This is a genomic window from Streptomyces sp. 796.1, assembly GCF_047525675.1.
Lineage (GTDB): Bacteria > Actinomycetota > Actinomycetes > Streptomycetales > Streptomycetaceae > Streptomyces.
Genome location: NZ_JBLIWA010000009.1, coordinates 57672 through 115342, shown reverse-complemented (window position 1 = coordinate 115342; position 57671 = coordinate 57672). Strand labels below are relative to the sequence as shown.

At 73.9% G+C, this 57671-nt stretch carries 41 protein-coding genes and 2 pseudogenes (2 of these 43 cut by a window edge); 15 read left to right on the top strand and 28 right to left on the bottom strand.

All coding sequences use genetic code 11. The features are described from left to right. Positions 1 to 739, bottom strand: the 5' portion of a protein-coding gene (locus tag ACMA1D_RS08760; protein ID WP_414723286.1) for an ATP-binding cassette domain-containing protein. It extends 323 nt beyond the left edge of the window; the window shows 739 of its 1062 coding nt (coding positions 1–739); its start codon is at positions 737 to 739; its stop codon lies beyond the left edge, outside the window. A 996-nt stretch (positions 740 to 1735) separates the two neighbouring features. Between ACMA1D_RS08760 and ACMA1D_RS08755 the strand changes: the two genes are divergently transcribed. Next, entirely contained in the window at positions 1736 to 2644 is a 909-nt protein-coding gene (locus ACMA1D_RS08755; RefSeq protein ID WP_414723285.1) for a CAP domain-containing protein, read from the top strand. A 34-nt stretch (positions 2645 to 2678) separates the two neighbouring features. On the opposite strand, the gene ACMA1D_RS08750 is transcribed toward ACMA1D_RS08755, so the two are convergent. Further along, positions 2679 to 3143 carry a hypothetical protein gene (locus tag ACMA1D_RS08750; protein ID WP_414723284.1) on the bottom strand — a complete coding sequence of 155 codons (465 nt, stop codon included), beginning with the start codon at positions 3141 to 3143 and terminating at the stop codon, positions 2679 to 2681. Between the two features lie 545 nt (positions 3144 to 3688). Here ACMA1D_RS08750 and ACMA1D_RS08745 point away from each other — a divergent pair. Beyond that, positions 3689 to 4609 carry an endonuclease/exonuclease/phosphatase family protein gene (locus ACMA1D_RS08745; protein ID WP_414723283.1) on the top strand — a complete coding sequence of 307 codons (921 nt, stop codon included), beginning with the start codon at positions 3689 to 3691 and terminating at the stop codon, positions 4607 to 4609. 233 nt (positions 4610 to 4842) lie between these two features. Here ACMA1D_RS08745 and ACMA1D_RS08740 read toward each other — a convergent pair whose 3' ends face one another. Both ACMA1D_RS08740 and ACMA1D_RS08735 read right to left on the bottom strand, forming a co-directional pair. Then, a complete protein-coding gene (locus ACMA1D_RS08740; protein WP_414723282.1) occupies positions 4843 to 5352 on the bottom strand; it encodes a GNAT family N-acetyltransferase in 510 nt (169 codons plus the stop codon). 921 nt (positions 5353 to 6273) lie between these two features. After that, positions 6274 to 7158 (bottom strand): MerR family transcriptional regulator, encoded by an 885-nt coding sequence (locus ACMA1D_RS08735; protein ID WP_414723281.1) that lies wholly within the window; start codon positions 7156 to 7158, stop codon positions 6274 to 6276. A 538-nt stretch (positions 7159 to 7696) separates the two neighbouring features. Between ACMA1D_RS08735 and ACMA1D_RS08730 the strand changes: the two are divergent. Together ACMA1D_RS08730 and ACMA1D_RS08725 are read left to right on the top strand one after the other, a co-directional pair. Further along, positions 7697 to 8086 (top strand): annotated as a pseudogene (locus ACMA1D_RS08730) (ATP-dependent DNA ligase); the annotation flags it as partial. Between the two features lie 109 nt (positions 8087 to 8195). Beyond that, positions 8196 to 8696: pseudogene (locus tag ACMA1D_RS08725) on the top strand (DNA primase small subunit domain-containing protein); the annotation flags it as partial. A gap of 115 nt (positions 8697 to 8811) precedes the next feature. On the opposite strand, the gene ACMA1D_RS08720 reads toward ACMA1D_RS08725, so the two are convergent. The 3 genes from ACMA1D_RS08720 to ACMA1D_RS08710 all read right to left on the bottom strand — a co-directional run bounded on the left by ACMA1D_RS08720 (position 8812) and on the right by ACMA1D_RS08710 (position 12584). After that, a complete protein-coding gene (locus ACMA1D_RS08720) occupies positions 8812 to 9849 on the bottom strand; it encodes a LysR family transcriptional regulator (RefSeq protein ID WP_414723280.1) in 1038 nt (345 codons plus the stop codon). A gap of 693 nt (positions 9850 to 10542) precedes the next feature. Then, positions 10543 to 11532 carry a pirin family protein gene (locus ACMA1D_RS08715; RefSeq protein WP_414723279.1) on the bottom strand — a complete coding sequence of 330 codons (990 nt, stop codon included), beginning with the start codon at positions 11530 to 11532 and terminating at the stop codon, positions 10543 to 10545. Positions 11533 to 12032: 500 nt separating this feature from the next. Then, a complete protein-coding gene (locus tag ACMA1D_RS08710; protein ID WP_349996637.1) occupies positions 12033 to 12584 on the bottom strand; it encodes an SseB family protein in 552 nt (183 codons plus the stop codon). A gap of 163 nt (positions 12585 to 12747) precedes the next feature. On the opposite strand from ACMA1D_RS08710, the gene ACMA1D_RS08705 reads away from it, so the two are divergent. From ACMA1D_RS08705 to ACMA1D_RS08690, 4 genes are all read left to right on the top strand, one after another. Continuing rightward, positions 12748 to 14580: an acyl-CoA dehydrogenase gene (locus ACMA1D_RS08705; protein ID WP_414723278.1), complete on the top strand. Its 1833-nt coding sequence runs from the start codon at positions 12748 to 12750 to the stop codon at positions 14578 to 14580. Positions 14581 to 14957: 377 nt separating this feature from the next. Further along, positions 14958 to 16250 carry a M18 family aminopeptidase gene (locus ACMA1D_RS08700; RefSeq protein WP_414723277.1) on the top strand — a complete coding sequence of 431 codons (1293 nt, stop codon included), beginning with the start codon at positions 14958 to 14960 and terminating at the stop codon, positions 16248 to 16250. A 1-nt stretch (position 16251) separates the two neighbouring features. Continuing rightward, complete coding sequence (locus ACMA1D_RS08695; protein ID WP_414723276.1) at positions 16252 to 18687, top strand: BTAD domain-containing putative transcriptional regulator; 2436 nt, start codon at positions 16252 to 16254, stop codon at positions 18685 to 18687. A gap of 243 nt (positions 18688 to 18930) precedes the next feature. Further along, positions 18931 to 19800, top strand: a complete 870-nt coding sequence (locus tag ACMA1D_RS08690; protein ID WP_414723275.1) for a hypothetical protein — start codon at positions 18931 to 18933, stop codon at positions 19798 to 19800. Between the two features lie 677 nt (positions 19801 to 20477). Here the strand turns inward: ACMA1D_RS08690 and ACMA1D_RS08685 are convergent. From ACMA1D_RS08685 to ACMA1D_RS08675, 3 genes are all read right to left on the bottom strand, one after another. Next, positions 20478 to 22328: an NHL domain-containing thioredoxin family protein gene (locus tag ACMA1D_RS08685; protein ID WP_414723274.1), complete on the bottom strand. Its 1851-nt coding sequence runs from the start codon at positions 22326 to 22328 to the stop codon at positions 20478 to 20480. A gap of 236 nt (positions 22329 to 22564) precedes the next feature. Next, a complete protein-coding gene (locus ACMA1D_RS08680; RefSeq protein WP_414723273.1) occupies positions 22565 to 23185 on the bottom strand; it encodes an NINE protein in 621 nt (206 codons plus the stop codon). Between the two features lie 254 nt (positions 23186 to 23439). Further along, the gene (locus ACMA1D_RS08675; protein WP_414723330.1) at positions 23440 to 24261 is read right to left on the bottom strand and encodes a carbon-nitrogen family hydrolase; all 822 of its coding nucleotides are present in this window, start codon (positions 24259 to 24261) and stop codon (positions 23440 to 23442) included. 138 nt (positions 24262 to 24399) lie between these two features. On the opposite strand from ACMA1D_RS08675, the gene ACMA1D_RS08670 reads away from it, so the two are divergent. Then, positions 24400 to 25221, top strand: a complete 822-nt coding sequence (locus ACMA1D_RS08670) for a maleylpyruvate isomerase family mycothiol-dependent enzyme (protein ID WP_414723272.1) — start codon at positions 24400 to 24402, stop codon at positions 25219 to 25221. Positions 25222 to 25813: 592 nt separating this feature from the next. On the opposite strand, the gene ACMA1D_RS08665 is transcribed toward ACMA1D_RS08670, so the two are convergent. After that, a complete protein-coding gene (locus ACMA1D_RS08665) occupies positions 25814 to 27094 on the bottom strand; it encodes an MFS transporter (RefSeq protein ID WP_414723329.1) in 1281 nt (426 codons plus the stop codon). A 128-nt stretch (positions 27095 to 27222) separates the two neighbouring features. Beyond that, on the bottom strand, positions 27223 to 27972 hold the full coding sequence (locus ACMA1D_RS08660) for a GntR family transcriptional regulator (RefSeq protein WP_414723271.1): 750 nt from the start codon (positions 27970 to 27972) through the stop codon (positions 27223 to 27225). Between the two features lie 425 nt (positions 27973 to 28397). Between ACMA1D_RS08660 and ACMA1D_RS08655 the strand changes: the two genes are divergently transcribed. After that, positions 28398 to 29330, top strand: coding sequence for an NAD(P)-dependent oxidoreductase (locus ACMA1D_RS08655; protein WP_414723270.1), 933 nt, complete (start codon positions 28398 to 28400; stop codon positions 29328 to 29330). A gap of 61 nt (positions 29331 to 29391) precedes the next feature. Here the strand turns inward: ACMA1D_RS08655 and ACMA1D_RS08650 are convergent, their stop codons facing one another. From ACMA1D_RS08650 to pdhA (ACMA1D_RS08625), 6 genes are all read right to left on the bottom strand, one after another. Next, on the bottom strand, positions 29392 to 30855 hold the full coding sequence (locus ACMA1D_RS08650; RefSeq protein WP_414723269.1) for a S41 family peptidase: 1464 nt from the start codon (positions 30853 to 30855) through the stop codon (positions 29392 to 29394). A 183-nt stretch (positions 30856 to 31038) separates the two neighbouring features. Further along, complete coding sequence (locus ACMA1D_RS08645; RefSeq protein ID WP_414723268.1) at positions 31039 to 31683, bottom strand: DJ-1/PfpI family protein; 645 nt, start codon at positions 31681 to 31683, stop codon at positions 31039 to 31041. A gap of 41 nt (positions 31684 to 31724) precedes the next feature. Next, positions 31725 to 32699 (bottom strand): (2Fe-2S)-binding protein, encoded by a 975-nt coding sequence (locus ACMA1D_RS08640; RefSeq protein WP_414723267.1) that lies wholly within the window; start codon positions 32697 to 32699, stop codon positions 31725 to 31727. 554 nt (positions 32700 to 33253) lie between these two features. After that, positions 33254 to 34738 carry a dihydrolipoamide acetyltransferase family protein gene (locus ACMA1D_RS08635; RefSeq protein ID WP_414723266.1) on the bottom strand — a complete coding sequence of 495 codons (1485 nt, stop codon included), beginning with the start codon at positions 34736 to 34738 and terminating at the stop codon, positions 33254 to 33256. Between the two features lie 19 nt (positions 34739 to 34757). Further along, on the bottom strand, positions 34758 to 35747 hold the full coding sequence (locus tag ACMA1D_RS08630; RefSeq protein WP_414723265.1) for an alpha-ketoacid dehydrogenase subunit beta: 990 nt from the start codon (positions 35745 to 35747) through the stop codon (positions 34758 to 34760). Position 35748: 1 nt separating this feature from the next. Beyond that, complete coding sequence (gene pdhA / locus ACMA1D_RS08625) at positions 35749 to 36900, bottom strand: pyruvate dehydrogenase (acetyl-transferring) E1 component subunit alpha (protein ID WP_414723264.1); 1152 nt, start codon at positions 36898 to 36900, stop codon at positions 35749 to 35751. A gap of 348 nt (positions 36901 to 37248) precedes the next feature. Here pdhA (ACMA1D_RS08625) and ACMA1D_RS08620 point away from each other — a divergent pair, with 348 nt between their 5' ends. The 3 genes from ACMA1D_RS08620 to ACMA1D_RS08610 all read left to right on the top strand — a co-directional run bounded on the left by ACMA1D_RS08620 (position 37249) and on the right by ACMA1D_RS08610 (position 40400). Further along, positions 37249 to 37908, top strand: coding sequence for a response regulator (locus ACMA1D_RS08620; protein ID WP_414723263.1), 660 nt, complete (start codon positions 37249 to 37251; stop codon positions 37906 to 37908). A gap of 749 nt (positions 37909 to 38657) precedes the next feature. Continuing rightward, on the top strand, positions 38658 to 39104 hold the full coding sequence (locus ACMA1D_RS08615) for a pyridoxamine 5'-phosphate oxidase family protein (protein WP_414723262.1): 447 nt from the start codon (positions 38658 to 38660) through the stop codon (positions 39102 to 39104). An 18-nt stretch (positions 39105 to 39122) separates the two neighbouring features. Further along, a complete protein-coding gene (locus tag ACMA1D_RS08610) occupies positions 39123 to 40400 on the top strand; it encodes a phosphotransferase (protein ID WP_414723328.1) in 1278 nt (425 codons plus the stop codon). Positions 40401 to 40606: 206 nt separating this feature from the next. Here ACMA1D_RS08610 and ACMA1D_RS08605 read toward each other — a convergent pair whose 3' ends face one another. Next, positions 40607 to 42253: a protein kinase domain-containing protein gene (locus tag ACMA1D_RS08605; RefSeq protein ID WP_414723261.1), complete on the bottom strand. Its 1647-nt coding sequence runs from the start codon at positions 42251 to 42253 to the stop codon at positions 40607 to 40609. A gap of 315 nt (positions 42254 to 42568) precedes the next feature. Between ACMA1D_RS08605 and ACMA1D_RS08600 the strand changes: the two genes are divergently transcribed. Then, a complete protein-coding gene (locus ACMA1D_RS08600) occupies positions 42569 to 44236 on the top strand; it encodes a protein kinase domain-containing protein (RefSeq protein WP_414723260.1) in 1668 nt (555 codons plus the stop codon). Positions 44237 to 44680: 444 nt separating this feature from the next. On the opposite strand, the gene ACMA1D_RS08595 is transcribed toward ACMA1D_RS08600, so the two are convergent. The 9 genes from ACMA1D_RS08595 to pdhA (ACMA1D_RS08555) all read right to left on the bottom strand — a co-directional run bounded on the left by ACMA1D_RS08595 (position 44681) and on the right by pdhA (ACMA1D_RS08555) (position 57110). Next, positions 44681 to 45241: a bacterial proteasome activator family protein gene (locus ACMA1D_RS08595; protein ID WP_414723259.1), complete on the bottom strand. Its 561-nt coding sequence runs from the start codon at positions 45239 to 45241 to the stop codon at positions 44681 to 44683. A 182-nt stretch (positions 45242 to 45423) separates the two neighbouring features. Next, a complete protein-coding gene (locus ACMA1D_RS08590; protein WP_414723258.1) occupies positions 45424 to 46413 on the bottom strand; it encodes a hypothetical protein in 990 nt (329 codons plus the stop codon). 1087 nt (positions 46414 to 47500) lie between these two features. Then, entirely contained in the window at positions 47501 to 48481 is a 981-nt protein-coding gene (locus tag ACMA1D_RS08585) for an NAD(P)H-quinone oxidoreductase (RefSeq protein WP_414723257.1), read from the bottom strand. 36 nt (positions 48482 to 48517) lie between these two features. After that, on the bottom strand, positions 48518 to 49576 hold the full coding sequence (locus ACMA1D_RS08580; protein ID WP_414723256.1) for a potassium channel family protein: 1059 nt from the start codon (positions 49574 to 49576) through the stop codon (positions 48518 to 48520). Continuing rightward, complete coding sequence (locus tag ACMA1D_RS08575) at positions 49573 to 51813, bottom strand: molybdopterin-binding protein (RefSeq protein WP_414723255.1); 2241 nt, start codon at positions 51811 to 51813, stop codon at positions 49573 to 49575. Before ACMA1D_RS08575 ends, ACMA1D_RS08580 begins: the two co-directional genes overlap by 4 nt. 92 nt (positions 51814 to 51905) lie before the next feature. Continuing rightward, positions 51906 to 52862 (bottom strand): NTP transferase domain-containing protein, encoded by a 957-nt coding sequence (locus tag ACMA1D_RS08570; RefSeq protein ID WP_414723254.1) that lies wholly within the window; start codon positions 52860 to 52862, stop codon positions 51906 to 51908. A 158-nt stretch (positions 52863 to 53020) separates the two neighbouring features. Then, entirely contained in the window at positions 53021 to 54898 is a 1878-nt protein-coding gene (locus ACMA1D_RS08565) for a dihydrolipoamide acetyltransferase family protein (RefSeq protein ID WP_414723253.1), read from the bottom strand. After that, a complete protein-coding gene (locus tag ACMA1D_RS08560; RefSeq protein WP_414723252.1) occupies positions 54898 to 55974 on the bottom strand; it encodes an alpha-ketoacid dehydrogenase subunit beta in 1077 nt (358 codons plus the stop codon). Before ACMA1D_RS08560 ends, ACMA1D_RS08565 begins: the two co-directional genes overlap by 1 nt. After that, the gene (pdhA, locus tag ACMA1D_RS08555; protein ID WP_414723251.1) at positions 55971 to 57110 is read right to left on the bottom strand and encodes a pyruvate dehydrogenase (acetyl-transferring) E1 component subunit alpha; all 1140 of its coding nucleotides are present in this window, start codon (positions 57108 to 57110) and stop codon (positions 55971 to 55973) included. Before pdhA (ACMA1D_RS08555) ends, ACMA1D_RS08560 begins: the two co-directional genes overlap by 4 nt. Positions 57111 to 57261: 151 nt before the next feature. Here pdhA (ACMA1D_RS08555) and ACMA1D_RS08550 point away from each other — a divergent pair, with 151 nt between their 5' ends. Beyond that, positions 57262 to 57671: the 5' portion of an Lrp/AsnC family transcriptional regulator gene (locus ACMA1D_RS08550; RefSeq protein WP_414723250.1), read on the top strand. It continues 100 nt past the right edge of the window; the window shows 410 of its 510 coding nt (coding positions 1–410); its start codon is at positions 57262 to 57264; its stop codon lies off the right edge, out of view.

The window sequence follows — 57671 nt, the reverse complement described above, 5'->3', positions numbered from 1 at the left end:
GCCGCTGCTCGGCGTGGCGCAGCCGTACGTGCACCGAGCCCGCGCCCACCGAAGCCTTCAGCTCGCCCTTGGTGCCCTCGGCGATGACCTGCCCGCGGTCGATCACGGCGATCCGGGAGGCCAGTTGGTCCGCCTCGTCCAGATACTGCGTGGTCAGCAGCACCGTGGCGCCCTGGCTGACGACGGCGCGCACGATGTCCCAGACCTGGTTACGGCTGCGCGGGTCGAGCCCGGTCGTGGGTTCGTCGAGGAACAGCAGGTCAGGGGTGTTGAGGATGCTCGCGGCGATGTCGATGCGGCGCCGCATGCCGCCCGAGTAGTTCTTCACCTGCTTTCCGGCCGCCTCGGTCAGCCCGAACGCGTCCAGCAGCTCCGCCGCCCGCTCCTTCGCCGCCGGCTTGCGGTGTCCGAGCAGCCGCCCGAGCAGGACCAGGTTCTCCAGGCCGGTCAGGTCCTCGTCCACCGATGCGTACTGGCCGGTGAGGCTGACCCGGCTGCGCACCGCATCCGGCTCGCGCAGCACGTCGTGCCCGAAGACCCGCGCCTCCCCGCCGTCCGGCCGCAACAGCGTGGCCAGCATCTTCACCGTGGTGGTCTTCCCCGCCCCGTTGGGCCCGAGCACCCCGTACACCGTGCCGGTGGGCACGGCGAGGTCCACCCCGTCCACGGCCCGGGTCTCGCCGAACACTTTGACCAGGCCGGACGTCTCAATCGCCAGATCGGCTCCGGGTGTACTCATCGCGGGTCCTTTCACGGGGGTGGCTCGTCACGGGGCACGTGGGGGCGGTGCGGAACAACTTCTACGCAGGGCTCAAGGGCAGGGCGTGGCGTCACGGTCTGGGGCTACGGGGCGCGGCGACGGCGGCCGTACGAACCGCTCGCCGAACACCTCCGAACCACCGGATCAACCCGATGGTTCTGCTGGGCATCCGCTCTGGTGTTCTAGTGCCGACGACTGTAGTACGGGGGTCTGACAATGCCCTGTTGATCATGAGAAACCCCAGGTCACGGCAGTTCGCCTGGCGGACCCACCGCCCGCCGCGCCCCCTCGCCACGGCCCGGCCGCACCCCCTGGCCGGCACCTCGCCACGGCCTAGTCGCGGCCCCTCGCCAGCACCTCGCCCCAGCTCGGTTGCAGCCCTCGCCGCCACCCCGCCGCGGCCCCCTCCGTACCGGCCGACCACCGCCCACCGCAGCCCCTCACTCTCCGGCCCCACACCCACCACGGCCCCACCACGCCCCCACGACACCCCTCGCCATCGCTTCACCCGCCGGACCCCGGCCGCCGACACCGCCGCCACTGGCGACCGGCCCGTGAAAACTCGTCACCCACATTTCCCACCCGGCGCGTCCCGCGCACCACCATCCACGCCATCACCCGACCCAACCGGCCGCACGCCCCCGCCGGCCGCCCGTGCATCCACGCTCGTGAGATCGCCAATTTTCCCACCAAACCCCTTCCACATATGGGGATTTATTCGCGTTGGACGGGCTGTGGACAACTCCATGGGGCAGGTGACCGCGGCCCCGGCCCTATGCCATCTTTGTTCGAACCCCCCACGGAGGATTCGAACCCATGAGCCCAGAGCGCCACACCCCATCCACCTCTTCGCCCACCCCTTCGTCGAGCCCGTCCCGCACCGCCGGAGTGGATGGTGCGCCGGGGGCAGAGGGCCCGCGGCCGGTGCGGCGTGGCCACCGCAGACGGGCGAAGAGACGTCCGGCCTGGCTGCCGTTGGCGCTCGTCGCCGTCGTCGCCGGTGGCGGCGTGACCGCGTACGTGGCCCTGGACGAATCCGATGCGGGTGGCCGCAGCGTGGCGGACGGGGCCGACCGGGTACGAGCTGCCGACGCGGCGAGCCCGTCCACGTCCGGCGCCCCCGGGCCGAACGCCTCGCAGCCCGCGGACCGTACGCAGGAGAGCGGCCCGAGCCCGTCGAAGAGTGCCCGGCCGACCGCCGACGCGGGCCGCAAGGACGCCGCCGGCGCGGATGCGGGCGAAGGGCGCGGCTCCCGGTCTGCGCAGCCGACGCAGGCCGACCGAAACGCGGCCGACCGTGATAGCAACGCCGCTGGCCAGGGCGGAAGCAAGCCTGCGGGCGACACGGGTGGTGCGGGCGACAGGTCGGGCAAGGACCGGGCAGGGACGACCGGGCCGGGTTCCGGTACCCGCAGCGGCGGCAGCAGCAAGGACGGAGGTGGCGGGCAGGGCGGCTCGGGCAGCCCGCGGGAAGGCGACCGTGCGCGCTCGACCGGCCACGGAGGCCCGATCACCGATGTACTGGCGCTGGTCAACAAGGAGCGGGCGGGCGCCGGTTGTCGGCCGCTCGCCGCGAGCGGCACCCTGAACCGGGTGGCCGACACGTACGCGGGCGTCATGGCCGACGCCCAGGAACTCTCCCACACCGGCCCGGACGGCTCGACGGTCGGCGACCGGGTCACCCGCTCCGGCTATACCTGGTCAGCCGTCGGCGAGAACATAGCCCGCGGCCAGGCCGACGCCGCCGCGGTGATGTCCGCCTGGATGAACAGCCCCGGCCACCGCGCCAACATCCTGAACTGCTCGTTCCACGAGATAGGTCTCGGTGTGGAGCAGGGTTCGGGCGGCCCCTGGTGGACGCAGGTGTTCGCGACCGGCCGCTGACCAACGCCGGCCGCCCCACGGCCTGGCTAGGGGGCTACCTCACACTCGGTCGGATGCTGGCGATCCGCACAGTGCGGCGCGGCTGTAGGCCGCTGTAGTCGATGAGGCTGGAGATGGCGACGGAGGTGCTCACCGTTTCACCGCGCCAGAGTTGGAAGGCGGTGGCCGTGCCGGTGATGGTGCGCAGCACTTCCCCGCTCGCCGGGGCGGAGTGCGTGATCTCGACCGTCACCGTGTAACTGGCGGATTGGGAGCCGTTGTTGGTGACGCGCAAGGACTCCATGGCGGTCGGGTCCCAGCACCGGCCCCCGTCGCCGTGGGTGACCAGCCGGGCCGTGACCTGCCCCTCCGTGCGTACACCGGCGCCTGCCGGCACGGTGACGCAGGACGGCGGCGCGGAAGAGGCCGGGGCGGCGGCCCCCTCGCCATCCGAACCAGCGGCACAACCAGCCACCGCGACGCCCACCAACACCACGGCAAGACAACGGATTCTCATCACCCCGGGGAGTGTGCCAGCCCGTACCAAACCGCTCCGCCCCGCCCTCCCCGCCCCTCGCCCCACACCGCCCCACCCCGCCGCGCCATGCCACGCCACGCCACGCCACGCCACGCCACCAGCCCACCCGACACCACCGCCACCGCTGACGTGGGCGGCACCGCAACCGCCACCAACCCACCACCCACCCCACCCCCTCGGCCGCACGGCCCACCACGCACCCGGTATTGGAGGATCGATGGCAAAGAATCCGTGGCAGGACGGTGGCGCGTACGGTGCGGCGGTCCGACCAGCCGTCGACGAAGGGCCGCAGCGTGGAGAGTCGGGACAGAGCCACTGGTCAGCAGCAGCCGACCGACGAGGACCCAGCCGACGCAAGCCCGCCCCCACACCCGCGCCCCTCACACCCAGACGCCTCACGCCCACACCCAGACCCACACCCCACCACCCCCCAACTCACACCGCTCACACGGCTCACACAGCTCGCGCGGCGGGGCCTGCGGCCCGGGCGGGGCGTGGCGCGGTGGGTGTGGGCGGGATGTGCCGGGGTGTTGCTGGGGGCCGTCAGCGTGGTGCTGGGGTGTCGGGCGGCGGACACGGACGGCTTCACGCCCGTACCGCAGTTGCTGGCCTTCCTCCCCTGGCTGGTGGTGCCGACCCTGGCCGGGCTGGTGTGTGCGGGGTTGGCCCGGTGGCCGCTCGGGGGTGGCTGGGCGGTGCTGGTGCTGGTGGTGACGGGGGCGTACTACGGGCCGTACGAGGGGGCCGGTGGCAGGGGGCCGAGTGGGCCGGCGGTCGCCGGGGTCGCGCTGCTCACCGCCAACCTGGAGTACGGGCAGGCCACCGAAGGCTTGTTGGCGGTGCTGCGGGAGGAACGGCCCGATCTGGTCGCGGTGCAGGAGTGCGACCACCGGTGTGCGACGGCGCTCACCTCTCGGGAGATGCGTGCCAGGTACCCGTACCGGAACATCGTCACCGGGAGGCCGGCGCAGGGGTCCGCGATCTTGAGTGCGTACCCGCTGCGGAGCACGGCGGGGGTGCCGGGTTCGCTGGCGATGCCCGGGGCGCAGGTGCGGATCGCCGGGCAGTGGGTCCGCCTCCAGGTCGCCCATCCGATGCCGCCCGAGCCCGGCGGCGTGGACCTGTGGCGCACCGAACTGGGGCGGCTGCGCGCGTACGCCGAACGGCGCGGCCCGACGCCCACGCTCATCGCGGGCGACTTCAACGCCACCCAGGACCACGCGGCGTTCCGGGAACTGCTCGACACCGGCCTGCGGGACAGCGCTCGACTGGCCGGCATGGCGCGTACGCCGTCCTGGCCCACGCTCACGACGCCCCTGTTCGGCACGCAGATCGACCACGTGCTGGTCAGCGACGCCTGGTCGGTGCGGAGCGCGCGCTTCCTGGACCTGCCCGACACCGACCACCGTGCGCTGCTGGTGGAGCTGGGGTTGCACGGGAGCGCGTAGTGCGACGACCGGGCGCCGCACGCCAGGCCCCGACTGGGCTCGCCCCCGGCCCTGCTCCCGATCTCGCCCCCAACCTCGCTCCTGGCCCCGGCCCCGGTCGGGGTGGGCCAGGCCGGCCGGGCCCCACGCCCCGCACCGGCGGGTCGGGGCGTGGGGCCGGCAGCCGCCGGTCATCAGCGGCGGCGGTCGCGGTCGGCGGTGGCGGTCGAAGGGACCGCGGGCCAGACGCGGGGTCAGACGCCGAAGGCGGCTGCGTACCGGATGGTGCCGGTGGGTACCGGGCGGGTGCCGTCCAGGGTCAGGGCCATCATGGCCTCGTCGGGTACGTCGAAGGGGGCCCGAATGCCGAAGCGGGAGGCGGGGACGAAGCCGAACCGCGGGTAGTAGTCGGCGTGTCCGAGGACGAGTACGAGGTCTTCACCCAGGGCCCGGGCGGCGTCCAGCGCGGCCCGGATCGCGGCGGAGCCGGCGCCGGAGCGTTGGGCCGACGGCAGTACGGCGCACGGGGCCAGGGCGAGCGCAGGTGCGCCGTCCACGTGGCAGCGGGTGAGCAGCGCGTGTCCGACCGGAGCCCTGTCGGGGGCGACGGCGACCACGGACAGGCCGTCGATCCACGCCTGCGGGTCGGCGCGCAGGGCGTCGACGAGTTCGGCCTCCTCCGCGGTGGGGAAGGCGGCCCGGACGATGGCGTGGATGGCGGGGACGTCCTCGGCGGTTTCCGGGCGGGTGGTCCAGGTGGTCATGGCGGTTCCGTTCTCGGTGCGGCGGGGGCCGTGGTCAATGGCGCGGGTGGAGTGGGTGGCGGATTCGTCGTCGCGGCCGGGTGCGTGGCGCAGGTCGGCCCGTTCCGCGGCCGGCCCGGCAGCGTGCCGGGGCGGGACGGCACGCGCCCCCACCTCGGTTCGGCCGGGCTCCAACGGGAACGGCGGCGGGGCGTGGGACGAAGGAGGATGGGACGGAGAAAGGTGGGACAACAGAAGACCCTTGGTGAAGGGGCCCCGACGAACGGGCTGGCCCGCGCCCATGAGCCGTCAGGCTCGGGCGGGACGCGCGTCAGATCAGACCGGGGCCCGGGACATGAGGATGGTCCGACGGGCGCTGCACACGACAGCGACCTCTACGACGGTCATCAACTCACCTCCCTCTCCTGGCCCCGCACCTCCAGCACCACACTGGTGCTTCTGATGCCGCTGGCTCTCCTGGCTCTTCTGATGCTTCGAGTGCCCAGGGCACTCCAGGCGCCTCGGGTACTTCTGGCACTTCTGGCACCTCTGGTGCCCCTGGTGCACAGGGCGCGGCGCACAGCCGGCCCGGCTGGCTCCGCGTCGTGCACGCTAACACGGCCCGCGCCCCGAGGGTGGGTTGATTCGGGACACGGGCCGTGGGTCGCGGGCCGCGACAGCGGGGTGGCGCGGTGGGTGGGTGCCGGGCTGCGGCGCGGCGCCCGCACCCCCGCCGGGGAAGACACCCAACCCCGGCCGAGGCCGCACCCAGGCGCTGCCCGCCCCGGGCGCCCCCTGCGGCGAGGCGCCCTGACGCCCTCAGGCAACACCCCCGGGCGCCCCGCCCCCGGACACACCCGGGCAACCCACCCGAGCACGAGCCCGGACACGCCCGGGCAACGCCCCCAGGCGCCCCACCCCGCAGCCCGTCCGCCTACACCTCTACGCCTCGCTCACCGCTTCCTGGAGCTCCGTCACCCAGGTCTCCTTCGGGCCCTCGCAGTCGAGGTAGAGCTCGCGGGCGTAGCCGGTGGCGCGGTAGCCGTTGGCCTCGATCCAGCGGGCGAGGGTCTGGGCGGTCGGCAGGATCGCGTCCATCGAGCCGCGGTGGACGATGGTCGCGGCCCGCTCCACGCCGGGCAGGTCCACGACGTCGAACCCGCGGCCGGCATCGGGCCCGGCCCCCACCTGCACCTGCGCCCCGACCTGCGCCCCCGGCTGCCCAGCCGCCTGGCCAGCCACCTGCACCGCGGCGTGCACGGCGACCGAGCCTTCGGGGGCGTCGGCCGGGCCCGGCTCGTAATACGCGATCGCAGGCCCGGCCGGCTGCACCCCGGCCGCCGCGAGCCGGCGGAACAGCTCCTCGTACAGCGGCCCGATCACCGGCCCGATGTGTTCCGGCTCGAAGCTCTCGGCGATGCCGGACAGCTCGGCCACCCGTACCGTGGGCACGCTCTTGATGACCACTTCGTCTGCGGACATGGTTCCCTCACTCTCGATCGTCCGGAGCCTCGCTTCGATGCCGGTCAGCCGCGCCGCGTCGGCCGCCATGGCCGCCGCGAGTTCGGCCCGCCGCAACCGCAACATGCCGCGCAGCTCCCCGACGTCCACCTCCTCGTCGAGCACGGCCCGCACCTGCTGGAGCGTGAAGCCGAGTTCCTTGAGGGCGATCACCCGGTTGAGGCGGGCGAGCTGGCTCGCCCGGTAGCCGCGGTAACCGGTGTACGGGTCGACGTGGGCGGGGCGCAGCAGCCCGATGGCGTCGTAGTGACGCAACATGCGGACCGACACGCGGCCGTGCTTGGCGAAGTCTCCGATGCTGAACATGACGCCCTCCAGTGCAGGGCCTCACACGGTGTCATGGTCAAGCGCGCCCTCCCCAAGCCGGGCCCACCCCCACGTCACCGCCCTGACCAGCCCTTCCCGCAGACACCGCCGTACGAGCCTCCGGCGGAGCAGCCAACCCCCACCCGCCGAGCCCCCACCCACACACCCCCCGTTCGCCGCCCCACCCCAGCACCCCACCACCACGCCACCACGCCGACACCCGGCCCGGTCTTCCCAGCCATGGCCGGACCCGACCAACCCAACCCAACCGCGCCGAGCCCCGCCGACCACCCCCGCAACCCGGACAGCCACCACCCCAGCAACCCCAGCCACCCCCGCGCCCCGTACCCACCCACCGCCCGGCGGCCGAAGTGCCCCCGCGGGCGCGGGTTTGGCGTCCGACCTGGCGGAAACCCGTGGCGGGATGAGCCACTCCCGAAGCCGCCGCGACGACCGTCAGGGCGAGGGCCAGCCGGCCACCCGCCGGCCGCACGACCCGCCCCACGGGGCCGAGGCGGCCGAAAAGTCCGAGGTCAGGATGGGTGGGCACGCCTTCGTGCTGAACCGGCCGGAGAAGGTGCTGTTCCCCGACGACGGGTTCACCAAGGCCGACCTCCTCGCGCACTACCGGGCGGTCGCCCGCCGCGCCCTGCCGGAGTTGCGGGGGCGCCCGGTGATGATGGAGCGGCACCCGGACGGCATCGGCGGGCGGCCCCTGATGCAGAAGAACGCGCCCGACTACTTCCCCGACTGGGTGCACCTGGCCGAGGTCGGCAAGGAGGGCGGCACGGTCACCCACGTGATCTGCGACGACGCGGCCACCCTCGGCTACCTCGCCGGTCAGGCGTGCACCACCGTGCACCGCTGGCTCTCCCGCGCCGACCGGCCCGACCACCCCGACCGGCTGATCTTCGACCTCGACCCACCGGACCCCGCCCCCACCCGAGCGAACCCCACGCACAGGCACGGAACCACCTGCCGACGGGGACCCGCCCCGCACCGCGGAGCCCCCCGCCGCCGACCGCCCCACCGGCTCCGAAAGCTTCGAAGCGGTCCGCTGGAGCGCGTACCGCGTCTGCGAACTGCTCGACGAACTCGGCCTTCCCGCCCGCCTCATGACCACCGGTTCGCGCGGCCTGCACGTGATCGTGCCGCTGGACCGCGGGGCAGGCTTCGACTTCGACGCGGTACGGGCGTTCGCGCGGGACGCGGCCGACCTCCTGGCCGCCCGCCACCCGGACCGGCTCACCACCGCAGCCCGCAAGGCAGACCGCGGCGCCCGGCTCTACCTGGACACGTTGCGCAACGGCTACGCGCAGACGGCAGTGGCCCCGTACGCGGTCCGCGCCAAGCCCGGCGCACCGGTCGCGACCCCGATCACCACCGACGAGTTGGCCGATCCGCAGCTACGGGCGGACCGTTGGACGCTCACGACCATCGGCGACCGGCTGGCCGAACCCAACCCCTGGCCGGCTCGTGCCCTGCGCGGCCGATCGCTGCGCACGCCCCGCAAGCGGCTTGCCCGACTGTTGGCGTGAACGGGAACAGGGACAGGGACAGGGGCGGGGCAGGCGCAGGAGCGGGACAGGAGCAGGGAGGTGCGGGGCGCAGGAGCGGAGACGGCCGGGGCCGGGCGGCGGGCGCGGCCAGGCGTCAGCTCTCGCTCGGGTGGTACGCGCTGAGCGCCGCGAACGGATCGGGCTCCATGCCCGGCGTCGGCCACCGCTGCTCGGCCCGCCACCGGTCGCTCTCTGCCAGTAGCGCGCCCCACAGCACGTTCAGCGGGTGGTCGGCGGGGTATCCGGCCCGTTCGCCGCGCCGTACGAACGCGCCGAGCAGCACCTCGACCGGCGGGCCCGCGTCATTGATCAGCTCCACCACGCGCAGACCGCGCGCGTACGCGGTCCGCGGGTCGCGCGCCGCCTGGCCGACCCCGGTCGTGACCACCATGCACCCGTCGATGAGGCCCGAACGCAGCAGCTCGTAGCCGTAGTTGACGGTGTCGATCTCGGCCGCGACGCGCACCCGGTTGCGGAAGTCGGGCCCGAACCAGGCGTGCAGCACCCCGGCCATCAGCCCGCTGGTGGAGACCACGAGCGGCAGCCGCCGCAGTTCGCTGGCGACGACGGTGGGGCCCGGCAGCCGGCCGGCGGGCAGGTTGGTGAGCAGCGACAGGCCGCTGCGCCGCCACTCCATGACCTCCACGTCGGCCAGGTCCGCATCGTCGCCCGGCCGGGTCACCACGCTGCCGCAGACCAGGTCCACGTCCTTGGCCCGTAGCCGACCGAGCACGTCGCGGGTGCGTACGTGCCCGACCTTGAGTTCCACGCCCCGCTGCTGGAATTCCGCGGCCACCCGTTCACCGGCGCCCGCCAGATATCCGAGGGTGAATCGGGTGGTGCCCACGTCGAGCGACTTTCCGAGTCGCCGTCTGGACTCGTGTATTCCGTCCAGCCACTCGTCGAGCGTGTTCCGCGCCAATGCGACGAGTGCTTCACCGGTGTCGGTGAACAGCACGTCCTTACCGCGCCCCTGCTTCAGTACGAGCGGTTCCCCGCACAATTCCCGAAAATTCCGGTTCATTGTGTCGAGCTGTTTCTGCACGCTCGACTGTTCCCGCCCCAGCATCCGCGCCGCGCCCAGCGCCGTCCCGGTCTCCCGCACCACGATCAGCGTGCGGAGCTGGTCCATCGTCGTATCGAGCAAGGGCAACGGGGCCTGTAGTGGCCGTCCCGGCCCCTTCCCCGACCCTGTCCCCAGCGCACCGGGTAAGGACATCCCCGCCCCTCGCCTTCCACCTCAGCGGCCAGCCGCGCCCGCTTTTACCGAGCCTACGACCCTACCGCCGCCCCACCCGCGAAAAATCCCCGGGCAACGGCCGCCCCTTTCGTCGGGGCGCGGGAAAGGGTGGGATATGTGGATACGGGACGCGAAAGGCCCGGGCGAGGGAACGGTGGTTTTCCACGGGGCGGTCCCGAGCCGGACCGGCGTACCGCGGCGGCCTTCGGACATGCCCGGCGGCGCCGGCCGCCCCAACGGCCGGCGCCGCCGCCACGAGACCCGGCGCGTCCGGTGGGGGTGGCCGCACGACCACCGGACGGCCCTTGGGCCTGGCTCCGAGCGGGGCACTGCGCGGGAGGTCCCACGCGCACCCCGGTCACGTTCACGCTCGCGCCCGCGTGCACGAACACGGGCGCGGATCACGGCTGCGTCCGCGTTCACGAGCGCGTTCACGAGCGCGTTCACGAGCGCGTTCACGAGCGCGTTCGCACTGCTCGTCCCACCGCGCGCCCGGGCCGGGGCGGCCGTGGTAGGCGTGACCGTACCGCGGGCCGCCGCCGGCCGGTGGGCACCGTGCCGGACGCGCGGCGCGGGGCGCGAGCTTTACAGCCCGCCTTCGGACATTCCGTGCACAGCGGGCACCGTACCGAGCAGTCCCTTCTGGAAGTCGTCGAACGCCTGCTGGAGTTCGGCGCGGGTGTTCATCACGAACGGGCCGTAGTGCGCCATGGGTTCGCGGATGGGCAGCCCGCCGAGGAGGACGACCTCGAAGTTCGGGCTGCGCGACTCCTGGGACTCGTCGGCGCGCAGGGTGAGCGTGTCGCCCGGCCCGAAGACGGCCGTCTGCCCCATCCGGAACGGGCGGCCCTCCACACCGGCGGTGCCGCGGCCGGCCATGCCGTACGCGAGGCCGTTGAAGTCGGGGCGCCAGGGCAGGGTGAGTTCCGCGCCCGGGGTGAGCGTGGCGTGGATCATCGTGATGGGCGTGTGCGTGGCGCCGGGGCCGCGGTGGCCGTCCAGGTCGCCGGCGATCAGTCGGAGCAGCGCACCGCCGTCGGCCGAGGTCAGCAGCTTGACCTGACCGCCCCCGATGTCCTGGTACTTGGGGGCCATCATCTTGTCCTTGCGCGGCAGGTTCACCCAGAGCTGGAAGCCGTGGAAGAGACCGCCGCTGACCACCAGCGACTCCGGCGGCGCCTCGATGTGCAGCAGCCCGGAGCCGGCGGTCATCCACTGGGTGTCACCGTCGTTGATGACCCCGCCACCGCCGTGCGAGTCCTGGTGGACGAACGTTCCGTCGATCAGGTACGTGACGGTCTCGAAGCCGCGGTGCGGGTGCCAGGGGGTGCCCTTCGGCTCACCCGGCGCGTACTCCACCTCGCCCATCTGATCCATCATGATGAACGGATCGAGGTGCTTGTAGTCGATCCCGGCGAAGGCCCGGCGCACCGGGAAGCCCTCGCCTTCGAAGCCGCTGGGCGCGGTGGACACGGCCAGTACGGGCCTGGGTCGCGGCGCCGCCTCACCCGCGCGGGGGGTGGGCGCGGAGACGCGCGGCAGGGTCAGCGGGTTGTCAACGGTTACGGCGGGCATGACGGCCTCCTCGGTCGTTCCGCATTCAACTTAGTTGAATGGTGAACGACCTGCAAGGCGTGCGCATTCCCGCGCCCCGTTCCCGGCCCCTTTCAGCCATCCCGCCAGCGCCCCGCCGACAGCCCCGCAACCGCGCCCCACCTGCCCACGGACACCCGCAGCCGGCACCCCACCGGAGTCCCGACGCCCGCGCCCCCGACACCCCGCCGGCACCCCCGACACCCCGCCGTCTCGACACGCCCCCGACACCCCACAGCCAGCCCCCACCCCCACCAAGCCCAACCCAACCCACCCCACCGCCCCCAAGCACGACGAAACCCGGGCCGGACCGCCGTACGAGCGGTCCGGCCCGGGTTGCATCAGGCCAGGTCAGAGCGGGTTTCGCGCAGTGCGAGGCGAGGACTGGGCGACGGCCTCGGGCCAGCCGACCCACCCAAGGTCACCCGAAGCCACCATCAGGCCGCCCGGAGCCACCCCCGACCGGCCCGAGCCCGGCAGGCTCAGCCGTACATCTGCCGCATCGCGTAGTCCACCATCTGCTCCACCGCCTTCGCGTCGAAGACCATCCGGTGGTCGCCCTCCATGTCCAGGACGAAGCCGTAGCCCGTCGGGAGCAGGTCGAGCACCTCGGCGCCGGTGATCACGAAGTACTTGGACTCCTTGCCGGCGTAGCGGCGGAGCTCCTTGAGCGAGGTGAACATCGGGATCACCGGCTGCTGGGTGTTGTGCAGCGCCAGGAAGCCGGGGTTGTCGCCGCGCGGGCAGTAGATCTTCGAGGTGGAGAAGATCTGCTGGAAGTCCTCCGGGGCCATGGTGCCCGTGGTGAAGGCGCGTACCGCGTCGGTGAGCGAGGGGGGCGACGGCTCCGGGTACAGCGGCTGCTCGCCGTAGCCCGCGCCCGGCTGACCCGGGTGCTGCTGATGCCCCTGGTGCCCGTGTGCGGACGGGTGGCCATGCGGGGCCTGGTGCCCCTGGTGCGGCGGCTGCTGCGGCGGTGGCGGCGGGGCCGCGTACTGCTGCCCGCCACTCGCGTTCTGGTCGTAGCCGTACATGTCATAGAGCGTACTGAGTCACAGTTGGTCGATTGAGGGTTGCCTCTTATTACCGGTGGGTAGCATCATGAAGGTCATCGCTGGAAACGCATGCGAGACCGATCCCACCTCCCGGTGCAGGCGCTCCGCCGCGCGCTGGGTCGAGCCTTACGGAGCCGTCGCCATGGGGCACTACAAGTCGAATCTCCGCGACGTCGAGTTCAACCTCTTCGAGGTGCTCGGCCGCGACAAGCTGTACGGCACCGGACCGTTCGCCGAGATGGACGTGGAGACCGCGAAGAGCGTGCTGGCGGAGACCGCCAGGCTCGCGGAGAACGAGATCGCCGACTCGTACGTGGACGGCGACCGCACCCCGCCGGTCTTCGACCCGGACACGAACACCGCGCCGCTCCCCGACACCTTCAAGAAGAGCTACCAGGCGTACATGGACGCCGAGTGGTGGCGGCTCGGCATCCCGGAGGAGATCGGCGGCACCACCACGCCGCGCTCGCTGCTGTGGGCCTTCGCCGAGAACGTCCTCGGCGCCAACCCGGCGGTGTGGATGTACGCGTCGGGCCCGGCCTTCGCCGGCGTGCTCTTCGAGGAGGGCACCGAGCAGCAGAAGCACATCGCCAAGCTCGCGGTGGACAAGCAGTGGGGCTCCACCATGGTGCTGACCGAGCCGGACGCCGGCTCCGACGTGGGCGCCGGCCGCACCAAGGCGGTCCGGCAGGACGACGGCTCCTGGCACATCGAGGGCGTCAAGCGCTTCATCACCTCGGGCGAGCACGACATGTCCGAGAACATCCTGCACTACGTGCTGGCCCGCCCCGAGGGCCACGGCCCGGGCACCAAGGGCCTGTCCCTCTTCCTCGTCCCGAAGTACGAATTCGACTTCGAGACCGGCGAGTTGGGCGAGCGCAACGGCGTGTACGCGACCAACGTCGAGCACAAGATGGGCCTCAAGGCGTCCAACACCTGCGAGATGACCTTCGGCGACCGGCACCCCGCCAAGGGCTGGCTGATCGGCGAGAAGCACGAGGGCATCCGGCAGATGTTCCGGATCATCGAGTTCGCCCGGATGATGGTCGGCACCAAGGCCATCGCCGCCCTCTCCACCGGCTACCTGAACGCCCTCGCCTACGCCAAGGAGCGCGTCCAGGGCCCCGACCTGGCCGCCTTCACCGACAAGAGCGCGCCGCGGGTCACCATCACCCACCACCCGGACGTGCGCCGCTCGCTGATGACGCAGAAGGCGTACGCGGAGGGCATGCGCGCGCTGGTGCTGTACACCGCGTCCGTGCAGGACGACATCCTGGTCAAGGAGGCCGCCGGCGAGGACGCCAAGGCGCTGCACGGCCTGAACGACCTGCTGCTGCCGATCGTCAAGGGCTACGGCTCGGAGAAGTCCTACGAGCAGTTGGCGCAGTCGCTCCAGGTCTTCGGTGGCTCCGGCTACCTCCAGGAGTACCCGATCGAGCAGTACATCCGGGACGCCAAGATCGACACGCTCTACGAGGGCACCACCGCCATCCAGGGCCAGGACTACTTCTTCCGGAAGATCGTCCGGGACCAGGGGCAGGCGCTGACCGCGCTCTCCGAGGAGATCAAGGGCTTCCTCGGCGCCGCCACCGGCGGCGACGAGCTGGCCGCGGCCCGGGCGGAGCTGGCCAAGGCCGCCGTCGACCTGGAGGCCATCGTCGGCTCCATGCTGACCGACCTGGCCGCCACCGAGCAGGACGTGAAGGCCATCTACAAGGTCGGCCTGAACACCACCCGGCTGCTGCTCGCCTCCGGCGACGTGGTCGTCGGCTACCTGCTGCTGCGCGGCGCCGCGGTCGCCGCCGGCAAGCTGGCCGGCGGCTCCGTACCCGCCAAGGACGTGCCCTTCTACCAGGGCAAGGTCGCCGCGGCGAAGTTCTTCGCGCACCACGTGCTGCCCGGTGTGGCCACCCAGCGCGCGCTGGCCGAGGGCACCGACCAGTCGCTGATGGAGCTGGACGAGGCGGCGTTCTAGACCCGCCCCCCGTACTCGGGTCCCGGCCCGTCCGGCGCCCGAGTACGGGGCCCGGGCACGGCGCCCGGGTGCGGGGCCCGGGCACGGAAGCACCCCCGGGCACGGAAGCACCCCAGGGTGCGGCGCCCGGCCCCGGAAGACCCCGGAAGACCACTGTCACCCCATACGGCGCGGTTCGCTCCCCACCCCACAGGGGGAGCGGGCCGCGCCGGCCTCCGGGGTGGCTCACCGGCCGGCAACCACCCCACGAGCACCCCCACCCCCACCCCGCCGAGCGACCGGACCAAGGCGGCCCGGCCATGACGAAGAGCTGATCATCGGGCGACGCACCCCGCTCTCGCCGCGGGCGGGCCGGCCCGGCTCCTTATGCTGAAGACATGAGTACCCCCGCCCGCTTCGATCGCGGCCACACCGATGACCTGATCTCCTTCCTCGGCGCGAGCCCGTCGCCCTACCACGCGGTGGCGAACGCCGCCGCGCGACTGGAGAAGGCCGGCTTCCGGCAGGTCGCGGAGACCGACGCCTGGGACGGGACGAGCGGGGGCAAGTACGTGCTGCGCGGGGGCGCCATCGTCGCCTGGTACGTGCCGGAGGGCGCCACGGCCGCCACCCCGTTCCGCATCGTGGGCGCCCACACCGACTCACCCAACCTGCGGGTCAAACCCGTACCGGACACCGGTTCGTACGGCTGGCGACAGGTGGCCGTCGAGATCTACGGCGGCACGCTGCTCAACACCTGGCTCGACCGCGACCTCGGGCTGAGCGGGCGGCTCACGCTGCGCGGCGGGGAGCAGCGGCTCGTGCACGTGGACCGGCCGCTGCTGCGGGTGCCGCAGTTGGCCGTGCACCTGGACCGCAGCGTCAACGTCGACGGGCTCAAGCTCGACAAGCAGCGCCACCTGACGCCGCTGTGGGGCATCGGCGGGGTGCGCGAGGGCGACCTCATCGACTTCGTGGCGGGCGAGGCCGGGGTGGCCGCCGACGAGGTGACCGGCTGGGACCTGATGGTGCACAGCGTCGAACCCCCCGCCTACCTCGGCCGGGACCGCGAACTGCTGGCCGGGCCGCGGCTGGACAACCTGCTCTCGGTGCACGCCGAGACCGCGGCGCTGGCCGCCGTCGCCGCCCGCGGGGACCTCCCGTACGTTCCGGTCTTCGCCGCCTTCGACCACGAGGAGAACGGCAGCCAGTCCGACACCGGCGCCGACGGGCCGCTGCTCGGCACCGTCCTCGAACGGTCGGTCTTCGCCCGCGGCGGCGGCTACGAGGACCGGGCCCGGGCCTTCGCCGGCACCGTGTGCTTCTCCTCCGACACCGGGCACGCCGTCCACCCCAACTACGCCGAACGGCACGAACCCGGCCACCACCCGATGCCCAACGGCGGCCCGATCCTCAAGGTCAACGTCAACCAGCGGTACGCGACGGACGGCGGCGGGCGGGCGGTGTTCGCCGAAGCCTGCGAGCGGGCCGGCGTACCGTGGCAGACGTTCGTGTCGCACAACTCGGTGCCCTGCGGCACCACGATCGGCCCGATCACCGCGGCCCGCCACGGGATCTCCACGGTCGACATCGGTGTCGCCATTCTTTCCATGCACTCGGCCCGCGAACTGTGCGGCGCCGACGACCCGTTCCTGCTCGCGAACGTGCTCGCCGCCTTCCTGGAGGGCTGACTTGGAATTCTCACTGCTGGGCCCGGTCGCCGTACGCACCGCGCACGGTGACCTTCCACTCGGCCCGGCCAAACGACGCAGCGTGCTCGCCATGCTGCTGCTCCAGGCCAACACCACGGTGCCGGTGGAGCGACTGATCACCGCGCTGTGGGAGGACGAGCCGCCCGAGCACGCCCGTACCGTCGTCCAGGGCCACGTCTCCCGGCTGCGCGCCACGCTCGCCGACGGCGGTGCGCAGGCGTACGGCGTGGAGCTGACCACGCACGGCTCCGCCTACCTGCTGCGGCTGCCGCAGGAGCGGGTGGACGCGCACCGCTTCGAGGAGTTGGTGGGCCGGGCCCGCGAGATGACCGGCTGGCGGGACGCGGCCGGCACGGCGGGCGGCGGCTCGGCGCCCGCCGGCGGGCCGCACGCGGCTGCCGACGCGGTGCCGATGCTGCGCGAGGCGCTCGGCCTGTGGCGCGGCCCGGCGCTGACCGGCACCGTCACCAGCCCGCCGTTCGCCGCCGCGGCCCACGCGCTGGAGGAGCGGCGGCTGTCGGCCGTGGAGGCGCTGGCGTACGCGCACGAGGTGCTCGGCCAGTACGACGTGGCCGCGGCCGTGCTGCACACCGAGGCGGTCGCGCACCCGCTGCGCGAGGGCCTGATCGCCACGCTGATGCGCGCGCTGTACCGGGCGGGCCGCCAGTCGGACGCGCTCGGCTGGTACCACCGCACCCGCGGGCTGCTCAGCGACGAACTCGGGGTCGACCCGGGCGAGGTGCTGCGCCGCGCCTACGACGAGATCCTGCACGCGGAAGCGGCCCCCGCACCGGCCCGGCCGGCGACGCGGGGCGGACCCGGGGCGCAGCCGCCCGGCGGGCAGGCCGGGCACGGCGGGCAGCAGCCCGGTGGCGCCGGGGCGGCACGGGCGCGGGCCGGTCAGGGGCCCGCCGCCGGTGCCGGGGCGCAGCCGGCCGGTGCGGCTCGTGCGAGCGGGCCGGGCGGTCCTGGTGCAGCCGGTGCGACCGGTGCATCGGGTGTGTCCGGCGGTCAGCACGGCCCCGCCGGTCAACCGCCCGCGGACGGCGGCGCGCACGCCCCCGGCGCCTCTGCGGGCGCCGTCCCCTACCCGGCCGACGCCTACCCGGCCGCCGACCCGTACCCGAGCGTCCCGCACCCGCCCGCACCGGCGGGCGGCGGCGTGGGCACGGGCGGTGGCGCCGGTGCGGCCGGTACGGCAGGTGGGGTTGCGGACACCAACGGCGCGGGCCTGGCCGCCGGGTACGCCGCGGCGGGCGGCGGGAGCGGGCGGGCCGGGGCGCGTGCGCCGTGGCTGCTGCCCAGGCCGCCGACCCGGTTCCGCGGCCGGCAGGCCGAACTGGGCGCGCTCAGCTCGCTGGTGCACGCCTCCGCCCCGTACGAGAGCCCGATCGCGCTGGTCACAGGCCCGGCCGGGGTCGGTAAGACCGCGTTCGCCGTGCACTGGGCGCACCAGCACGCCGCCGCCTACCCGGACGGGCTGCTCTTCGCCGACCTGCGCGGCTTCGGGGAGGACGAAGAGGCGCTGCCCATCGAGGTGTTGCGGGACTTCCTGCTGGCGCTCGGCACGCCGGCGGACCGCATCCCCAGCTCCCCGCAGAGCGCCGCCGCGCTGTACCGGTCGCAGGTCGCCGGCCGCCGGCTGCTCGTCGTCCTGGACAACGCCCGCAGCTCCGCGCAGGTGCGCCCGCTGCTGCCCGGCGGGGCCTCGCTGGGCGGCCCTGCCGACGGCGGCCCGGGCGGCCCGCAGGGCGCGGGCCCGGCCTGCGTCACGCTGGTGACCAGCCGCAGCCGGCTGGACGGCCTGGTGGCCACGGACGCGGCCCGCCCGGTGCCGCTCCAGGTGCTGACGCCGGAGGACGGCGTGGAGTTGCTGACCGCCATGCTCGGCCCCGAGCGGGTGGCCGACGACCCGGATGCGGCCCGCGAGTTGGTGGACCTGTGCGACGGGCTGCCGCTCGCGCTGCGGGCCGCGTCGGCGCAGTTGACCGCCCGGCCGCGGTGGCGGCTCGGCCGGCTCGCCGCGGCGCTCCGCGACGAACAGCGGCGGCTCGCGCTGCTGTCGGCGGAGGACACCGGGATCGCCGCCGCGCTGCGCATGTCGGTGGCGCGCCTGTCGGCGGACGACGCCAGGCTGCTCGCCGCGCTCGGCACCGGCTTCGACCGGCAGGTGGAGGCCACCGCGGTGGCCGCGTTCGCCGGCTCCGACCCGGACGTGACGCTCGACGGGCTCGACCGGCTCGCCGAAATGCACCTGGTCGACGAGGAGGCCACCGGCCGCTACACCATGAGCGACCTGGTCAAACTGTTCGCCAGGGACGGCAAGGCCGGCCACGACCGGAGCAAGCCGCCGGCCGCGCCGCCGGCGCCGCCGCAGCCGCCGCGGGCCACTCCGCCGTCCGATCCTCCGGCGTAACGCCCGCCGCCCGGTGGGCGGCTGACGCCTGTGGGGGCCATCGCGATCGATGGCCCCCACAGGCGTGTCAGCGGCCGTTACCGGCTGGGTGCGCGGGGGCAAACTGGCCTGCCCCATAAGCCGTTTCCGCAGGCCAGATGGCTAACGAAACGGTGTTAGGCAGGAGTTAGCAGCACGCCAATGCGGGCCGGCAGGCTTAAGCCATACCGAGCACGACCACCGCACTGCTCCTGGGGGAACACCATGTCGCACACCGCCAACGACACCGCCCGCCGCTCACTCCGCGGCCGGCTCCGGGGCAACGGACTGCGCATCGCCGCCGCCACGGTGACCGCCGCAGCCGCGCTGACGTTGACGGCGTGCGGCGCGGACGACGGCTCGGGCACCAAGACCGAGGGCACGGCGGAGTCCACCCCCTCGCTGGAGGCCGCAGGCCACGACGGTCCGGCTGCGGACGCCGGCAAGGGCGCGGACGACAGCGCGGGCAAGGACGGCGCGTCGGGCAGCGGCGGTACGGGAAGCAGCGGCGGTACGGGGAGCAGCGGCGGGTCCGGTGGCTCCGACAGCGGTACGGGGCGTACGGGTGGGTCCACCGGTTCGGCCAGCGGCGGCAACGGCTCGAACGGCACCGTCAAGCCGAAGGGGCCCGGCCTCGGCGGCTCGCAGCAGCAGCCGGCCGCGAACCCCCAGGACAGTGCCCCGGGCGAGAGTGCCCCCGCCTGCTCCGTCGGCACCTCCCGGCTGGCCCTGGAAACCATCGACGGCACCATGCCGGTGATCATGCTGCGGCTCACCAACACCGGTTCCACCGCCTGCAACGCGTACCTCGCGCCGATCATCGGCTACCCGAACGCGCAGTCGCCGCTGGCGATCGGCGAGAAGACGCAGAGCGTGAAGCTGGTGCCGGCCGGCGGCAGCACGACCGCCGTCATCGCCCTCGGCAGCGATGAGGGCACCCACCCGCACCGCGAGACGAAGCTCAGGGTCTCCCTCCGGGACGGCAACGGCAGCCCGCTGCCCGGCGAGGTCACCCTCAACTCGCCGTACGACGTCGGCCTGCTCATCGACGCGGACTCCACGGTGAGCTACTGGGGGGCCATGGATGCTCTGTGACCCAGCGGCACGGGGGAACGCGTGGCGCGCTTGGCGCGCTTGGCGCACGGCGCCAGCCGGACCACCTGAGCGGCCTGACCAGCCGCGGGGGACCTGGCCCGGCGCCCGGCCCCCGGCCAACCTCGAACCAGTGGGATCACCTGGACCGACCATCGCCCGGAGCACCCGGACCGCCTGACCAACCCCGGAACACCCGCCCCGGCCAACCCCAACCACTTCCAAGCCGCCCCAAGTCATCCCGAGCGAGCCGCCCGGAACCAACCCGGGACCCACCTGCCGCAGACCCACCCGGGGCCGGACGCCTGACCCGAGCCCGTACCCCGCGCGAACTGACCACACCCCGCCACCCAAGACCCACCCGGCGCCCAGCGCCTCGTACGAGCCGACTCACCCCACAGCCACACCCGATGGCGAGCGGCGACCGCCGCCATCCCAGGACGACGGAGACGGCCGCCCGGTCTACCCCCTGAGCCGGTACCGTCCACCGTCCGCGGGCCCGCCCCCACGAGGGGCGGGCCCGTCGTCATGCGCCACCGGGGAACGCGGCGGGCACGGCGGCCGGCCCCCGGCCGAGCCGCACCGGATCCCGCCGGGCCCGCCGGGCAACGCGGGCGAGCCCCCACCGGAGCCCCACCCAAGCGCTACGCCGCTACGCCGCGCCGCTACTCCGCGCGCCGCTACTCCGCGTCCAACCCCGCCAGCACCAGCGGCAGCCGGTCCGCGCCGGTGGGGGTGATGCGGATCGGGACGCCCCAGTCCTGCTGGTGGACGTGGCACGCCGGGTACTCGATCTCCGGGGCGTCGTCGCAGGACGCAGCCATGGCCGAGACGTGCAGCACGCCCTCGCCCACCCCGTCCGCCAGCCGCAGCGTCCGGCTGAGCTCAGCGCCCGGGCCGGCGCCGTCGGCGAGCAGTTCCGGCGGGGTGGCGCTGACCAGCAACCGCGTCGACGGCCCGTACCGGGTGTCCAGCTTCTGGCCGGCCGGCGGCTGGAAGACCACGTCGAGCCGGAGCGTGCCGGGGGCGATCTCGGTGGCCGCGCGCTGCGTGCGGTGCGCGACCGAGGGGACCCGTACGGCCGTCTCGGGCAGCCGCAGCCGGGTCAGCCGGTGCCGGGCGGACTCGACCACCACGATGTCGTCGTCGACCAGTACCGCGCCCGACGGTTCGCGCAGGTCGGTGGCGAGCGTGCTGACCTCGCCGGTCGCCGGGTCGTAGCGGCGCAGCGCGTGGTTGTACGTGTCGCTGACGGCGACGGAGCCGTCGCGCAGCGCGGTCACCCCCAGCGGGTGCTGGAACAGCGCCTGGTCGGCCGGGCCGTCGCGGTGGCCGAAGTCGAAGAGCCCGGTGCCGGCCGCGGTGCGCACCACGAACGCGTCCGCGCCCGCGGGGGCGTCCGGGTCGCGCTCCACGTAGCGCAGCGCGGAGGTCTCCGAGTCGGCGAGCCACAGCCGCTCCGCCGTGGCCGCGAGCCCGGACGGCTGGGCGAACCACGCCTGCTCGGCCGGCCCGTCGACCAGCCCTTCGTTGGTGGTGCCGGCGGCGACCCGGACGGTGCCTGCGGCCGGGTCGTACGTCCACAGTTGGTGCACGCCGGCCATGGCGATCCACAGCCGGTCGGCGAACCAGGCCAGGTCCCACGGCGAGGACAGGTCCACCTCGCGGGCCGGGCCGGCGGTGGGCGCGCCCTGCCACCACTGGCGGCCGGTGCCGGCGATGGTGGTGACGGTGCCGGTGGTGGGGTCGAAGGCGCGCAGGGCGTGGTTGACGGTGTCGGCGACCACCACGCGCCGCACCCCGTCGGGCCCGGCGGGCAGCAGGGCGAGCCCCTGCGGCTCGTTGAACCGCGCGTGGTCCGCGGCGCCGTCCACGAGGCCGCGCTCGCCGGTGCCGATCCGGCGCAGCACGGTCTCGCCGTCCGCGGCGAGCTCCACCAGCGCGTGCCGGGTCGAGTCGGAGACCAGGAAGGTGCCGCCGGGCAGCCGGATCGCCTTGCCGGGGAAGCGCAGGTCGGTGGCGACCGGCGCGGGCTCCACGTACGGCCCGTCGCCGCGCCGCAGCGTCCCCTTGGCCGCGTGCTCGGCCTCCAGCTCGTCCACGAGTCGCGCGAGCGCGTGCGCGTGCCCCTCCCCCGCGTGCTGGGCCACCACGTAACCCTCCGGGTCGATCACCACGAGGGTGGGCCAGGCCCGCACGGCGTACTGCTTCCAGGTGACGAGCTCCGGGTCGTCGAGCACCGGGTGCCTGACCTCGTACCGCTCGACGGCGTCGACGACCGCGCGGTGGTCCGCCTCGTGCACGAACTTCGGCGAGTGCACGCCGATGATCACGACGGTGTCCCGGTGCTTCTCCTCAAGCTCGCGCAGCTCGTCGAGCACATGCAGGCAGTTGACGCAGCAGAACGTCCAAAAATCCAGAATGACGATGCGTCCCCGCAGGTCAGCGAGGGTGAGATCGGTATCGCCCGTGTTGAGCCAACCACCCTTGCCGATCAGCTCGGGGGCCCGGACGCGCGCACGTGAAGCCATGCCCCCATCCAACCGCAGGGGGGTTGTGGGTATTCCCCGCACACACCGGCCGACCTGAGCAGCCCGGCGCCCCAAGCGGGCGGGGCCCCGGCGGCGAACGCCCTTCCCAAGAGTTGGTACACGTCACGCACAGCGAATTGAACTTATCGACTGAGGGGCCGCGCTCAGGGAGCACGGGCTTCCGTGCGAGCGGCCGAGCGGTCCGGGTGCCCCACCCCACCTACCCCCACCCACCCTCACCCCCGCAAGATCCGCCCCTGCGCATCCGTCTTGCTGTCGCTGGCCAGCAGCACGATGCCGTCGACCAGGGCCCAGACGAAGAGGCCGCCCAGGGTGAAGAGCTGGGCCAGGGCCACCCCGGTGTGGCCGGTGTAGAAGCGGCCGATGCCGAACTGGCCGAGGAAGATCTGGAGGAGGCCGGCGGTGATCTTCGACTTGTTGGAGTACGGGCGGCCGTACGGGTCGTAGCCGTACGGCGCGTCCGGGCCCGTGGTGGGCCAGCCGGGCCCGGCGGGGTAGCCGGCGGGCACCGGTTGGCCCGGGGGTAGCTGACCCGGCGTCGGCTGGCCGGCCGAGCCCGGGTGGGGGTAGCCGTAGCTGGGCTGGCCCTGGGCGCCGTGCGGGTAGCCGTAGTCGGGTTGGCCCTGGGGCATGGCGTACGGGTTGGGGCCGCTGACGGGGTGTGCGTAACCCGCCTGCGGCGTCGCGTACGGGCCCGGACCGGGCTGTGGGGGTTGCGGGGCGGCGTACGGCGGGCCGCCGGTCGGGGGCGTGCCGTAGGGGGAGGGGCCGGCTGGCGGCGTGCCGTAGGGCTGCTGCCCGTCCTGCGGCGTGCCGTACGGGTTGGCGTTGGACATGGCCTGCCCCCGGGGGTCGTGGTCGTGGGCCGCGCCGCCGGTCGCACCGGCGGCAGCGTTCCCTGCGTTACCTGTATGCGCCCCCCATCCTGCCAGTCGTCGCCCGCCCGGCGTGGGTCGGACGTCCCCAACTGGCCGTGGTGGTGCGGGGGGCGCGGGGCGGGTGGCAGCCGGCGCGCGGGGTGGGCCGGTGAGTTGACGGCGGGTCGGCCTGTGCGCGGACGCGCTGCCGCGCACAGGCACGTACGCGCGCGTCAGCGCACCCCCAGCACCCGGTCCCGCAGCGCGGGGAAGTCCTTGCGGACGGCCGCCACCTTGGGCAGGTCCAGATCGACGGTGAGGACCGACTCCTCGGGGCCGGCCTCGCCGAGCACCTCGCCCCACGGGTCGACGACGATGGAGTGGCCGGCCTGCGGCACGCCGCCGGTGGTGCCGGCCGAGCCGCAGGCGAGCACGTACGCCTGGTTCTCCACGGCGCGGGCGCGGGCCAGCAGCGTCCAGTGCTCGCGGCGGCGCTCCGGCCAGCCGGCGGGGATCACCAGGAGTCCGGCGCCGGCGTCCACCAGGAGCCGGAACAGCTCGGGGAAGCGCAGGTCGTAACAGGTCGCCAGGCCGATCGTCGCCTCCGGCAGCGCCACCGTCACCGGTTCGGTGCCGGCGCCCATCAGGACCGCTTCGCCCTGGTCGAAGCCGAACCGGTGGATCTTGCGGTAGCTGCGGACGAGGGTGCCCGACGGGTCGAAGACCAGCGAGGTGTTGTAGAGGGTGCTGCCGTCGTCGGTGGTCGGCTGGCCCTCGGCCGCTGGCGCCCGCTCCACGATCGAGCCCGCGTGCAGCCAGGTCCCGCACTCGCGGGCGGCGGCCGACAGCGCCTGCGCGGTCGGCCCGTCCAGCGCCTCGGCGGCGGACGCGAACTCCTGGTGGGCGAAGGCGCCCACGGTCCACAACTCGGGGAGTACGAGGAGGTCGGCACCGGTTTGTCGGTGCGTGTCCCGTACGAGGGTGGCCGCTCGCTCGCGCCGAGAATCAACCGGCTCGTCCGGGTCCACACCCATCTGGATCAGTGAAGCGCGCACATTACCACCGCTCTCGACGATCGAGCTGTCCAACCGGGCCTACGATCAGTCTGGAAAGCACTGCCGGGGTGCCCGTGCGCAGCGTAACTTAACTGCCAAACAGCACCCAGCCCGCGTACGAACCGCCCGAGGGGTCCCGTGACCGTCCATCCCAGCCTGCAACCTGCCATCGATGCATGGACCCACTCCATCGAAGCGATATCCGAGTTGGTGACACCGCTCGTCGAGGGTGAGTGGAACCGGGCCACCGATTGCCCGGGGTGGTCGGTGCGCGACGTCGTCTCGCACGTGATCGGTTTCGAGTGCGAACTGCTCGGCGACCCGCGCCCGATCCACAGCCTGCCCCGCGACCTGTTCCACGTCACCAGCGAGTTCGCCCGCTACGTGGAGGTCCAGGTGGACGTCAGGCGCTGCCACACCGCGCCGGAAATGACGTCCGAACTGGAGTACACGATCATTCGTCGCTCCCGCCAACTGCGCAACGAGACGCGCGACCCGGAGACCGTCATCCGCGGCCCGCTCGGCGAGCACACCCTCTCCCGCACCCTGACCACCCGGGTCCTGGACGTGTGGGTGCACGAACAGGACCTGCGCCGGGCGCTCGGCAAGCCGGGCAACCTGGACTCGCCCGGCGCGGTCATCACCCGTGACGTGTTCCTGAAGGCGCTGCCCGGCGTGGTGGCGAAGAAGGCGCAGGCGCCCGCCAACTCGGCCGTGGTCGTGGATGTGACGGGCCCGCTGGAGTTCATGCGCACGGTGCGGGTGGACGCCGAGGGCAACGGCAAGCTCGACGCGAGCGTGTCGCTCGGCCCGGCCGTCACGCTCAGCCTGGACTGGGAGACCTACCTGCGGCTCGCGGCCGGCCGCGCCCGCCCGGAGGCGCTGGCCGACAAGGTGAAGATCGACGGCGACCGGCCGCTGGCCGAGGCGATCCTCGCCAACTTCGCGGTCACGCCGTAACGTTTCGCGACCGCGGCGTGACGGACCGCGCCGGAGTGTCGGTACGCGCCGGCGGCACGGGGTTGCCCGGCTGGCCCGACTGGCCCGACTGTCCGGGGTGGCCCCCGGGTTGGCGTGGGTTGGCCCCGGGTTGGCGCGAGTGGGTGTGGGTTGGCGTGGTCTGGTGCGATGCGACGTGAGTTGGCGCAGGTTGGCGCGGGTGGGTGTGCGTGGCGGTGGGTGATGGTGCGTGGGCGTGGGGTGATGTGGGTGGTGGTGGGTTGGTGGGGGGAGTTGGCGTCGGGTGGGTGTGGGGTTGGTCGCCGGGCGGCTGTGAAGTGGCTGGCCGCTGGTGGTGGGTGGGCCGTCGGGTGACGGTGGGGCGGACATGGGGTGGCCGTTGTCCACGGGGTGGACGGTTCGGTACGGAAGTTGTGGAGGCCCGCGGGGTGTGACGCGGTCGGAGCGGGAGTTGCGGCAGCTCCGCGGGGCGTGACGCGGTCGGAGCGAGGGTTACGGGAGCTCCGCAGGGTGTGACGCGGTCGGGGCGGCGGGCCGTTGCCCCGACCGCGCCGCCCCGTGAGTGGGCCGCTCACCCCGCACCGGCCGCCGGCTAGGCCGGCACGTGCACCGCCTCCACCCGGCTGGCGATCACGTGCTCGCGCTCGCGGCGGTGGGCCCGGCCGCGGAGCCTGAGCATCTGGGACAGGCCGACGGCCTGGAGGACGAAGACCGAGGCGAAGGCGGCCCGGTAGTTGTTGCCGGTCGCATCGAGCAGCACGCCGATGGCGAACAGCGTGGTCATCGAGGCGATGAAGCCGCCCATGTTGACGATGCCGGACGCGGTGCCGAGCCGCTCGGGCGGGTTGGCCGGGCGGGCGAAGTCGAAGCCGATCATCGACGCCGGGCCGCAGGCCCCGAGCACCACGCACAGCGCGATCAGCAGCGCGATCGGCGCGTGCCGCTCCGGCCAGGCCAGTACGGAGCCCCAGAGCGCGGCGGTGGCGGCGATGGTGCCGAGCGCGATGGGCGCGCGGGCCGCGTGGTGGCGGGCGATGACCTGGCCGTAGACGAGGCCGATCGCCATGTTCGAGAGCACCACCAGGGTCAGCAGCTCGCCCGCCTGCGTGCGGGACAGCCCCTCCGCCTCGACCAGGAACGGCATCCCCCACAGCAGCAGGAAGACCATCGCGGGGAACTGGGTGGTGAAGTGCGTCCACATGCCGAGCCTGGTGCCGGGCTCGCGCCAGGCCGAGGCGATCTGCTGGCGGACGAAGCCCTTGCCGACGTGCGGGTGCGGCGCCGGCTCGTGGCCCTCCGGGTGGTCGCGCAGGAACAGCACCACCAGGACCAGGACGAGCGCGCCGCCGGCCGCGCTGCCGGCGAACGTGGCCGTCCACCCCCACAGGTGCAGCAGCCGGGCCAGCAGCAGCGTGGAGATCAGGTTGCCCGCCATCCCGATCAACGCGGCGACCTGCGCGATCAGCGGCCCGCGGCGGGCCGGGAACCAGCGCGAGCCCAGCCGCAGCACCGCGATGAACGTCATCGCGTCACCACAGCCGAGCAGCGCCCTGGAGGCGAGCGCCATACCGTACGAGTGGGAGAGGGCGAAGCCGAACTGGCCGGTGGTGAACAGCACCACGCCCAGCAGCAGCACCTTCTTCGTGCCGAGCCGGTCCACCAACAGGCCCACCGGGATCTGCATGCCGGCGTAGACCAGCAGTTGCAGGATGGAGAAGGTGGACAGGGCCGACGCGTTGATGTGGAAGCGGTCGGCGGCGTCCAGGCCGGCCACGCCCAGGCTGGTGCGGTACGTGATGGCGACGAAGTAGACGGCGACGCCCAGGCCCCAGACGGCCACCGCGCGGCGCCCGCCGGGTGGGTCGCCGGGCAGCGCGGGGCCGCCGCCACCGCCGGGCCCGCTGGAGCCGCCGGTCTCGCCCGATCCGCCGGGCCCGCTGGAACCACCCGTTTCGCCCGATCCGCCGGGGCCGCCCCCGGCCCGTATCTCTCCCGGGGCGCTCACCTGTCCTCACCCCGGGCCAGGTGGCGTACCCAGCTCACGTGTTGGTGCACGGCGTCCGCCGCGGCGTCCGCGTCCCCGGCGCGCAGTGCGGCCAGGATCTCGGCGTGCTCGCTGATGTTCTTGGCGATCCGGTCCGGGTGGGCGTGCATCACGGCCGCGCCCATCCGCAGTTGACGGTCGCGCAACTGGTCGTAGAGGCGGTCCAGGATCTGGTTGCCGGCGCTGCGGACGATCTCGGCGTGGAAGCAGCGGTCGCTGACCGCGAGGGCCGCGAGGTCGCCGGCCGCCGCCTGGGCGCGCTGCTGGTCGAGGAGTTCTTCGAGCCTGGCGATCAACTCGGGGCGGGCCGGCACCGCCTTGCGCGCGGCGTGCTGCTCGACCAGCAGCCGGGTCTCCACCACGTCGCCGATCTCCTGCGCGGAGACCGGCAGCACCAGGGCGCCCTTCTTCGGGTAGAGCCGGATCAGCCCCTCCACCTCCAGCCTGAGCAGGGCCTCGCGGACGGGGGTGCGGGAGACGCCGACGGCGTCGGCGAGGTCGCCCTCGGTGAGCAGGGTGCCGCCTTCGTAGCGGCGCTCAAGGACGGCTTGCTTTACGAATGCGTACACCCGGTCGGCGGCCGAGCCGGTGCCGGCGGCAGCGCCGGATGCGGCGGGAGCGGCACTTTTGACGGGCGGTGCGGCGGCGGGTTCGGGGGTGGTCCTGGCGGTAGGCGGAACGGCGGGAGCGGTCGGTGCAGGGGCCATGCACACAGGATAGATACAACAGGAATGCATGCGTAGGGCGCGTCCGACATGCGGACGGCGCCGGCGTGCACCGGGGCGCGCAGCCTCCGTCACGGCTGCGGTGCGAAAGCGGCCCGCGAGACCGATGAGGCCGCTCAGCAGGGCCTCGCATGCTTACCTCGCGGTGCGTGGGCACCAGGAAGTCGGTACTTGGCAACCGTGCGGGCGCGCGCCACGATGAAGTCACACCCGGGGGAATTCCGGCGGTGACGCCGCCCGGGTCGGGGGGCACGCCTCCCGTTTCCCGTGCTCGGCCGCAGATCCGGAATGCGGCACCGCGGGCCGCTCGCCCGCCCGTCCCACCCGTTCGCCGCCCGGCGCCCGCCGCCGGTCCGTGGCGCGCCCACGCGCTGCGCACCGCCGCAGCAATTCCCTGGAGAAAACCTGTGAACGCACAGTCCCCCGACACCGCACAGTCCCCTGACACTGCGCAGTCCCCTGACACCGCGCAGTCATCCGTCACCGTGCTCGGCCTCGGCACCATGGGCCGGGCGCTGGCCACCGCCTTCGTCGCCGGCGGCCGTACCACCACCGTCTGGAACCGCACCCCGGGCAAGGCCGCCGAACTCGTCGCGGCCGGCGCCACCGAGGCCGCCGACCTGGCCACCGCGATCGAGGCCAGCGACCTGGTCGTGGTCTGTCTGTTCAACAAGGACTCGGTGCGCGAGGCGCTCGCCCCGCACGTCGCGTCGCTGGCCGGCCGCACCGTCGCCATGCTCACCACGTTCACGCCGGCCGACGCGCGGGAGATCGCCGGCTGGGTCGGCGAGCACCAGGCCGGCTACCTGGGCGCCGCGCTGATGGCCACACCGACGATGATCGGCCAGCCCGAGGCGCAGCTCTTCTACAGCGGCCCCGAGGACCTCTTCGAGACCCACCGGGAGACGCTGTCCCTGCTGGGCACGAGCACCCACGTGGGTGCCGAGGTCGGCACGTCGGCGCTGTACGAGACGTCGCTGCTCACCGGCATGTACGCGATGTTCTTCGGCTTCTACCACGGGGCCGCGCTGATCCGCACCGGCGGCGTGCCGGCCAAGGAGTTCGCCGCGCTCGCCGGGCCGTGGATCCGGGCCATGACCGGCTCGCTCGACTACGCCGCCGACTTCATCGACAAGGGCGACTACACCACCGACGTGCAGAGCCTGGTCTTCAACCGGTCGGCCCTCGACCACATCGCGCACGTCAGCGGCGACCAGGGCATCAGCCCCGAACTCCCCTCTCTCCTGCGCGAGTTCATGGACCGCCAGATCCGGGCCGGGCACGGCGCGGACAGCGCCACGCGCGCGTACGAGAGCATCGCCAGGCCGCAGCAGGGGTGAGCGGCGCCGGGGGCCGGCCGGAGCACACCGTGCCGGCCCCGGGCGGCCGACCCCCGCAGGCTCAGCCACCCCCACCCGGCAGCACCCGCAGCGCGCGGTCGAAGGCCGAGTCCCTGCGGTGGGCGAACTCCTCATCGGTGAAGACCGGTTCCGACAGGTGCGGCGGGATGCCGGAGCCGTCGAAGGTCTGGCCGGAGCGGGTGCGGAACTCCTCGTTCGGCACGTCGAAGTGCCAGCCGCCGGGCAGGCTGCGCTCCAGCGTGTCGGAGAAGACGCCCTGGGTGTGCTCGCCGATCCGCACGGTCGCCCCCGGCCGCTCCAGCAGGGCCTGGGTGAACGTCTCCCCGGCACTGATCGTGGACCCGCCGGTGAGCACCGCGACCGGCCCGGTGTAGCGGGGGCCGCTGGCGGGCGTGACGTACAGCGGCTGCGGCGCGGTGAAGCGGGTCGCATCGGCGGGGTCGTTGCGGGCCCGTTTGGCGTACGCGAGGTAGGGCCGGTCGGTGAGCCGGGCCGCGAGGTCGAGCCCGAAGGAGTCGGCGCCGCCGCCGTTGACCCGCAGGTCGATGACGAGCCCGCGCAGCCTCGCGGTCCGCTCGGCCGTGAAGATCGCGTCCAGGGCGGCGTCGAGGGCGGCCTTGTTCGCCTCGTACGTCGGCGTCTTCGCGTACCCGAGGAACGCCACGACCCGCAGGTAGCCCCGGCCGCCGGGCAGGTCCGCGTAGCCGATCAGGCCGTTGGCGTACTTCTGCAACGGCCGGCCGCCCAGGTCGCGGTCCTCGATGTACGCGCTGGTGCGGGCGTCCAGGGCCGCGTCGGGCATCGTGGTGCCGGGGCGCAGCCCCTGGAAGCTGCCGCTGGCGCCGGCGTCGATCGACACGTGCGCGTCGTGCAGCGGCTGCACCATCTCGCGGAAGAGCGCGAAGAGTTCGTCCCGGCCGGTGTCCGGGTGCACGCGCGGCCGGTACGCGTCCCGCACGGCCCGCCAGTCGACGCCCTTGGCGGCGAAGAACGGGTAGTTCTCCGCGAAGGTGTGCCAGAAGACGTCGAAGCTGCGCACCGGGTCGAAGGGCCCGGCCCCCGCGCCCGGGTCGCAGTCCGCGGGCAGTGCGGCGATCCGGCGCAGCCCGCGGTCCCCCGGCGAGCCGTCCACGTGCAGCGCGAGCCGGTCGGGGCCGCCGGCCCTGCGGAGCGAGAAGGTGCGCCCGTTCTCCTTCGCGTAACTGCGCACCCCGCCGCTCTCCCCGGTGCGCCGGGCCGCGTCGCCCGGCAGGCAGCTCACGGCCGTCGTCTGGTACTCCTGCACGGCCCCGCCGCGCACCGTGAGGACCGTGCCGTAGCCGTCGGTCCGCCACACGCCGTCCCAGGACCGGGCGCCGCCGGCCCCCCGCTCGGCCCCGCCGCCCTCCCGCCCCGCCGCCACGGCCGTCGCCGCCGGCGCCAGCAGCCCGCCGGCGACCGCCAACACGGCCGCCACCGCCACGCCCCGACCCAGCCCGCCGTACCCGGTCCCGCTCCGTCGCATCTCCCGCGCCCCTCTCGCTCTCCCGTCGTACGGCACCCATGCTGGCCGCCGGCGCCCGGCCGCAGACAGCCGTCCAGCAGGTGGGGCGGGGGTGGTGGCAGGTCCACCCCGCGGGGTGGGGGCTGCCTTCGGGGGCTGCTGTTGGGGGCTGTTGGGGAGTTGGGGTGGCGGGCCGGGCGGGGCTCAGCCCTCCGCGAAGACCGGCGGCTGCGGGTCGTACTCGATGCCCTTGCGGACCGCCGCCGCACGCCAGGGTGCGACGAGGTGGCCGACCAGGTACAGGCTCATGTCGATGCCCGCCGAGATGCCCGCCGAGGTCAGCAGGTCGCCGTCGGCCACGAAGCGCTCGCCGTCGCGGACGTCGACGGTCGGATCGAGCTCGCGCAGCCGGTCGAGCGAGGCCCAGTGGGTGGTGGCGGGGCGCCCGGCGAGCAGTCCGGCCGCCGCGTACACCAGCGAACCGGTGCAGACGCTGGCCATCAGCGGGACCTTGGCGCGCTGTTCGCGCACCCACTCCAGGTGCGGTTCGTCGGTCAGCAGCACGCGGGTGCCACGGCCGCCCGGGTGGATCAGCACATCCAGTTCGGGCAGGTCGGCCGCGGCGTGCTCGATCTGCACGGTCAGGCCCTTCGCACAGGTCACGGGCGCCCCGTCGAGCGAGAAGCAGACGGCGCGCCAGTTGTCCTCGGGGAAGTGCTGGGTCCAGTACGAGAGCACCTCCCAGGGGCCGATCGCGTCCAACTCCTCCACGCCGGGGAAGAACAGGATGCCGATGGTGCGGGTACGGACCGGGTCGGGCTGCTGGCTCAGGCTCGGGTCAAGGCTCATGACGCCATGGAAGCAGGGTCCCCCGTGCGGGGCGCCCCATTTCAGTCCCCGAGCCGGCGCAGCCGCTCCGCGTCGGCCGTCCGGGGGCAGGTGCCGCAGGCTTCGCCGGGCCGCACCGCGTAGTAGAGGCAGCAGCCGGTCCGCGTACGGGTGAGGTGGGTGGTGCCGGTGCGGCCGGTCAGCCGGCGGAAGTCCGCGGCGGCCGGGTACGGGGCGATGGCCCGCGGCAGCACCTCGGTTGCCCGGCGCACCGCGCGCTCCTCGTCGCCGAGCGTGCGGCCGAGCGTCCAGATGCCGGAGAGCAGGTCGTCGCCCGCCATCCCCCACAGGGCGCGCGGCCCGCGCCGGAAGGCGGGCGCGATGGCGGTCAGCAACGGCCGCACCAGATCGGCGAAGGCGTCCCGCAGCGCGCCGCGCAACGCCTCCGCGTCGGGCACCGTACGCACCCCCGGCAGCCCGGCCGCCGGATCGCCCGGCAGGCAGACGAAGCCGCCCGGCGTGACCTCGTACCGGTCGGCGGCCAGGTCGTACCTGACCGCGCGCGAGGTGAGCAGCGGCACCCTGCCCTCCAGGTACCAAGGACCGCTGACCAGCAGCGAGAGGGACCAGAGCGAGCCGTGCAGGGCGCGGGCCGCGAGCACGTGGCGGGGCGGGGCTGCGGACGCGACGGGTGGGGCGCCGACCGGGGCGCACGGGGCGTTGCCCGGGGCGGCCGTCGCGGCGATCCGGGCGGCCTCAGCGGCGAGGAACTCCTCGATCAACTCCTGGTGCAGGGCGAGCTGTTCCAGGGTCGGCCTGCACCGCAGCGGAGTTGACGGGGAACCATATTCCCTACGAACAAGGTGTGTTGGTGTGTCGGACGGCGCAGCGGACGTCGCTTTGACGGGCCAACGGACGTCCAGGTGCAGCGGTTCGAGGAGCGCGGCCAGCCGCGTGTAGCCGCGGGCGAGCAGGAGCGCGCCGTGCGGGGCGGTGGCGTCGTCGGGCGGGCAGGCCGGGACAAGGGCCAGCGTCATCGGGGTTCCTCAGCACCAGGGATAGCAAGGCAAGCCTTACCTTAGCCGCATCCTGGCGGGCTTTTGATCATCCACGCCCACGATGTGGCCGCAAGAAGCACGCATCGGCCAGCCCCCGCCGGCCCCCGCGCCCCACCCGACTCGCGGCCCCGACCGATCACCGCTGGTCAGCGCGGTGCCACGGCTGGGCCGGCCGGGTGGTACGGCGGGGCCCAGTACGACGAATTCCGTGCGGCGCCCCGGGGTCGCCCCGCCAGCGCGGCGGCGAGCCGGGCGCGCCCGGCCGCACCCGCACCCCGCGCCCTCCACCCCCGCGCGCCCCACCGCAACCCCACTGCTCCGCCCCAGGCGCACCTCAGGCTCACCCCGGGCACACCCACCCCCGAACACGCCGGAGGCCCGGGCGCAGTCGTGTCGCCCGGGCCTCCGGCCCGCTCATCCGGGTGCAGACGCCTCGGCCCCGCCGGCGCATGCACGCGGTGTTCGGTACACCTCAGTTCAGCTCAGTACTCAGTACAGCTCGTGCCTCGCTCCGGGCCCGTCGGCCCGGCCCCTCAGCCCCAGGTGATCAGGCGCTTGCCCGGGTCCTCCAGGACCGCGGCCACGTCCGCGAGCACCTTCGAGCCCAACTCGCCATCCACCAGGCGGTGGTCGAAGGAGAGCGCGAGGGTGGTCACCTGGCGCGGCTTGACCTTGCCCTTGTGCACCCACGGCTGGAGCTTGATCGCGCCGACCGCGAGGATCGCCGACTCGCCCGGGTTGAGGATGGGCGTGCCGGTGTCGACGCCGAAGACGCCGACATTGGTGATGGTCACCGTGCCGCCGGACATCGCCGCCGGCGTGGTCTTGCCCTCGCGGGCGGTGCTGACCAGGTCGGCGAGGGCCGTGGACAGCTCCGGCAGCGTCTTGCGGCCGGCGTCCTTGATGTTGGGGACGATCAGGCCGCGCGGGGTGGCCGCGGCGATGCCCAGGTTCACGTAGTCCTTGTGCACGATCTCCTGGTTGGCCTCGTCCCAGGCCGCGTTGACCTCCGGGTTCCGCTTGATCGCCAGCAGGAACGCCTTCGCGACCAGCAGCAGCGGGTTGATCCGCAGCCCGGCGAGCTCCGGGTCCTGCTTGAGCTCCTGGACGAGCTTCATCGTGCGCGTGACGTCCAGCGTGATGAACTCGGTGACGTGCGGGGCCGTGAACGCGCTGCTGACCATCGCCTGCGCGGTGGCCTTCCGTACGCCCTTGATCGGCACCCGGCGCTCGCCGCCGGCCACCACGGGCTCGGCCTCGGCCGGCGCCGCGGCCGGGGCCGCGGTGGGCTCGGCCGGCTGCGCCGCGGGCGCGGCGGTCGCGCTGGCCGCCGCGTGCACGTCGGCGCGGGTGATGATGCCGTCCGCGCCGGTGGGCGTGACCGTCGCCAGGTCGATGCCGAGGTCCTTGGCGAGCTTGCGCACCGGCGGCTTGGCCAGCGGACGCGCGCCGCCCGTCGCGGGCTGCGGCACCGTGGCGGCGGGCGCGGCCGGCGCCGCCGCGGGCGCCGGGACCACGGGGGCGGCCGGGGCGGCGCCCGCGTGCCCGTTCAGCTCGGCCTGGAGCGCCGCGGCAACCGACGGCTGGCCGGCTGCCTGGCCCGGCTGCGGCTTGCGGGGCCGCCGCTTGGTGGAGGACGGCGCCGCCCCGTACCCGACGAGCACGGCCTGCCGGCCCTGCTGCGCGGGCTCCTCGTCGGCCTCGGGCGTCGCAGCGGGCTCGGCGGCTGCGGGCGCCGCCGGCTCGGCCGGGCCCGCGCCCGGCTGGGTGTCGACGGAGATGATGGTGGTGCCGACGTCGACGGTCACGCCCTCCTCGAAGCGCAGCTCGTGCACCACGCCGTCGAAGGGGATGGGCAGTTCGACGGCGGCCTTGGCGGTCTCGACCTCACAGACCGGCTGGCCGTCGGTGACCGTGTCGCCGACCTGCACGTACCACTTGAGGATCTCGGCCTCGGTCAGGCCCTCGCCCACGTCGGGCATCTTGAATTCGCGGAAGCGCTGTGCGGTGTTGCTCATGATCGCTGCTCCAAGCCCCTCAGTACGCCAACGCGCGGTCAACGGCGTCGAGCACCCGGTCAAGCCCCGGCAGGTACTCGTCTTCGAGCCGGGACGGCGGGTACGGCGCGTGGAACCCGCCCACCCGCAGCACCGGGGCCTCCAGGTGGTAGAAGCACCGCTCGGTGATGCGCGCGGCGATCTCCGCGCCGGAGCCGAAGAAGACCGGCGCCTCGTGCACGACGACCAGCCGGCCCGTCTTGCGCACCGAAGCCTCGATGGAGTCGAAGTCGACCGGCGAGATCGACCGCAGGTCGAGCACCTCGATCGACTTGCCCTCCTCGGCTGCTGCCGCGGCGGCGTCCCGACACACCTTGACCATCGGCCCGTACGCGGCGAGCGTCAGGTCGGTGCCCGCCCGCTCCACCCGGGCGACGTGCAGCGGGCCCGGGATGGCGGCGGTGTTGACCTCGGAGCGGTCGTGGTAGCGGCGCTTGGGCTCGAAGTAGATGACCGGGTCATCGCTGGCGATGGCCTGCTGCATCATCCAGTACGCGTCGGACGCGTTCGAAGGCGAGACGCACTTCAACCCCGCGACGTGCGCGAACAGCGCCTCGGGCGACTCGCTGTGGTGCTCGACGGCGCCGATGCCACCGCCGTAGGGGATGCGGATGACGACCGGCATCTTGATCTTGCCGAGCGCGCGGGCGTGCATCTTGGCGAGCTGGGTGACGATCTGGTCGTACGCCGGGAAGACGAACCCGTCGAACTGGATCTCCACCACCGGGCGGTAGCCGCGCAGCGCGAGGCCGATGGCGGTGCCGACGATGCCGGACTCGGCCAGCGGGGTGTCGATCACCCGCTCCTCGCCGAAGTCCTTCTGCAACCCGTCGGTGACCCGGAAGACGCCGCCGAGCTTGCCGACGTCCTCACCCATGATGACGACCTTCTGGTCGGTCTCCAGGGACTTGCGCAACGAAGCGTTGATCGCCTTGACGATCGACAGCTTTTCGGTGGTACCGGCAGCCATCTCAGTGACCTTCCTCGGCGAACGAAGCCTGGTACGCGGCGAACTGGGCGCGCTCCTCGTCGACGAGCGAGTGCCCGTCGGCGTAAATGTGCTCGAACATGGCCATGTCGTCGGGGTCGGGCATGGACCGCACCACGTCCCGCACCCGCTTGGCCAGCGCGTCCGACTCCTCCTCAAGGGCGGTGAAGAAGTCCGCGTCCGCGAAGCCCTCGCGGTCCAGGTAGGTGCGCAGCCGCAGGATCGGGTCCTTGGCCTCCCACAGCTCGCGCTCCTCGTCGCCGCGGTAGCGCGTCGGGTCGTCGGAGGTGGTGTGCGCGCCCATCCGGTAGGTGAACGCCTCGACCAGCATCGGGCCCTGACCGCTGCGGGCCCGCTCCAGGGCGGCCCGGGTGACCGCGAGACAGGCCAGCACGTCGTTGCCGTCCACCCGCACGCCGGGGAAGCCGTACCCCTGGGCGCGCTGGTAGAGCGGGACGCGGGTCTGCCGCTCGGTGGGCTCGGAGATGGCCCACTGGTTGTTCTGGCAGAAGAAGACCACCGGTGCGTTGTAGACCGCGGAGAAGGTGAACGCCTCGGCCACGTCACCCTGGCTGGAGGCACCGTCACCGAAGTACGCGATCACGGCCGAGTCCGCACCGTCCTTGGCCACGCCCATCGCGTAGCCGGTGGCGTGCAGCGTCTGCGAGCCGATGACGATCGTGTACAGGTGGAAGTTGTTGGAGTTGGGGTCCCAGCCGCCGTTGTTCACGCCGCGGAACATGCCGAGCAGGTTGGTCGGGTCGACGTTCCGGCACCAGGCGACGCCGTGCTCGCGGTAGGTGGGGAAGACGTAGTCGTCGTCGCGCAGGGCGCGGCCGGAGCCGATCTGCGCGGCCTCCTGGCCGAGCAGCGAGGCCCACAGGCCCAGCTCGCCCTGGCGCTGCAAGGTCGTCGCCTCGGCGTCGAAGCGCCGGGTCAGCACCATGTCGCGGTACAGCCCACGCAGCTCTTCGGCGGTCAGGTCGATGGAGTAGTCGGGGTGCTCGACCCGCTCGCCCTCGGGCGTCAGTAGCTGTACGAGCTGGGGTTGATCAGCCGTCGGCTGCTTGGCCCTGGTGCGCTTGGTGCTGCTGCTGCGGCGTGGTTTGCTCGCGGCAGTGCTGTCCACGGTCACGTGTGCTCCTCCGTCTGTCCGGCCCCCGGGGTCCGCCGGCGGCTGGTGGTCCTCGCGCCAGAGGCGAAAGGGCGGCTCCGCCCGGACGGTCCCCGGCGCACGGGGTGGGTGCGCCGATGCCCCGACCGGGCGTGACAGGTGCTCCGGCGGGTGTCCCGCGAAAGTCACGTTACCCAGTGCGTCGCAGGTCTGCGAAACCCCATCTGACCTGCGATTTTGCTTGGATTTCCAAGTAAATCGAGAAAGTGGGGAACAAGCACTGGTCACAGCCTCGCAGGCCGCCAGAACAACGGCACGTTATCCCGGAGGGCAAGAGCACGGGAAGAGTTCGTATGTGAGACTGAGAACGTGCGCGAAGAAGGAAAAATCACCGTATTCCTGCTTGACGACCATGAAGTCGTGCGCCGGGGCGTGCACGAGTTGCTCTCCGTCGAGGACGACATCGAGGTCGTGGGCGAGGCCGGAACCGCCGCTGACGCACTCGTCCGCATCCCCGCGACCAGGCCCGATGTCGCCGTACTCGACGTACGGCTGCCCGACGGCAGCGGGGTTGAGGTGTGCCGCGAGATCCGCTCGGCGGACGAGGGCATCCACTGCCTGATGCTGACCTCCTTCGCCGACGACGAGGCCCTCTTCGACGCGATCATGGCGGGGGCGTCCGGGTATGTCCTCAAGGCGATCCGTGGCAATGAATTGCTATCCGCGGTACGAGACGTCGCCGCCGGAAAGTCCCTGCTCGACCCGGTCGCCACGGCCCGCGTACTGGAACGCCTACGAGCCGGTAACACCCCCCGCGGCGACGAGCGACTGGCCTCCCTCACGGAACAGGAACGCCGCATTCTGGATCTCATCGGCGAGGGCCTCACCAATCGCGCGATCGGCGAACGCCTGCATCTGGCCGAAAAGACGATCAAGAATTACGTTTCCAGCCTGCTCTCCAAACTCGGCATGGAGCGCCGCTCCCAGGCCGCCGCATATGTGGCCCGCTTGCAGGCAGAACGCCCCTGAGCTCCCCTTTCCTCTTTCCCCCTGACGGGCCTGGTGGGGCCGGTTTTCCCTGCTGAGGGCCTTGCGTGGCCTCTGGTGCGGCCCCGGCGGGGTCTTGCGGGTCCGCCGGTGGGGGCCGGAGCTGCTGCTCGGAATTCGGTACGGGCGCGGGTGGGGCCGGGTGAGGTCGGTCGGGGTCGGTCGAGGCTGGCTGGGGCTGGCTGGGGTTGCCGTGGCCCGGCAGGGTTGAGCGAGGTTGAGCCGACTTTCGGGGTCGGCTGGGTGGGGTGACTGGGTGGGGCTTGGGTTGGCTGTGGGCTGGGTTGGGTTGGTGGGTGGCTGGGGTGGTGGGTTGTTCTCCGTGGGTGGCTGGGTGCTGCGGGGGCTGGTGTGGGCGGGGTCGGCCGGGTGGGGCGGGCCTGGGAGCGGGTGTGGCCTGGGGCAGGGAGCGGGTGTGGCCTGGCGGCGGGGTGGGTTGGGTTGGGTTGGAGTGAGGCGGGGGTCGCCAGGTGCGGCGGGCGCCCCGTACGCACTCCGCGGGCCGCCCGCTCGGCATCACGCCAGACGCCCCGCGCGGGCCGGAACCGCACCCACCCGGCCGACGCCCGCCCCGCCTCCTGCGCCTGACGGCCGCGCGCACGGCCGCTGACGGCCAAAGCGCCCTGACATCCGCACGGTCGGGCCGCCCCGCCGCAGTCGGGACCAACGTCCCGGTGCGTCGGGGCGGCTGCCCCTATGGCGGGGCGACCACCAGCGGGCAGGGTGGTGCCATGCCGATCGACACACCCACGGACGACGCCCGCGCGATCGACCTCATCCGCGAGGTCCGCTACGGCCGGATCTCCGTCAGCATGCGGGCGCTGCCGTTCGTGACGGTCGCCCGGCACATCGTGGTCGACGGCCAGGTGCTGCTGCGGATGCACCGCGGCTACGGCTACCACCGCGCCTGTGAGGGCTGCGTCGTCGCGTACGGCGCCGACAACATCGACTCCCTCGGCAGCGCCGAGGGCAGCACCGGGGATGTTTGGTCGGTGCAGTTCGTCGGCACCGCACGGCTGTTCGTGCCGTGCGCGGCGGAGTTGGCCCGCTTCGGCCCGACCCCGCAGACCGCGGACGGCGACCCGTACGACCCGGTCTACCTGCGCATCGAGCCGCAGTTCTGCACCGTGCACCGGCTCGATGGTGTCCCAGCGCGGCTGAGCGCGCACGCTGTGTGATCTACCATCTGGCGGGTGCTGCGCTCTCCCCTCACCGCCGTCGACGCCCGCGGGCGCGCCCCCCATCACGGTGCCGTATCGCTGGCCCCGGAGACGCTCGGCGCCCTGCTCAGACGCTATGAGGGCCCCGGCGAACCGCTCGCCTGCCGGCCGCTGGCGCACGGGCTGCTCAACCGCGGCTACCGGCTCGCCACCACCCGCGGCCAGTACTTCCTCAAGCACCACCTCGCCGGCGACCAGGCCGCCATCGCCCGGCAGCACCGCGCGACCTGGCGGCTGGCCGGGCTCGGCGTCCCGGTCGCGCCCCCGGTCGCCGCCGCCGACGGCAGCACCGTCACCGTGCTCGGCGGACGCTGCTACGCGCTGCACCCCTGGGTCGAGGGCGTGCACCGGGACGGCGGCGACCTCACCGCCCCGCAGAGCCGCCGGCTCGGCACCCTGCTCGGCCTGGTCCACGTGCGCCTCGCGCGCGTCATGCGCGCCGAAACCGGCACCGAATCCGGCTCCGAAACCGGCTCCGAAACCGGCACGGCCACCGACGCCGGCACGGCCACCGGACCCGCCGCCGAGCCGCACCCGTCGGGCCCCCGCCTCCCCGGCCCCCGCGCGGCCTCCCCCGCACCGCCGCCCGCGCCCGCACCGCCGCCCGTCCGTCCGCCCCGCTTGGTGCCCGGTGGCTGGTACGGGGCGGCTGCCGGGGACACCGGGCCCGCCGGGTCGCCCACCCCGCCCGATCCGGCGGACACCTTCGCGCTCATCGACGAACTGCTCCTGCTGGCCGGGCGCCGCCGCCCGCGGGACGCGTTCGACGAGCTCGCCGAGCACCGGCTCATCGAACGCCGCGCCCTCATCGAACGGCACGCCCACCGCCGCCCGACCGCCCCCGCCACCCCGCCCGCGAGCTGGGTGCACGGCGACTTCCACCCGCTGAACCTGCTCTACCGCGGCGCCGAACCGGCCGCGATCGTGGACTGGGACCGGCTCGGCGTCCAACCCCGCGCCGAAGAGGCGGTACGCGCCGCCGCGATCTTCTTCGTCCGCCCCGGCGGCACCCTCGCCCTGACCAAGGTCCGCCCGTACGCCCGCGGCTACCGCGCCGCCACCGGCGCCAGCCCGCAGGAGATGGCGGCGGCCGTGCACCGGGTGTGGTGGGAGCGGCTCAACGACTTCTGGATACTCCGCTGGCGTTACCAGCGCGGCGACCACCGGGCCGACCCGCAGTTCCCCGCCGTCGCCGCCCTAGCCGTCTGGTGGACGGACCACTACGAGGCCGTCTGCCAGGCGTTCTGCGACTGACCCCGCCCCGCGCCGCACGACCCAAGCGCGAGGCCCCCACACCCGCCCCCGGACGCGCCCCGAGAGCCGGAACGGCCCGTACCGCCCCACGGTGGGGGCCGATACGGGCCGCAGACGGACGCGTACGTCACGAGAAGCATCCGAAACGCCGCGGGATGCGAGACCGGCGACCGGTCCGGCCGCCGCGTCCCGGGCGGGGAGCGGGACTACCCCACGCCGCCCTCGCCGCCACCAGCGGCGGCAGCCGCCTCGCCGCCCTCGCCGCTGCCCGGGCCACCACCGGGGCCGCCCGTCGGCGGCTCGCCGGTCGACGGGTCGGTGGGCTCCTGCGACGGCGGGTTGCCGTCGTCCGTCGCGGGCGGGGTCGTCGGCTCCGTCGGCTCGTCGGTGGGCTCGGTCGTCGGGTTGGTCTCCGGCGGCGTCGTCGGGTTCTGCGTCTCGGGCGCCTGCGTCGGCCGCTGCGTCTTCGGCGGGGTCCAGCCACCGCTGGTGTTGGAGCTCCCGTCGCCGTCGCTCGGCTCCTCCGAAGGAGTCGTCTCCTCGCTCGGCTTCTGCGACGGCTTCTCGGTCTTCTTCTCGGTGGTCGTCTCCGTGACCTTGTCGCCCGGCGTCTTCTTGGTGCCGTTGTCGTTGGCCGCGTTCAGCGCGAGGACCACGCCGACCACCACCGCGATCAGCGCCAGCGCCGCGAACAGCCACACCTTGCCGCGGCCCCGGCCGCCGGGGCCGTCCCCGTCGAACCCGCCGTCGTCGTCCCCGCGCCCGCCGCCGATGAACACCGGCTGCTGCGAGGTGTCGCCGCCCTGCCCCGGGTGCGGCATCGCGGACGCGCCCGGCATGCCCATCGCCGGCGTCGCCGCACCGAGGTGCGCCACCGGACCGGTGTTCCAGGTGCCGGTGTAGCCGCCCTCCTCGTGCAGCATCTGGAGCGCGTACTGGACCAGGCCGCGCATCTCCTCCGCGCTCTGGAACCGGTCGTCCGGGTCCTTCGCGAGCGAGCGCATCACCAGGCCGTCGAGCTCCGGCGGCACCCCTTCGGTGACCTCGGACGGCGGCACCGGCATGTCCTGCACGTGCTGGTAGACCACCGACAGCGGGGTCTCGCCGGTGAACGGCGGACGCAGCGCGAGCAGCTCGTACAGCAGGCAGCCGGTCGCATACAGGTCCGAGCGGTGGTCGACGGCCTTGCCGAGCGCCTGCTCGGGCGAGAGGTACTGCGGGGTGCCCATGACCATGCCGGTCTGGGTCATCGTGCTGGCGGCGCCGTGCAGGGCGCGGGCGATGCCGAAGTCCATCACCTTGACCGCGCCGCCGTTGGTGATGATGACGTTGGCGGGCTTGATGTCCCGGTGCACGATGCCGTGCTGGTGGCTGTAGGCCAGCGCTTCCAGCACGCCGGAGACGATGATCAGCGCCTGGTCCGGCGGCGGGGCCTCCGCGTTGAGCAGCAGCTCGCGGATGGTGTGGCCCTCGACCAGCTCCATGACGATGTAGGGGACGACGTGCTGGCGGCCACCGGCCGCGCCGACCAGGTCCTCGCCCGAGTCGTACACGGCGACCACCGCGTGGTGGTTGAGACCGGCGACGGACTGGGCCTCGCGAGTGAAACGGGCCTTGGAGACCGGGTCCTCGGCGAGGTCGGCCCGCAGCAGCTTGACGGCCACCGTGCGCCCCAGGCGCACGTCCTCGGCGGCGAAGACCTCGGCCATGCCACCCCGACCGAGCTTGTGCGTCAGGCGGTACCGTCCGTCACCAATCAGCCCGCCATTGCCCCAAAAATCCGGCGAATCGGACATGCCAACCCCGGTGGCGTCAGAATCGGAGGGCCCCTGCGCGCCCTGGGTCTGTGCCATCAGTCCTCGCGTCGTTTCTATCCACTCGCACGGGCTAGGGTTCCCCACGCCAGCGGGTGGGGTCGTACTTCGCTAAGGCACGCTACAGGCTCCGGGCGGCCCACCGGTTCGTGATGGACCGGCCATCAAACCCGTTTGGGGCGGAGCCTGGCAAATCACGTGACGGCTTCTTGCGCATCCGGTCACGGAACGGGCACGCGGCTTGACGTGTCGCCCCCCTGGGGCAGACTTGGCCGAGAAATAGGGATCACCGAGCGTTTGACAAGCCAAAAGGCCGTTCACGGCCGGGGCAGCGCGCCAAGGGGGAAGTACACGATGAGCCAGCACGGCGCGCAGGGCCGCTACCAGGGCCACTCCATCGCCGGCGGGCGCTACCAGCTCCAGGACCTCCTCGGCGAGGGCGGCATGGCCTCGGTGCACCTGGCCTATGACACCGCGCTCGACCGTCAGGTGGCCATCAAGACCCTGCACACCGAGCTCGGCCGAGAGCAATCGTTCCGCGAACGTTTCCGTCGCGAGGCCCAAGCCGTCGCCAAGCTGTCACACACCAACATCGTCTCCGTCTTCGACACCGGCGAGGACGAGCTCGACGGCGGCCTGATGCCGTACATCGTCATGGAGTACGTGGAGGGCCAGCCGCTGCGCTCGGTGCTCGACGCGGACGTGCGGCAGTACGGGGCGATGCCCGCCGACAAGGCCCTGAAGATCACCGCCGACGTGCTCGCGGCGCTTGAGGTCAGCCACGAGATGGGCCTGGTCCACCGCGACATCAAGCCCGGCAACGTGATGATGACCAAGCGCAACGTGGTCAAGGTCATGGACTTCGGCATCGCCCGCGCCATGCAGTCCGGCGTCACCTCGATGACGCAGACCGGCATGGTCGTCGGCACCCCGCAGTACCTCTCCCCCGAGCAGGCGCTCGGCCGCGGCGTGGACGCCCGCTCCGACCTGTATTCGGTCGGCATCATGCTCTTCGAGCTGGCCACCGGCCGGCTGCCGTTCGACGCGGACTCGCCGCTGGCCATCGCGTACGCGCACGTGCAGGAATCGCCGGTCGCCCCCTCCACCATCAACCGCTCGCTGACGCCGGCGCTGGACGCGCTCGTGGCCCGGGCGCTGAAGAAGAACCCGAACGAGCGCTTCCCGACCGCCGAGGCCATGCGCGACGAGTGCGCGCGCATCCTGGGCAGCGGCCAGTCGGGCGCGGCGCCCGCGGTGATCACCGGGGCCGGCCCGGCCCGCAGCGGCGCCGGCGTCGGCTCCGCCGTCTTCCCGCCGGTCGACCAACAGACGCCGGCCCCCGCCCAGCAGCCCAGCGTGCAGACCCCGTACGCGCCGCAGCAGCAGGCCGGCTACCAGAGCGGCGGCTACGGCCCCAGCACGCCGGCCCCCGGCCCGTACGCGCCGCAGCAGCAGACCCCGCCGCCCGGCTACCAGACGCCCGCGCCGTACGGCACCGGCCAGGGCACGCCGCCGCCGTACGGGACGCCGGCGCCGGCCCCCGCCAGCGGTGGCGGGCACGGCGGCCAGGGGAGCGACGGCGGCAGCAAGAAGGTCATGATCGGCTCCGCCGTGGTGGCCGCGATCGCCGTGCTCGCCGTGATCATCGCCTTCGTCGCGAAGGGCGGCGACGACGGTGACGGCAAGGAGGAGCAGGCCAAGCCGTCCGAGACGCCGACGGAGACGGTCGCCGGCTTCAAGGAGGGCGACAAGTCCAAGACGATCGACCCGGAGAAGTGCACCGACGCGTACGAGGCGCCGGACAAGCCGGGTTCGTACATCATGCCGAAGTTCCAGTACCTCTACATCGACTCGGTCAAGACCTGCCTCAAGAAGGCCGGCTGGAAGTACGAGGTCGTGCCGATGAACGAGAGCGTCTGGGGCAAGGGCACCGTCATGGAGTACACCTTCGACCAGCGCGAGCCCTTCGACCCCAAGGAAGACAAGGTCGAACTGACGGTCTCCACGGGCAACCCGGAGTAGGGCGGTCGCCCAGCCGGCGGGGCCTGAATGATCGGCTGACCCGGCGCCGGGTGGGGTGTCGCCCGCGGACGCGGGGCCTGACAGCAGAGTGTGAAAGGGGCGGGGTGACCCGGGCGGATGGAGCCCGGGGCACCCCGCCCCTTCGCGTGCGCGCGGGCCCGCGGGTGCGGGCCCGCTGCCGGCGGGTGGTGGTGCGCCGGCGGGTGGTGGCCGGGTGGCACGCGCCCGGCCGGTGCTGGTCGGCGGTACGCAGCCGGTGGAGGCCGGCGGTACGGGCAGCCGGTGGGCCGACGGTACGGGCCGTGGCTGGCGCGAGCCGCGTACGGGCCCGTCCCCTCCCCGCCGTCCTCCGTACCGTCTTGCCGTCCTGGTCAGGCGGGCCGGGCCGCGCGGGCCGCGGGGCGCACCGGGGGAACAGGGGCCGCCGGGAAAGCAGCCCCGGGGTCAGAGGTAGGGGCCGGAGCGGGCGCCGCCGGGGGGCTGCTGGCCGTCCTCCTCGTCGCCGCCGATGCCGGGCGGCAGCGCCCTGCGCATCTGCTCCAACTGTGCACGGGCCGCCATCTGCTGGGCGAACAGTGCGGTCTGGATGCCGTGGAAGAGACCCTCCAGCCAGCCCACCAACTGCGCCTGGGCGATGCGCAGTTCGGCCTCGGTCGGCACGGTCTCGTCGGTGAAGGGCAGCGAGAGCCGCTCCAGCTCCTCGATCAGCTCGGGCGCGAGACCGTCTTCGAGCTCCTTCACGGAGCTGGCGTGGATCTCCTTGAGCCTGACCCGGCTCGCCTCGTCCAGGGGAGCGGCCCTGACCTCTTCGAGCAACTGCTTGATCATGCTGCCGATGCGCATGACCTTCGCGGGCTGCTCCACCATGTCCGTCACGGGGGTCTCCCGCGACGCGTCGTCGCCGCCGCCCTCACCGGAGCCGGCGCTACCGAGCGCCATCCCGTCCGGGCCGACGACCAAGACGTGCGGGCTCTCCTGCGACCGTTCGTTCATCGGCTGGTTCATGTCACCCATTGTTCCGTACGTCACTCCGACCGGCCGGTGCGGGGGCGACGTCCAGCCACCCGACATCCCCCGGGGAGCGGGTGCACGCTGCGCGGGGGCTCACGCGGCTGGGCCCCGGCCCCGGTGGGTGGGAGCCTCGGAGGGCGTGTCCTGGTGGGCGTGGGTGGGCGGTGGGTGGCTGGTCAGTACGGGTGGCGGCCGTGGCGGCGGAGGCGGAGGCCGAAGTAGGCGAGGCCGAGGCCGGTGAGGGCCATGCCGGTGCCGAGCGGCAGCACCCGCATCGCCGTGCCCTGCGAGCCGCTGGCCGCCGTCCCGCCGACCCCGTCGACGACCGGCCCGGTACCGGGCTGCGCCGCGGGCCACCCCGCGTCGTCCGCGGCGTCCGTACCGACCGGCGGCACCAGCGGCACCGGCGGGCGCCCCGTCGGGGGCCACTGCGGCAGCGGCCCGAGCGGCCGTCCTGCCACCTGGTCGCCCGGCCGGTCGCCGGACGACCGGCCGTCCTGCGAACCCGGCACCTCACCGGCGGCCGTGGCATCGGCGGAGCGGGACGGCGCGGAGGAGGCCGGCGTGGCGGCTCCTTCGGTCGGCCCGTCGGTCGGGGTGGTGCCCTCGTCGGTGGGAGCGTTGCCGTTCGGGGCGGCGTCGGCGTCGTGCCGGGGGTCCGGGGGGCCGGTCTCCCCGCCGCCGTCCTCGCCGTCACCGCCGGCCGGCCGGCCCGGCCCTGCGTCGTGGCCGGTCCGCCCCGGGTCGGCGGGCGACTCGCCGTGCCCTTCCGGCCGGCCGTGGTGCTGGCCGTGGTCGGGGCGGTCGCGGCCGTGGTCATGAGCGTGGCCGTGGCCCGGAGGCCGGCCGGGGCGCTCGCCGTGCGGCCCGGTGGAGGCGCCCGGCATGGTCGCCGGGTCGGGGCGGGTCGGGCGCAGGGGGTCGCCGGGCCGTACGGGGTGGGTCGGGCGGTCGTCGCGGGGGACGAGGTGGCGGCCCGGGTGCGCCCGCCCCTCGCCCTGTGCGCTCCCCGCCAGCCGCGCCCCGGACGGCCCGGGCGGCCCCGCGGGCACCGCCACCACGACCGCCGCCGGCCCCGCCACCGCGAGCACCACCCCGCAGACCCCGCCCACCCAGCCGGCCCACCGACCCGCACGCCGCCCCGCCCACCAGCCCGTACGTCGCACCCGGGAACCACCTGGGCAACCCACCCCGCGCTCCCCACCCCGCGCGCCGAACACCCGCGTGGTGTGGGGGAGATGACCGCTGGAGGGTGGGGGGTTGGCCGGGGTGGACCCGCTGGCCGGGGTGAGGCTGCTGGCTGGGGTGGGGCGGTTAGCCTGGCCGGGCGCGTTGGCCTCGGCGAGGCTGGTGGCCCGGGTGGGGCTGCCGGCCTGGGCGGGCCCGCTGGCTCGGGTGGGGCGGGTACGCGGGCCGGGGCGAGCGGGTGGGTCGGCGGGCCCGGGGGCGGTGGGGGTGTCTGGTCGCGGAACGTCCTCGCGCCGTGCGGTCGTACGTCGTGAACGGCGCAGGTTCACTGAGACCACGTCCGTGTCCCTTTCGTACCGTCATCCAACGAACGGCTGACAGCTCTCAGCCTCACACGCCGCGCCCCCACCGGCATCTCGGCGCACACCCGTCCCACGCCCCAACTCGCCGTACGGGCCCGGCCTCCGCCCCGACGCGCGGGGCTGCCCGCCGAGCCGTCGCAGCCTCGCCCTCGCGTCGTACGGGCAGGCCGGCACGGTCGGCACCGCGCGCGGCCAGCCGAGGTCCCCAGGCTAGGTGGGCGAGGTGAATGGGGTGGGTGGCGCGGATGACGCGGGCGCGGCCAGTCGCGGGTGGCGCGGCGCGTACCGGAATCCGGGCCGACCCGCATGGGCCGTACGGGGGACGGGAGACGGGGGACGGGGACGGGGGGACGGGAGCCGGGTGCGTGGGTGCGTGGACGGGAGCCTCGATGGGCGAAGCGGCGCGGGGGTGTGGCGAGGGTGTGGGGGGGGCGCGGCGGGGTGCGGGGGCGGGTGCAGGTGGGGCTCCGCCCTCCGGGTGCGCCCCGCCCGGCCCGTACGGCGGGCAAGGCGGGGCACCGTCCCGCGAGGGTGACCGCGGTCCGGCGCGAGCGGGACGGTGCGCCAGCCGGCCGAAGAACGCGCAGGTCAGCGGATCGGCAGAACAGGGGATCGGCAGATCAGGGGATCTGCGGAGCGTCGGACGCGCAGGCGAGCAGGCCGGCAGGCGAGCAGGCCGGCAAGAACGCCTGCGCGTGACCCGTCAGGTCGTCAGGAGGATCTTGCCGATGTGGACGCTGGACTCCAGGACTCGGTGGGCCTCGGGGGCCTCGCTCATCGGGAGGGTGCGGTCGATGACCGGCCGCACCCGGCCGCTCTCGATGAGCGGCCACACGTGTTCCCGCACCGCCGCGATGATCGACGCCTTCTCCGCGAGCGGGCGCGCGCGCAACGAGGTGGCGGTGATCGCGGCCCGCTTGCCGAGCAGGGCCCGCAGGTTGAGTTCGCCCGTCGCGCCGCCCTGGAGGCCGATGATCGCGAGTCGGCCGTTGACGGCGAGCGCGCGGACGTTGGCGTCCAGGTACTTCGCGCCGACGACGTCGAGGATGACGTCGGCGCCCACGCCGTCGGTGGCGCCGTGCAGTTCGGCGACGAAGTCCTGTTCGCGGTAGTTGATCAGCACGTCGGCGCCGAGTTCGGCGCAGGCGGCGAGCTTCTCCGCGCTGCCGGCCGTGACCGCGACCCGCGCGCCGATCGCCTTCGCGAGTTGGATCGCCATCGTGCCGATGCCGCTGGAGCCGCCGTGCACCAGCAGGGTCTCGCCGGGACGCAGATGAGAAACCATGAAGACGTTGGACCAAACGGTGGAGACCACCTCCGGGAGCGCCGCCGCCGACGCCACGTCGAGGCCGGCCGGCACCGGCAGCAGTTGCCCGGTCGGCACCGCGACCCGCTCCGCGTACCCACCGCCGCCGAGCAGCGCACACACCTCGTCGCCGACCGACCAACCGCCCCCGCCGCCCGGTCCGACGGCGACGATGCGGCCGGCGCACTCAAGCCCCGGGTAGGGCGCCGCGCCCGGCGGCGGATCGTAGAAGCCCTGCCGTTGCAGCACGTCGGCGCGGTTGACGGCGCTGGCCGCCACCTCGACGAGTACCTCTCCCTCGGCGGGCTCGGGGTCGGGAACCTCGGCCCACACGAGGGCCTCGGGTCCACCTGGCTCGGGAACCGTGATCGCACGCATGCCCGCGAGGCTACTCCCGCGCCGCCCGCCGCCCCACTACTCCGCGGGCGGTCGGGCCCGTACGACGACGATGAGCCGGTCCGTGGCCTGCAACGGGCTGGCCTCCGGGTTGTCGTAACCCAGCAGCCGATGGCCGCGCAACACGGTCACCACCAGGTCCTCCGTCTCCCTGACCTGCTTGCCGACCTCCGACTTGACCACCGGACGCTCGATCAGGTCCAGGCCGCTGCCCTGCTGGATCAGGTCTTCCATGACGGCGCCCGCGCTCGGGCTGTGCACGGACAGGCCGAGCAGCCGGCCGGCGGCGCTCGCGCTGGTGATCACCGCGTCCGCGCCGGACTGCTTGAGCAGCGGCGCGTTCTCCTCCTCGCGGACCGCGGCGACGATGTTGGCGCCCTTGTTCAACTGCCGCGCGGTGAGGGTGACCAGGACCGCCGTGTCATCGCGCTGGGTGGCGATGACGAACTGTCGGGCCCGCTGCCCCTCCGCCCGCAACAGCACGTCGCTGCGCGTCGCGTCGCCGACCACGCCCGCGAACCCCTCCGCGTTGGCCGACTCGATGACCTTGTGGTTCGGGTCGACCACCACGACCTGGTCCTTCCGCAGCCCGGTCGCACAGAGCGTCTGCACGGCAGAACGCCCCTTGGTGCCGAACCCGACGACGATGGTGTGGTCGCGCAAGGCGCTCCTCCAGCGGTTGAGACGGAACTGCTCGCGGGTGCGCTCGGTCAGCACCTCCAGCGTGGTGCCGACCAGGATGATCAGGAACAGCACGCGCAACGGCGTGACCAGCAGCACGTTGGTGAGCCGTGCGCTGTCGCTGTGCGGCACGATGTCGCCGTACCCCGTCGTCGACAGCGTGACGGTCGAGTAGTAGACGGAGTCGAGGAAGTCGACGGAGTCGTCGGCGTTGTCGTAGTACCCGTCGCGGTCCAGGTACACCAGCAACACCGTCACCACCATCACCAGCAGCGCGATCAGCAACCGCCGCGCCACCTGCCGCAGCGGCCCCGCGGGGAGGTTGCGCGGCAACTGCACGTGGTGCGAGACGGGTTCCTGGTTACGCGCTGCCGCGTCGTGCGAGGGCAGCTTCACGCGGTTCCTCCGGGCGGCTGGATTTCGGTTCTGACATCGCTTCCGGAGCGCGGGAGCAACGGCGAGCGTACGCCCCCCGCGTCCCCCGCGCCGCCCCGGGTCCGGACACCGGCCGCCCCGGGGGGTGCCGTGCCGGCGGCCGGGGTGGTCTGACCGGCCGGGGGCGGAGTGGGGTGTCCCGCCGGGCCGGGTGGGACCGCCGCGCCGGCCGCCGTGGGCGGGGGTGTCGCGTCGTACGCGCCGGACGGGGTTGTCGCGCCGCGCGGCGCGGGCCCGGCTGCCTCCGACTCGCGGCGGGGCTGGGCGGATGAGGTGGGTTGGTCTGGTTGGTGGGGCTGGCCGTCAGCACGGCCCCGACCGTCATCACGGCCCCCACCGTCGCCACGGTCCTGGCCAAGGCCCTGCCCTTCACCACACCCCCGACCATCGCCCCGGCCCTGGCCGGCCCCCGGCCCGCCCCCACTCCCCCCGTCAGGGCCCTGACCAGGCCAAACGCCCGTATTGCCGGAACCAGACCAGGGGAGCCCGAGGACTTCGACCTCCGTTCCGGGTTCCGCCCCGCCGGGTGGGATCACGGCCATGCCGTCGGCCACCGCCACCCCGCGCAACATCGCCGGCCCGTTGAAGTGCAACGGCGCCACCCCACCGGCCCGCCGCCGCACCGGCACCAGTCGGGTGTCGCGCGGGTGCCAGGGCACCTCGGCCACCAGCGGCACCCGCTCGACCACCGCACCGCCCGACGCCCCGGCCGGGCAGGGCGCACCGTCACCGGCAGGGCCGCCGTGCCCCGCGCCGGCCCCCGCAGCGTCCGCGTGCGACGCGCCCGAGCGGCCGGCATCCGCGTACGACACCCGCGGGTGGGCGTACGACACGTACGGGTCGGCGTCCACGTCGTACGGCTCGTCCGAACGGGCCGGGCCCGGGCGCGCACGGCCGGCCGCCACGGTCGCGGCCTCGGGGCGGGCGGCGAGCGTGCGCAGCAGCGGTTCGGCGAGGGTGAGCAGGCCGGACACCGCGGCCAGCGGGTTCCCCGGCAGGCCCACCAGATGCCGGCGCCCGTCCAGCCTGGCCAGCAGCATGGGGTGCCCAGGCCGTACCGCGACCCCGTCGACCAGCAGTTCCGCACCGAGCCGCCGCAACACCGGGTGCACGTGGTCGACCGGGCCGCCGGCCGTACCGCCCGTCGTGATCACCAGATCGGCCGTCGACCGCGCCACCGCCGCGTGCAGCGCCTCCGCGTCGTCGCCCAGCCAGCGCGTGGCCAGCACGTTGGCGCCGAGCGCCTGCAACCAGGGCCCGAGCATCGGGCCGAGCGCATCGCGGATCAACCCGTCGTGCGGCAACCCCGCGCGCAACAACTCATCGCCCAGCACCAGGACTTCGGCACGCGGCCGGCGCACCGTCGGCAACGCGTCATAGCCGGCCGCCGCCGCGAGCCCCACCACGGCCGGCGTCACGGGCGTCCCCGCGGGCAACAACTCGTCGCCCCGGCCGCACTCCTGCCCCCGCGGCCGGATGTCCTGCCCCAACTGCACGGGCCACGCCGGCGCCGCGTACAACCATCCGCCCTCCCCACGCCCCGAACCCCCACCGACCGCCCCTCCGCCTGCGCCCACTGCTGCGCCCGCGGCGTGGGTGTCAGTGTCAGTGTCGGCGTGGGCATCGGCGTCGGTGTGGTGCGGGCCGACCGGCCCGGGTGCTTCGGGCCTCTCGCCGGCGTGGAGCACGTCGGCGGCACCGGACACGCCAGATGCGCCGGATGTACGAGATGCGCTGGGTGGGGGAGATGCGCTGGGTGGGGGAGATGCGTCGGGCACACCAGGCGCGTCGGACGCGAACATCGCCGTGCCGCGCGGCGGATCGGCAGCGGGTGGCGTGCCGTCGCCCCGGGCGGCCCGCTCGTCGCGCACCATGCCGTGTTCGCTGCGCAGGACGGCGGTGGCGCCCGGCGGTGTCCTGGCCCCGGTGGCGATCCGTACGGCCTGGCCGTCCTCCAACGGTTCGGGGCGCGCGTGCCCGGCCAGTACGCCCTGACCGCGCGCCGGCAACCGCCAGGGGCCTGGCCCCGCGACGGCCCACCCGTCCATGGCCGAGGTGTCGAAGGGCGGCAGGTCGGTCAGGGCCGTCAGGGGTTCGGCCAGCACCCGGCCGAGCGCCTCGCCGAGCGGGGTGGGCGCCGCCGGCAACGGCCCGCCGGCCGCCCCCGCCGCGACCGCCCGGGCCGCCGGCCAACTCACCGCCGCCCCACCGTGCCCCGCCCGCCCCGTACCGGGCCCGTGTCCCGCGGCCCCCGCTGAACCCGTACGTCGTCGGCCCGTCATGCCGCCCGCTACCTCGGCTCTCCGGCCGGCCCCGGGCCCGCCGCCCCGGGAGATCCACCGGGCCCGGCCGGCCCTGCTGTCCCTCCCGCACCGTCCGGCGTCGGGGGCGCGCCCTCCTCCGCCCAGCGCACGGCCAACGCCGCCGCCTTGCGGGTCGCCTCGGCCACCGCCTCGCTGCCGCCACCTGCGGCCCGCCCCGCTGCGTACCCCACGAGGAACGTGGTCAGCGGCGCGGCCGGGCGCGCCACGCCGTGCGCCGCGTCCCTGGCCAGGTCGAGCAGGGCCGCCGTATCGACGTCGAGGTCGATACCGAGTTCCGCCTTAACCGTCTCGATCCATTCAGCAAGCACACGGTCATGCTCCCTGATCCGCGCCCGGGCGGCGCCCACCGCGTCCCAGGTGTCGCAGTCGAACGCCGCCTCCACGTGCCCGGGCAGCCCCGACCACCGCAGTTCGCCCAGCAACAGCCGCAGCGGCAACCCGGACAACCCGCCGTGCTCCGCGTACAGCAGGCCCAGTTCACGCCGGAGCGGCTCGGTCCGGTACGCGGCGACCAGCGGCTGTTCCCGCCCCTGCGCGTCAAGGAGCTGCTGCCCCTCGCACCCCGGCGGAATCGCCACCAGCTCCCGTACCGCACCCGGGGTCAGAAACGGCAGGTCAGCGGAGAGTACGAGGACGGTATCGGCCGCCACGTGCCGCATCCCGGCCGCAAGGCCGGCCACCGGGCCGCCGCCCGGCGGGTCCTCCCGCACCCAGTGGACCGGCCGCACCGTCGGCCGCCGCGGCCCGACCACCACCGTGCGCCCCGCCGCACCGCACGCGCCCAGCACCCGGTCGAGCAGCGAACGCCCACCGACCCTCAGCGACGGCTTGTCCGCCCCACCGAGCCGGCGCGCTCCCCCGCCGGCCAACACCACGGCGTCGTACGTCACCCGTTCGCCCACGCCCTCGCCCTCACCCGTCATGCGCCCGAGTATGGCCGCCCCGCACCCGCCCCCACAGCCCGAACCCCACCCCCACACCACCGACACCCCCCGCCCCTCCGCACTCCCTCCGTACCGCCCCGTCCCCACCCGTCCGTCCCTCGGCCGACCAGCGGGCCGAGGGACGGGCGCCCCCTCCCCTACACCGTGCGCAACAGCACCGCCGGTTGCTCGACGCAGTCGGCCACGTAGCGCAGGAACCCGCCGGCGGTGCCGCCGTCGCACACCCGGTGGTCGAAGGTGAGCGAGAGTTGGACGACCCGGCGCACCGCCAGCTCCCCGCCGTGCACCCAGGGCCGCTCCACGATGCGGCCCACGCCCAGCATCGCCGCCTCGGGGTGGTTGATGATCGGCGTGGAGCCGTCCACGCCGAACACCCCGTAGTTGTTGAGCGTGAAGGTGCCCCCGGTGAGCTCGGCCGGGGTGAGCCGGCCGGCGCGCGCCTGCTCCGTGAGCCGGGCGAACTCCGTCGAGAGCTCCACCGCGTCCCGCAGGTGCGCGTCATGCACGACGGGCACCATCAGGCCACGGTCGGTCTGCGCGGCGAACCCCAGCGCCACCCCGGCCAGTTGCACGATCTCGCGCGCTTCGGTGTCCACCCGCGCGTTCAGCTCGGGGAACCGGGCGAGCGCCGCCGTACAGATCCTGGCCACCACGGCGAGCAGCGAGACCTTCGGTCCGCCGGCCGCGTTCATCGCAGCCCTGGCCGCGAGGAGTTCGGTGGCGTCCGCGTCGACCCAGCAGGTCGCGTCGGGGATCTCGGCGCGGCTACGGGACAACTTTTCAGCCACCGCACCGCGCACCCCGCGCAGCGGTATGCGCGCCGCCTCCCGCACCCCGGCACCGGCTGCGGCGCGCGCCAGCGCACCCGAAGCCGTCGACAGCCGTGCCGCATCGCCGCCCGGCACCGCTGCCACCGCCGCACCCGGCACGGACTGCCGCACTCCGGTCGCCGCAGCCCCGGAGCCCTCAGCCCCAGAGCCCGAGTCCGCCGGCAGCCCGGCGCCGGCCGCCGACGCCGCCCCGGTGGCAGCCGCCACACCGGCAGCGGCACCCACGCCCGCACCCACGCCCGCACCCGCACCCGCACCCGCGTGCACCGTCGCGCCCGCGTCCCGCGCCGCCGCTATCGCGCGCTCCACGTCCGCGCGCAGAATCAACCCTGAGGGCCCGGAACCTGATAGCCGTCGCAGGTCAAGCCCGTGCTCCCGGGCCAGCCTGCGCACCAGCGGCGAAATCACCGGCACCGTACGCCCGGCGACACCCGCGTCCGCACCCGCGTCCGCATCCGCACCCGCGTCCGCCGCCCCGGGGCCCGCGCCCTCCGCGACCTCCGCATCCGCCGGCCGCCCCGCCGCCCGCACACCGTCGGGCGCCACCCGCACGACCGTCGCATCCACGGCAGCCGCCCCCGCCCCATCCGCCCGGCCCGCACCACCGACCGAACGCTGCGCCACCGCGCCGCCCACCTCGCTGACCTGCGGCGCTGCGATCTGCCCAGCCGTGTGCAGGGCTCCGGCGCCCTGCGGAGCCGCCCGCAACCTGCGCCGGCGGGCGGCAGGCGCCCCCGTCCCGTACCCCACGAGCACGTTCCCTGACGCCTCGTCCCCGGCCGCGCTCCCCGGCGCACCACCGGCCCGAGCCGAACCACCGCCCGAACCACCACCAGGACCGCCGCCGGAACCACCGGCCCCGGGCACACCACCGCCCCCCGGCCCCGCGCCCCCCGGCCCCGCGGCCGGCCGCCCATCCGGCCCCGGCACGGTGGCCGGATCGCTCACCGCCACCGTCAACAGGGCCGCGCCGACCGGCAGTTCCGTGCCCTCGTCGCCGTACCGCGCGGTCACCACGCCCGCGTACGGGCACGGCACCTCCACCATCGCCTTCGCCGTCTCGACCTCCACCACCGGCTGGTCGACGGCCACCACGTCACCGACGGCCACCAGCCAGCGCACGATCTCCGCCTCGGTGAGCCCTTCCCCGAGGTCGGGCAAGGCGAATTCGCGGACCACGGCCATCAGTACGCACCCCCGGCCCGACGCTCGTCGCCGCCGGTGCCGGGCTGCCAGTCCGCCTCCCACTGGAGCCTGGCCACCGCGTCCAACACCCGGTCCACACCGGGCAGGTGGTGCCGCTCCAACATCGGCGGCGGGTACGGGATGTCGAACCCCGCCACCCGCAACACCGGCGCCTCCAGATGGTGGAAGCAGCGCTCGGTGATCCGCGCCGCGATCTCACCGCCGGGCCCGCCGAACCCGGTGGACTCGTGCACCACCACCGCCCGACCGGTGCGCCGCACCGACGCGCACACCGTCGCGTCGTCGAAGGGCACCAGCGACCGCAGGTCGATGACCTCCAGGTCCCACCCTTCGGCCAGGGCCGCGTCGGCCGCCTCCAGACAGACCGGCACCGAGGGCCCGTAGGTGATCAGGGTGGCGCTGCGGCCGGCCCGGCGCACGACGGCGCGCCCGATCGGCGCCACCCGCTCCGGCTCGTCCGGCGTCCAGTCGGCCTTCGACCAGTACAGCCGCTTCGGCTCCAGGAAGATCACCGGGTCGTCGGAGGCGATGGACTCCCGCAGCAGCCCGTACGCGTCGGCGACGGTCGCCGGGACGACCACGTGCAGGCCGGGCGTCGCCATGTAGTACGCCTCCGACGAGTCGCTGTGGTGCTCGACGCCGCCGATCCCACCGCCGTACGGGATGCGAATGGTCAGCGGCATCGGCACGGCGCCCCTGGTGCGGTTGCGCATCCGCGAGACATGGCTGACCAACTGCTCGAACGCCGGGTAGGCGAACGCGTCGAACTGCATCTCCACGACGGGCCGCAGCCCGTACATCGCCATGCCGACCGCCGTGCCCAGGATGCCGGCCTCGGCCAGCGGGGTGTCCGTGCAGCGCGCCTCGCCGAACTCCTTGGCGAGGCCGTCGGTGATCCGGAAGACGCCGCCGAGCGTGCCGACGTCCTCGCCCATCACGTGCACGGTCGGGTCGTCGGCCATCGCGTCGCGCAGGGCCCGGCTGAGCGCCTGCGCCATGCTGGCCGGTTTGCGTCCGGTCGGGGCCTGGGTGGCGGGGGCAGCCGCGGTCGTCATCGTTCCTCCTCCGGCTCGAACTCCGCGTCGAGTTCGGCACGCAGTTGGGCCGCCTGCTCGCGCAGTTGGCTCGTCTGGTCGGCGTAGACATGCGCAAACAGGTCCATCGGGTCGAGCACCGCATCCCCGTTCAGCCGGTCGCGGAGCCGGCCGGCCAACTGCTCGGCCGCCTCCCTGGCCTGCTCGACCACCTCGTCGGTGAGCAGCCCCCGCGCCCGCAACTCGCCCTCGACCAGGGCGATCGGGTCGTGCGCGCGCCACGCCTCCACCTCTGCGTCCGTGCGGTAGCGGGTCGCGTCGTCGGCGTTGGTGTGCGCCTCCATGCGGTAGGTCACGGCCTCGATCAAGGTCGGCCCGCCGCCCGCCCGCGCCCGCTCCACGGCCTGCGACAACACCGCGTGCATCGCGACGGCGTCGTTGCCGTCGACGAGCCGTCCCGGCATCCCGTACCCCACGCCCTTGTGCGCGAGCGAGGGCGCCGCGGTCTGCTTCGCCAACGGCACGGAGATCGCGAACCCGTTGTTCTGTACGAGGAAGACCACCGGTGCCTGCCAGACGGCCGCGAAGTTCAGCGCCTCGTGGAAGTCGCCCTCGCTGGTCCCGCCGTCGCCGACCATGGCCAGCGCCACCACGTCATCGCCCTTCAGCCGCGCCGCGTGCGCCAGCCCCACAGCGTGCGGCAACTGGGTGGCCAGCGGCGTGCTCAGCGGCGCGACCCGGTGCTCGGCCGGGTCGTACCCGGTGTGCCAGTCGCCGCGCAGCAGGGTCAGCGCCGCCGCCGGGTCGACGCCCCGCGCGATGACCGCGAGGGTGTCCCGGTAGCTGGGGAAGAGCCAGTCCTGCTCGGCGAGTACGAGACCGGCGGCGACCTCGCACGCCTCCTGCCCGGTCGAGGACGGGTACACCGCCAGCCTGCCCTGCCGGGTCAGGGCCGTGGCCTGCGCGTTGTACCGCCGGCCGCGGACCAACTCGGCGTACAGCGACAGCAGCAGCCCCGGATCGGTGTCGGCCGCGGCCTCCGTCCCCAGGAGGCGGTACGGCTGCGCGTCGGGAAGCAACGGCGCAGGGTCGGTACGAGGCTGCCACGCCGGTGGCGGGGTGGGCCGGTAGGCGCCGGGCTGCTCAAGAACCGTCATGTCGAGCACCTCCTCTTGGGCTGCGTCCAGGCGCAGCGGTGTGCCGTGCGCCTCCCTACCGATTGTTCGGTCGACTCGTCATTTTGGCTACAGGCGGGCCTAGCCTGTGGACAAACGGTTCTCCACAGCCTGAGATGAGCGCAGTGCGTCCATGGAGGAGAGGCGGGACCGCGTGTCAGACGAACAGATGGCCAATCCGGGCGAGCACTTCCCCGCCCGGCCGCTGGACCCGATCGACCGCGACATCCTGCGGATGCTCCAGCAGGACGGCCGGGCCTCGGTACGGTCGGTGGCCGAGCGGGTGCACATATCGCGGGCCAATGCCTACGCCCGCATCAACCGGCTCATCGACGACGGCGTCATCCGCGGCTTCAGTGCCAGGATCAACCAGGAACGAGCAGGTCAGGCGGCGTCCGCCTACATCACGTTGAAGATCGTGCAGAACTCCTGGCGCACGGTCCGCGAAAAGCTGCAAGAGCTACCGGGCACCGCCCACATCGCCCTGGTCAGCGGCGATTTCGACGTACTGCTCCTGGTCCACACGGCCGACAACAGGGCCCT

Bases quoted from the DNA above. Each gene is read 5' to 3' on its own strand.
- ACMA1D_RS08740 (WP_414723282.1), bottom strand. From the start codon at position 5,352: ATGACCACCTGGACCACCCGCCCGGAAACCGCCGAGGACGTCCCCGCC.
- ACMA1D_RS08735 (WP_414723281.1), bottom strand. From the start codon at position 7,158: ATGTTCAGCATCGGAGACTTCGCCAAGCACGGCCGCGTGTCGGTCCGC.
- ACMA1D_RS08720 (WP_414723280.1), bottom strand. From the start codon at position 9,849: ATGGACCAGCTCCGCACGCTGATCGTGGTGCGGGAGACCGGGACGGCG.
- ACMA1D_RS08715 (WP_414723279.1), bottom strand. From the start codon at position 11,532: ATGCCCGCCGTAACCGTTGACAACCCGCTGACCCTGCCGCGCGTCTCC.
- ACMA1D_RS08710 (WP_349996637.1), bottom strand. From the start codon at position 12,584: ATGTACGGCTACGACCAGAACGCGAGTGGCGGGCAGCAGTACGCGGCC.
- ACMA1D_RS08705 (WP_414723278.1), top strand. From the start codon at position 12,748: ATGGGGCACTACAAGTCGAATCTCCGCGACGTCGAGTTCAACCTCTTC.
- ACMA1D_RS08700 (WP_414723277.1), top strand. From the start codon at position 14,958: ATGAGTACCCCCGCCCGCTTCGATCGCGGCCACACCGATGACCTGATC.
- ACMA1D_RS08690 (WP_414723275.1), top strand. From the start codon at position 18,931: ATGTCGCACACCGCCAACGACACCGCCCGCCGCTCACTCCGCGGCCGG.
- ACMA1D_RS08685 (WP_414723274.1), bottom strand. From the start codon at position 22,328: ATGGCTTCACGTGCGCGCGTCCGGGCCCCCGAGCTGATCGGCAAGGGT.
- ACMA1D_RS08680 (WP_414723273.1), bottom strand. From the start codon at position 23,185: ATGTCCAACGCCAACCCGTACGGCACGCCGCAGGACGGGCAGCAGCCC.
- ACMA1D_RS08660 (WP_414723271.1), bottom strand. From the start codon at position 27,972: ATGGCCCCTGCACCGACCGCTCCCGCCGTTCCGCCTACCGCCAGGACC.
- ACMA1D_RS08650 (WP_414723269.1), bottom strand. From the start codon at position 30,855: ATGCGACGGAGCGGGACCGGGTACGGCGGGCTGGGTCGGGGCGTGGCG.
- ACMA1D_RS08645 (WP_414723268.1), bottom strand. From the start codon at position 31,683: ATGAGCCTTGACCCGAGCCTGAGCCAGCAGCCCGACCCGGTCCGTACC.
- ACMA1D_RS08640 (WP_414723267.1), bottom strand. From the start codon at position 32,699: ATGACGCTGGCCCTTGTCCCGGCCTGCCCGCCCGACGACGCCACCGCC.
- ACMA1D_RS08635 (WP_414723266.1), bottom strand. From the start codon at position 34,738: ATGAGCAACACCGCACAGCGCTTCCGCGAATTCAAGATGCCCGACGTG.
- ACMA1D_RS08630 (WP_414723265.1), bottom strand. From the start codon at position 35,747: ATGGCTGCCGGTACCACCGAAAAGCTGTCGATCGTCAAGGCGATCAAC.
- ACMA1D_RS08615 (WP_414723262.1), top strand. From the start codon at position 38,658: ATGCCGATCGACACACCCACGGACGACGCCCGCGCGATCGACCTCATC.
- ACMA1D_RS08605 (WP_414723261.1), bottom strand. From the start codon at position 42,253: ATGGCACAGACCCAGGGCGCGCAGGGGCCCTCCGATTCTGACGCCACC.
- ACMA1D_RS08600 (WP_414723260.1), top strand. From the start codon at position 42,569: ATGAGCCAGCACGGCGCGCAGGGCCGCTACCAGGGCCACTCCATCGCC.
- ACMA1D_RS08595 (WP_414723259.1), bottom strand. From the start codon at position 45,241: ATGAACCAGCCGATGAACGAACGGTCGCAGGAGAGCCCGCACGTCTTG.
- ACMA1D_RS08585 (WP_414723257.1), bottom strand. From the start codon at position 48,481: ATGCGTGCGATCACGGTTCCCGAGCCAGGTGGACCCGAGGCCCTCGTG.
- ACMA1D_RS08570 (WP_414723254.1), bottom strand. From the start codon at position 52,862: ATGACGGGTGAGGGCGAGGGCGTGGGCGAACGGGTGACGTACGACGCC.
- ACMA1D_RS08565 (WP_414723253.1), bottom strand. From the start codon at position 54,898: ATGGCCGTGGTCCGCGAATTCGCCTTGCCCGACCTCGGGGAAGGGCTC.
- ACMA1D_RS08560 (WP_414723252.1), bottom strand. From the start codon at position 55,974: ATGACGACCGCGGCTGCCCCCGCCACCCAGGCCCCGACCGGACGCAAA.
- pdhA (WP_414723251.1), bottom strand. From the start codon at position 57,110: ATGACGGTTCTTGAGCAGCCCGGCGCCTACCGGCCCACCCCGCCACCG.